General features: G+C 68.0%; 54 protein-coding genes and 1 tRNA gene (2 of these 55 only partly in view). 26 read left to right on the top strand and 29 right to left on the bottom strand.

Annotated features, from left to right (window positions below; genetic code table 11):
* The 10 genes from glyA to ACTIFS_RS08905 all read right to left on the bottom strand — a co-directional run.
* Positions 1 to 898, bottom strand: partial view of a serine hydroxymethyltransferase gene (gene glyA, locus ACTIFS_RS08950; RefSeq protein ID WP_439573730.1) — the 5' portion only. It extends 410 nt beyond the left edge of the window; the window shows 898 of its 1308 coding nt (coding positions 1–898); it begins with the start codon at positions 896 to 898; its stop codon lies off the left edge, out of view.
* Between the two features lie 127 nt (positions 899 to 1025).
* Positions 1026 to 1226, bottom strand: a complete 201-nt coding sequence (locus tag ACTIFS_RS08945; RefSeq protein WP_439573729.1) for a DUF6898 family protein — start codon at positions 1224 to 1226, stop codon at positions 1026 to 1028.
* Between the two features lie 66 nt (positions 1227 to 1292).
* Entirely contained in the window at positions 1293 to 2567 is a 1275-nt protein-coding gene (locus tag ACTIFS_RS08940) for a L,D-transpeptidase family protein (RefSeq protein ID WP_439573728.1), read from the bottom strand.
* Positions 2568 to 2776: 209 nt separating this feature from the next.
* Positions 2777 to 2905: a hypothetical protein gene (locus ACTIFS_RS08935; RefSeq protein WP_439573727.1), complete on the bottom strand. Its 129-nt coding sequence runs from the start codon at positions 2903 to 2905 to the stop codon at positions 2777 to 2779.
* Between the two features lie 22 nt (positions 2906 to 2927).
* Positions 2928 to 3452 (bottom strand): transcriptional regulator LdtR, encoded by a 525-nt coding sequence (gene ldtR / locus ACTIFS_RS08930; RefSeq protein WP_439573908.1) that lies wholly within the window; start codon positions 3450 to 3452, stop codon positions 2928 to 2930.
* A gap of 408 nt (positions 3453 to 3860) precedes the next feature.
* The gene (gene mmsB / locus ACTIFS_RS08925) at positions 3861 to 4748 is read right to left on the bottom strand and encodes a 3-hydroxyisobutyrate dehydrogenase (RefSeq protein ID WP_439573726.1); all 888 of its coding nucleotides are present in this window, start codon (positions 4746 to 4748) and stop codon (positions 3861 to 3863) included.
* Positions 4749 to 4777: 29 nt separating this feature from the next.
* On the bottom strand, positions 4778 to 5251 hold the full coding sequence (locus ACTIFS_RS08920; RefSeq protein ID WP_439573725.1) for a DUF6163 family protein: 474 nt from the start codon (positions 5249 to 5251) through the stop codon (positions 4778 to 4780).
* The gene (locus ACTIFS_RS08915) at positions 5248 to 6303 is read right to left on the bottom strand and encodes an enoyl-CoA hydratase/isomerase family protein (protein ID WP_439573724.1); all 1056 of its coding nucleotides are present in this window, start codon (positions 6301 to 6303) and stop codon (positions 5248 to 5250) included. The genes ACTIFS_RS08920 and ACTIFS_RS08915 overlap by 4 nt, the downstream gene beginning before the upstream one ends.
* 38 nt (positions 6304 to 6341) lie before the next feature.
* Complete coding sequence (locus ACTIFS_RS08910; RefSeq protein WP_439573907.1) at positions 6342 to 7481, bottom strand: acyl-CoA dehydrogenase family protein; 1140 nt, start codon at positions 7479 to 7481, stop codon at positions 6342 to 6344.
* Between the two features lie 147 nt (positions 7482 to 7628).
* Positions 7629 to 8096 (bottom strand): hypothetical protein, encoded by a 468-nt coding sequence (locus ACTIFS_RS08905; protein WP_439573723.1) that lies wholly within the window; start codon positions 8094 to 8096, stop codon positions 7629 to 7631.
* Between the two features lie 23 nt (positions 8097 to 8119).
* Here ACTIFS_RS08905 and hemB point away from each other — a divergent pair, with 23 nt between their 5' ends.
* The 4 genes from hemB to ACTIFS_RS08885 all read left to right on the top strand — a co-directional run bounded on the left by hemB (position 8120) and on the right by ACTIFS_RS08885 (position 11661).
* Complete coding sequence (gene hemB / locus ACTIFS_RS08900; RefSeq protein WP_439573722.1) at positions 8120 to 9169, top strand: porphobilinogen synthase; 1050 nt, start codon at positions 8120 to 8122, stop codon at positions 9167 to 9169.
* Positions 9170 to 9181: 12 nt separating this feature from the next.
* Positions 9182 to 9580, top strand: coding sequence for a hypothetical protein (locus tag ACTIFS_RS08895; RefSeq protein WP_439573721.1), 399 nt, complete (start codon positions 9182 to 9184; stop codon positions 9578 to 9580).
* The gene (locus ACTIFS_RS08890; RefSeq protein ID WP_439573720.1) at positions 9561 to 10787 is read left to right on the top strand and encodes a threonine ammonia-lyase; all 1227 of its coding nucleotides are present in this window, start codon (positions 9561 to 9563) and stop codon (positions 10785 to 10787) included. Before ACTIFS_RS08895 ends, ACTIFS_RS08890 begins: the two co-directional genes overlap by 20 nt.
* Before the next feature lie 124 nt (positions 10788 to 10911).
* On the top strand, positions 10912 to 11661 hold the full coding sequence (locus tag ACTIFS_RS08885; protein ID WP_439573719.1) for an arginyltransferase: 750 nt from the start codon (positions 10912 to 10914) through the stop codon (positions 11659 to 11661).
* 34 nt (positions 11662 to 11695) lie between these two features.
* On the opposite strand, the gene ACTIFS_RS08880 is transcribed toward ACTIFS_RS08885, so the two are convergent.
* Entirely contained in the window at positions 11696 to 12727 is a 1032-nt protein-coding gene (locus tag ACTIFS_RS08880; RefSeq protein ID WP_439573718.1) for an amino acid ABC transporter substrate-binding protein, read from the bottom strand.
* Between the two features lie 47 nt (positions 12728 to 12774).
* On the bottom strand, positions 12775 to 15027 hold the full coding sequence (parC, locus tag ACTIFS_RS08875; protein ID WP_439573717.1) for a DNA topoisomerase IV subunit A: 2253 nt from the start codon (positions 15025 to 15027) through the stop codon (positions 12775 to 12777).
* Between the two features lie 149 nt (positions 15028 to 15176).
* On the opposite strand from parC, the gene ACTIFS_RS08870 reads away from it, so the two are divergent.
* The 5 genes from ACTIFS_RS08870 (at position 15177) to cimA (ending at position 20433) form a co-directional block, all read left to right on the top strand.
* Positions 15177 to 15686 (top strand): CreA family protein, encoded by a 510-nt coding sequence (locus tag ACTIFS_RS08870; RefSeq protein WP_439573716.1) that lies wholly within the window; start codon positions 15177 to 15179, stop codon positions 15684 to 15686.
* A gap of 107 nt (positions 15687 to 15793) precedes the next feature.
* A complete protein-coding gene (locus tag ACTIFS_RS08865; RefSeq protein WP_439573715.1) occupies positions 15794 to 16246 on the top strand; it encodes a hypothetical protein in 453 nt (150 codons plus the stop codon).
* A 179-nt stretch (positions 16247 to 16425) separates the two neighbouring features.
* Positions 16426 to 17868 carry a cysteine--tRNA ligase gene (gene cysS, locus ACTIFS_RS08860; RefSeq protein ID WP_439573714.1) on the top strand — a complete coding sequence of 481 codons (1443 nt, stop codon included), beginning with the start codon at positions 16426 to 16428 and terminating at the stop codon, positions 17866 to 17868.
* Between the two features lie 487 nt (positions 17869 to 18355).
* Complete coding sequence (locus ACTIFS_RS08855; protein WP_439573713.1) at positions 18356 to 18835, top strand: GFA family protein; 480 nt, start codon at positions 18356 to 18358, stop codon at positions 18833 to 18835.
* Positions 18832 to 20433: a citramalate synthase gene (cimA, locus tag ACTIFS_RS08850; protein WP_439573712.1), complete on the top strand. Its 1602-nt coding sequence runs from the start codon at positions 18832 to 18834 to the stop codon at positions 20431 to 20433. Before ACTIFS_RS08855 ends, cimA begins: the two co-directional genes overlap by 4 nt.
* A 3-nt stretch (positions 20434 to 20436) precedes the next feature.
* Here cimA and ACTIFS_RS08845 read toward each other — a convergent pair whose 3' ends face one another.
* Positions 20437 to 21048, bottom strand: a complete 612-nt coding sequence (locus ACTIFS_RS08845; protein WP_439573711.1) for a TIGR00730 family Rossman fold protein — start codon at positions 21046 to 21048, stop codon at positions 20437 to 20439.
* 199 nt (positions 21049 to 21247) lie between these two features.
* Here ACTIFS_RS08845 and ACTIFS_RS08840 point away from each other — a divergent pair, with 199 nt between their 5' ends.
* Positions 21248 to 23212: an ABCB family ABC transporter ATP-binding protein/permease gene (locus ACTIFS_RS08840; RefSeq protein WP_439573710.1), complete on the top strand. Its 1965-nt coding sequence runs from the start codon at positions 21248 to 21250 to the stop codon at positions 23210 to 23212.
* A gap of 8 nt (positions 23213 to 23220) precedes the next feature.
* Positions 23221 to 23955 carry a hypothetical protein gene (locus tag ACTIFS_RS08835; RefSeq protein ID WP_439573709.1) on the top strand — a complete coding sequence of 245 codons (735 nt, stop codon included), beginning with the start codon at positions 23221 to 23223 and terminating at the stop codon, positions 23953 to 23955.
* Positions 23956 to 23985: 30 nt separating this feature from the next.
* Here ACTIFS_RS08835 and ACTIFS_RS08830 read toward each other — a convergent pair whose 3' ends face one another.
* The 4 genes from ACTIFS_RS08830 to ACTIFS_RS08815 all read right to left on the bottom strand — a co-directional run bounded on the left by ACTIFS_RS08830 (position 23986) and on the right by ACTIFS_RS08815 (position 27711).
* A complete protein-coding gene (locus ACTIFS_RS08830) occupies positions 23986 to 24201 on the bottom strand; it encodes a DUF2783 domain-containing protein (RefSeq protein WP_439573708.1) in 216 nt (71 codons plus the stop codon).
* A gap of 83 nt (positions 24202 to 24284) precedes the next feature.
* Complete coding sequence (locus ACTIFS_RS08825; RefSeq protein ID WP_439573707.1) at positions 24285 to 25898, bottom strand: FAD-dependent oxidoreductase; 1614 nt, start codon at positions 25896 to 25898, stop codon at positions 24285 to 24287.
* Between the two features lie 92 nt (positions 25899 to 25990).
* Entirely contained in the window at positions 25991 to 26296 is a 306-nt protein-coding gene (locus ACTIFS_RS08820) for a hypothetical protein (RefSeq protein ID WP_439573706.1), read from the bottom strand.
* Positions 26297 to 26319: 23 nt separating this feature from the next.
* Complete coding sequence (locus tag ACTIFS_RS08815) at positions 26320 to 27711, bottom strand: DUF2865 domain-containing protein (protein WP_439573705.1); 1392 nt, start codon at positions 27709 to 27711, stop codon at positions 26320 to 26322.
* Positions 27712 to 27990: 279 nt separating this feature from the next.
* Between ACTIFS_RS08815 and ACTIFS_RS08810 the strand changes: the two genes are divergently transcribed.
* Together ACTIFS_RS08810 and ACTIFS_RS08805 are read left to right on the top strand one after the other, a co-directional pair.
* Positions 27991 to 28065: transfer RNA gene (locus tag ACTIFS_RS08810), tRNA-Val, on the top strand.
* An 82-nt stretch (positions 28066 to 28147) separates the two neighbouring features.
* A complete protein-coding gene (locus ACTIFS_RS08805; protein ID WP_439573704.1) occupies positions 28148 to 28993 on the top strand; it encodes a class I SAM-dependent methyltransferase in 846 nt (281 codons plus the stop codon).
* Positions 28994 to 29032: 39 nt separating this feature from the next.
* Here ACTIFS_RS08805 and ACTIFS_RS08800 read toward each other — a convergent pair whose 3' ends face one another.
* Entirely contained in the window at positions 29033 to 30790 is a 1758-nt protein-coding gene (locus tag ACTIFS_RS08800) for a methyl-accepting chemotaxis protein (protein WP_439573703.1), read from the bottom strand.
* A gap of 128 nt (positions 30791 to 30918) precedes the next feature.
* Positions 30919 to 31593, bottom strand: a complete 675-nt coding sequence (locus ACTIFS_RS08795) for an HAD-IA family hydrolase (protein WP_439573702.1) — start codon at positions 31591 to 31593, stop codon at positions 30919 to 30921.
* A 152-nt stretch (positions 31594 to 31745) separates the two neighbouring features.
* Here ACTIFS_RS08795 and ACTIFS_RS08790 point away from each other — a divergent pair, with 152 nt between their 5' ends.
* Complete coding sequence (locus tag ACTIFS_RS08790; protein ID WP_439573701.1) at positions 31746 to 33218, top strand: NAD-dependent succinate-semialdehyde dehydrogenase; 1473 nt, start codon at positions 31746 to 31748, stop codon at positions 33216 to 33218.
* Between the two features lie 114 nt (positions 33219 to 33332).
* Here ACTIFS_RS08790 and ACTIFS_RS08785 read toward each other — a convergent pair whose 3' ends face one another.
* The 5 genes from ACTIFS_RS08785 to ACTIFS_RS08765 all read right to left on the bottom strand — a co-directional run bounded on the left by ACTIFS_RS08785 (position 33333) and on the right by ACTIFS_RS08765 (position 38129).
* The gene (locus ACTIFS_RS08785; protein WP_439573700.1) at positions 33333 to 34883 is read right to left on the bottom strand and encodes a glycosyltransferase family 39 protein; all 1551 of its coding nucleotides are present in this window, start codon (positions 34881 to 34883) and stop codon (positions 33333 to 33335) included.
* Between the two features lie 46 nt (positions 34884 to 34929).
* Positions 34930 to 35562: a LysE family translocator gene (locus ACTIFS_RS08780; RefSeq protein WP_439573699.1), complete on the bottom strand. Its 633-nt coding sequence runs from the start codon at positions 35560 to 35562 to the stop codon at positions 34930 to 34932.
* A 72-nt stretch (positions 35563 to 35634) separates the two neighbouring features.
* Positions 35635 to 36627 (bottom strand): Bug family tripartite tricarboxylate transporter substrate binding protein, encoded by a 993-nt coding sequence (locus ACTIFS_RS08775; protein WP_439573698.1) that lies wholly within the window; start codon positions 36625 to 36627, stop codon positions 35635 to 35637.
* A gap of 109 nt (positions 36628 to 36736) precedes the next feature.
* A complete protein-coding gene (locus ACTIFS_RS08770; RefSeq protein WP_439573697.1) occupies positions 36737 to 37405 on the bottom strand; it encodes a hypothetical protein in 669 nt (222 codons plus the stop codon).
* Between the two features lie 319 nt (positions 37406 to 37724).
* Entirely contained in the window at positions 37725 to 38129 is a 405-nt protein-coding gene (locus ACTIFS_RS08765) for a gamma-butyrobetaine hydroxylase-like domain-containing protein (RefSeq protein ID WP_439573696.1), read from the bottom strand.
* 168 nt (positions 38130 to 38297) lie between these two features.
* On the opposite strand from ACTIFS_RS08765, the gene moaA reads away from it, so the two are divergent.
* The 7 genes from moaA (at position 38298) to ACTIFS_RS08730 (ending at position 46759) form a co-directional block, all read left to right on the top strand.
* On the top strand, positions 38298 to 39323 hold the full coding sequence (gene moaA / locus ACTIFS_RS08760; protein ID WP_439573695.1) for a GTP 3',8-cyclase MoaA: 1026 nt from the start codon (positions 38298 to 38300) through the stop codon (positions 39321 to 39323).
* A gap of 248 nt (positions 39324 to 39571) precedes the next feature.
* A complete protein-coding gene (locus tag ACTIFS_RS08755) occupies positions 39572 to 40252 on the top strand; it encodes a hypothetical protein (protein ID WP_439573694.1) in 681 nt (226 codons plus the stop codon).
* A gap of 112 nt (positions 40253 to 40364) precedes the next feature.
* Positions 40365 to 41519 carry an N-methyl-L-tryptophan oxidase gene (solA, locus tag ACTIFS_RS08750; RefSeq protein ID WP_439573693.1) on the top strand — a complete coding sequence of 385 codons (1155 nt, stop codon included), beginning with the start codon at positions 40365 to 40367 and terminating at the stop codon, positions 41517 to 41519.
* Positions 41516 to 42451: a DMT family transporter gene (locus ACTIFS_RS08745; RefSeq protein WP_439573692.1), complete on the top strand. Its 936-nt coding sequence runs from the start codon at positions 41516 to 41518 to the stop codon at positions 42449 to 42451. The genes solA and ACTIFS_RS08745 overlap by 4 nt, the downstream gene beginning before the upstream one ends.
* A 319-nt stretch (positions 42452 to 42770) precedes the next feature.
* Positions 42771 to 43403 (top strand): TRAP transporter small permease subunit, encoded by a 633-nt coding sequence (locus ACTIFS_RS08740; protein WP_439573691.1) that lies wholly within the window; start codon positions 42771 to 42773, stop codon positions 43401 to 43403.
* Between the two features lie 147 nt (positions 43404 to 43550).
* Entirely contained in the window at positions 43551 to 45482 is a 1932-nt protein-coding gene (locus ACTIFS_RS08735) for a TRAP transporter large permease (RefSeq protein WP_439573906.1), read from the top strand.
* Positions 45483 to 45577: 95 nt separating this feature from the next.
* A complete protein-coding gene (locus ACTIFS_RS08730) occupies positions 45578 to 46759 on the top strand; it encodes a patatin-like phospholipase family protein (RefSeq protein WP_439573690.1) in 1182 nt (393 codons plus the stop codon).
* Positions 46760 to 46975: 216 nt separating this feature from the next.
* On the opposite strand, the gene ACTIFS_RS08725 is transcribed toward ACTIFS_RS08730, so the two are convergent.
* Positions 46976 to 48064 carry a TRAP transporter substrate-binding protein gene (locus ACTIFS_RS08725; RefSeq protein WP_439573689.1) on the bottom strand — a complete coding sequence of 363 codons (1089 nt, stop codon included), beginning with the start codon at positions 48062 to 48064 and terminating at the stop codon, positions 46976 to 46978.
* Positions 48065 to 48315: 251 nt separating this feature from the next.
* Between ACTIFS_RS08725 and ACTIFS_RS08720 the strand changes: the two genes are divergently transcribed.
* Positions 48316 to 49188: an NAD(P)-dependent oxidoreductase gene (locus ACTIFS_RS08720; RefSeq protein WP_439573688.1), complete on the top strand. Its 873-nt coding sequence runs from the start codon at positions 48316 to 48318 to the stop codon at positions 49186 to 49188.
* A gap of 72 nt (positions 49189 to 49260) precedes the next feature.
* Here the strand turns inward: ACTIFS_RS08720 and ACTIFS_RS08715 are convergent, their stop codons facing one another.
* From ACTIFS_RS08715 to ACTIFS_RS08705, 3 genes are all read right to left on the bottom strand, one after another.
* Entirely contained in the window at positions 49261 to 51093 is a 1833-nt protein-coding gene (locus tag ACTIFS_RS08715) for a caspase family protein (protein ID WP_439573687.1), read from the bottom strand.
* 112 nt (positions 51094 to 51205) lie between these two features.
* Complete coding sequence (locus ACTIFS_RS08710; RefSeq protein WP_439573686.1) at positions 51206 to 51841, bottom strand: uracil-DNA glycosylase family protein; 636 nt, start codon at positions 51839 to 51841, stop codon at positions 51206 to 51208.
* Positions 51842 to 51861: 20 nt separating this feature from the next.
* On the bottom strand, positions 51862 to 52473 hold the full coding sequence (locus tag ACTIFS_RS08705; protein WP_439573905.1) for a glutathione S-transferase family protein: 612 nt from the start codon (positions 52471 to 52473) through the stop codon (positions 51862 to 51864).
* Between the two features lie 201 nt (positions 52474 to 52674).
* Between ACTIFS_RS08705 and ACTIFS_RS08700 the strand changes: the two genes are divergently transcribed.
* From ACTIFS_RS08700 to ACTIFS_RS08690, 3 genes are all read left to right on the top strand, one after another.
* Complete coding sequence (locus ACTIFS_RS08700) at positions 52675 to 53403, top strand: helix-turn-helix transcriptional regulator (protein WP_439573685.1); 729 nt, start codon at positions 52675 to 52677, stop codon at positions 53401 to 53403.
* Positions 53404 to 53514: 111 nt separating this feature from the next.
* Positions 53515 to 54141, top strand: coding sequence for an acyl-homoserine-lactone synthase (locus tag ACTIFS_RS08695; protein WP_439573684.1), 627 nt, complete (start codon positions 53515 to 53517; stop codon positions 54139 to 54141).
* Positions 54142 to 54158: 17 nt separating this feature from the next.
* Entirely contained in the window at positions 54159 to 54371 is a 213-nt protein-coding gene (locus tag ACTIFS_RS08690; RefSeq protein WP_439573683.1) for a hypothetical protein, read from the top strand.
* A gap of 66 nt (positions 54372 to 54437) precedes the next feature.
* Here ACTIFS_RS08690 and ACTIFS_RS08685 read toward each other — a convergent pair whose 3' ends face one another.
* Positions 54438 to 56045: a sensor histidine kinase gene (locus ACTIFS_RS08685; RefSeq protein ID WP_439573682.1), complete on the bottom strand. Its 1608-nt coding sequence runs from the start codon at positions 56043 to 56045 to the stop codon at positions 54438 to 54440.
* A gap of 208 nt (positions 56046 to 56253) precedes the next feature.
* Between ACTIFS_RS08685 and ACTIFS_RS08680 the strand changes: the two genes are divergently transcribed.
* On the top strand, positions 56254 to 56275 hold the 5' end (the start) of the coding sequence (locus ACTIFS_RS08680; RefSeq protein ID WP_439573681.1) for a thermonuclease family protein. It continues 533 nt past the right edge of the window; only the first 22 of its 555 coding nucleotides appear in the window; the start codon lies at positions 56254 to 56256; its stop codon lies beyond the right edge, outside the window.

Genomic DNA, 56275 nt, shown 5'->3' with positions numbered 1-56275 from the left:
GGGCATAGGCCTTGAATTCGGGGCGCAGCGCCTCCCCGAAGGACACCGCCTTGGCGGCGATCACATGCATCAGCGGACCGCCCTGGATGCCGGGGAAGATCGCGGAATTGAACTTCCTGGCAAGGTCCTCGTCATTGGTGAGGATCATGCCGCCGCGCGGCCCGCGCAGGGTCTTGTGCGTCGTGGTGGTCACCACATGCGCGTGCGGGAACGGCGAGGGATGGGCCCCGCCCGCCACGAGCCCGGCGAAATGGGCCATATCGACGAACAGGTAGGCCCCGACCTCGTCGGCGATCGCGCGGAAGCGGGCAAAATCCCAGAAGCGGGCATAGGCCGAGCCGCCGGCCACGATGACCTTCGGCTGGGTCTCGCGCGCGATGCGGGCGACCTCGTCCATGTCGATGATCTGGTCCTCGAGGCGCACCGTGTAGGGCGCAACCTTGAACCACTTGCCGGAGACATTGACCGGCGAGCCATGCGTCAGGTGCCCGCCGGCGGCAAGGTCGAGGCCCATGAACGTGTCGCCCGGCTGCATCAGGGCCATGAACACGCCCTGGTTCGCCTGGCTGCCCGAGTTGGGCTGGACGTTGGCGAACCTGCAGCCGAACAGCTTCGTGGCCCGCTCGATGGCCACCGTCTCGGCGATATCGACGAACTGGCAGCCGCCATAGTAGCGCTTGCCCGGATAGCCCTCGGCATATTTGTTGGTCATCACCGAGCCCTGCGCCTCCATGACGGCGCGGGAGACGATGTTCTCCGAGGCGATCAGCTCGATCTCGTGCTGCTGGCGGCCGAGTTCCTTGCGGATGGCATCGAAGATGACCGGATCGCTGTCTTCCAGCGAGGCGGAGAAGAAGCCGTCGAACGGCTCGGTGGACCGGGCGGAGGAGGTCGACATCCGGGATGGCTCCGTGGGACACGGCGCCGGGCGCCGGCAGGTTCGGGACAGGGCCAAGCCGGTAGCACAGCGCTGGGCCCGAGTCCAAGGCTTGCGGGCCGGTCCGACACCAGACCATGTGGGGGGATCAGCCCGAACCGCCCGCATCCTGCGCCAGGCGACGCTCCAGCTTGCGCAGGGCAAGGCGCTCCAGATCGTGGAGAGCCGCGCCGACCGGCCCCATCACCACGACCTCGGTGCCGGTCTCGGCACAGATGGCGGCGACGCGCAGATAGGCGCCGACGGCCGTATGCTCGAAATAGACGGTGCGCTGCGACGAATCGGGCATGGGGCGAGTGTGCCATGAACCGGCACGACCGCACGCGATCTGCCGCCTGTTCGCCGCGCCGTGGGATCAGCGCAGCGCGGCCGGCTGGAGCACGGCCTGCGGGCCGATGCCGTCGCGCTGGTAGATGTCGTCGCGGAACTGGACCAGGCCGTCCGGATTGGCCCAGGCCGTCACATAGACCCAATAGACCGGGACCGGCTGGAGCGGCTTGGCATCGACCCGGTCATTGGTGCGGAACACCCGGTCGATCTCCGCGCGCGACCACTGCGTGCCCTGCAGGATCCAGGCGATGAGCTCGCGAACGTTCTGGACGCGCGCGCAGCCCGAGGAATGGAAGCGCTGGTCCTCGCCGAACAGGCCCTTGGAGGGCGTGTCGTGCATGTAGACGGCGTGCTGGTTGGGAATGTTGATCCGGACATTGCCCATCGAGTTGCCCTCGAAGGGGTCCTGGCGGAACCGGTAGTTCAGCGCATCCATCGAGTTCCAGTTGATGGATTCCGGCGGCACTTCCTGGCCCTGGCTGTTGAACACGCGGATGCGGTTCTTGGCGAGGTAGTCGGGCTCGGTCTGCATCTTCGGGATCAGGTCCTTGCGGATGATCGAGGCCGGCACCGTCCAGAAGGGGTTGAAATTGATGTCCTGAACGCGGGTCGAGATGACCGGCGACTGGCGGTCGATCTTGCCGACCACCGTGACATGGCGGGACACCACCGTGCCGTTCTCCACCGCCTCGAGCTGGGCGGCCGGAATGTTCATGACGATGAAGCGGCCGCCGAGGAAGCCCGAAAAGGCCCTGACACGCACGAGATTGGTCTCGAGCTGGCGCAGCCGCATGTCGGCGGGCACGTTCAGGGCGGCATAGGTGGAGGCGCGCACGAGGCCGTCCGGCGAGATGCCATGGCGCTGCTGGAAGCGCTTGACCGCCGTGTCGACGAAGGAATCGAAGATGTCCGAACGGCCGGTGGAGGCATCGAGGTCGCCGGAGGCGATCAGCCGCGCCCGCAGGGCCACCACCGCGGGACGGCGGATGCCGGTGCGGAGCCGCTCGCTGCCGGGCACGGGCTGCCAGCCGCCGCGCGACACGATCGTCTGGTACTGGGCGATCGCCTGTTCGAGGCCCTGCACCGTGTGCGGCCCGAGCACCGGATAGGGATTGCGGGTGGAGCGGCCGCGCGAGCCGGCATCGAAATGATCCGACCATTCGGCCGATTGCCGCCCGCCGCGCACACCCTGCGACAGGGCGGGGGTCGCGCCGCCGACTGCAAGGCCCGCAAGGCCCGCGAGCAGAGCGCGCCGGCTGGGGCCGGCAGACAGGAACGGAGAAATCGTACGGTGCACCACGGATCGTCTCCGGCTGGGCGCCGGGACATCCCGGCCGTCAGTCTGGACTGGACACCATCATGCTTAAGAAATCCCATGACGGCGGGTCATTCCTTAAGCGGAAGATTTGTGACCAGTTCAAGGCATGACGGCCCTGCAGACGGCGGAAAGCCCGGCGCGGCGGCCGCGCCGGGTTCACGATCCGCTGATGGGCGAACATGTCGCGGCGATCACTCCGCCGGGTCGTCGAGGCTGGGAAACAGCACGGCCCCGGTCACGCCAAGCGCGTTCTCGGCAAGCACCAGCACCATGGTGAGGCCGGCGATCAGTGCCGGCCAGTTGGCAAGGGTGGAAGACATGGCAGAGGTCATTACGCCAGGCTCACAGGCGATAGAGGATCTGGTCGGTCCAGAACCGCTCGAGCCTGAGCAGCGACTTGTTCAGCGCCTTGAAGTCGTCGAGCGAGACGCCGCCGACCTGCTCCACCGTGCGGACGTGCTTGGCGTAGAGCGCCTTGACGATCTCCGCGATCTCGTGGCCCTGCGCCGTCAGGCTGATGCGCACCGAGCGGCGGTCGATCCGCGAGCGCTGGTGGGACAGGTAGCCCATCTCGACCAGCTTCTTCAGGTTGTAGGAGACGTTCGAGCCGAGATAATAGCCCTTGGTCCGCAGTTCCCCGGCGGTCAGTTCGCGGTCGCCGATATTGAACAGCAGCAGCGCCTGGACGGCGTTGATGTCCGAGCGGTTGCGCCGGTCGAACTCGTCCTTGATGACGTCGAGCAGGCGGCGGTGCAGCCGCTCGATCAGCGTCAGCGCTTCCATGTAGACGGGAGTGATGGCCTCGAACCGCTCCAGGCGGTCTGGCGAGATCGGGGGCGACGCGATCTCCCGCGTCTTGGTGATCATGCTCATGGGACGCCTCTTGTCCTGTGGGGTGCCGGAGCTTTTTTCGCCCTCGGCCGAGCGGCCCTGTCCTCCGCTCGTTGTGACCCCAGACTAGAGCCGCGAATTTTAAGACTGGCCGAACAAACAGGATGAAGGCGGCTTAACCATTGACAGGTGAACAAGAACTTGCGTTGATTTCTCAGTAATGTCTCGTTGTATTTGCATAAACCTACAGCAGTTCCGGCAAGGATTGATTCAGGATCGGAATCCCGATGATTCCGGCCTTGCCCCGCCGGTGTTTACGAAGGCTTCGAAAATTGGAAAGGACGGGTCAACCAAGCCGTCCCGCACGGTCGCGAAAGAGGCCGCGACCGCCTTCATACTCCATTCAGCACGGCTCGTGATGACGTTACGTCACCTGTCGGCGCGTCACGTGCCGCGGAGGAAATTCACGATGCCCGAGAAGTCGGTCCCGGCCTCGCCCTGCGCCGCATAGAGACCGTAGAGCGCGGTCGCCCCGGCGCCGAGCGGCGTGACCGCACCGGCGGAGCGCGCGGCATCCTGCGCCAGCTTCAGGTCCTTGAGCATCATGGCGGCGGTGAAGCCGGCCTGATAGTCGCGATTGGCCGGCGAGGTCGGCACCGGTCCGGGCACCGGACAATAGGTCGTCAGCGACCAGGACTGGCCGGAGGACTTCGAGGCGATGTCGAACAGCTTCTGGGCATCGAGGCCGAGCTTCTCGGCCAGAACGAAGGCCTCGGAGGTGGCGATCATGGTGATGCCGAGGATCATGTTGTTGCAGATCTTGGCGGCCTGGCCATTGCCCGGCCCGCCGGCATGGACGATCGTCTTGCCCATGGCCTCCAGAAAGGGTTTTGCCCGCGCGAAGGTTTCATCCTCGCCGCCGCACATGAAGGTGAGCGTGCCACCCGTTGCGCCGCCGACACCGCCGGAGACCGGGGCGTCCAGCATGGCGAGGCCCTTGCCGGAGGCGGCCTTGCAGACCGCGCGCGCCGTATCGACGTCGATGGTCGAGGAATCAATCAGCAGCGCGCCGGCCCTGGCATGGGCGATGATGCCGGCCTCGCCGAGATAGAGCGCGTTCACCTCGCGGCCGGAGGGCAGCATGGTGACCACCACGTCAGCCTCGGCGACCGCCGCGACCAGCGATGCGGCGCGCTGGCCGCCGGCCGCGACATGGCGCTCCATCGCCGCCTCCGTCACATCCGCGCCGAGGACGCGGTGCCCCGCCTTAACGAGGTTGGCGGCCATGGGGCCGCCCATATTGCCGAGACCGATGAAGGCGATGGTGCTCATTGTGTCCCCCAGAGGTGTCTGGCCGCGGTTCAGTCGGCGGCCGGTTCGTCGGCCTGACGGCCCGCAGCCGCCGCGACCAGGATGTAGAAGGCAAGCAGGGCGAGATCGGCGGCCGAGGCCATGGCCGGACGCGCGGCGGACTGGACCCAGCCCTGCATGCCGATCAGCACGGCCGCATCGATGCCCACCGCGACCAGGACGGCGATGATCCAGACAACCCCACCCCAGGATGCCGCCAGCCAGAGCCCGACGCCCGCCACCGGCTCGATGACGGCGAAGAACACGGTCGCCGCCTGCAGGCCCGGCGCGAAATCCTCGAACGTGATGCCGTCGGCATTGGGCAGGCCGCAGATAACGGCCCAGTGGAACAGTCCGCGGCCGATGGTCAGCACGGCCAGAACCTTCATGAACAGGCGGAAGATGCGCGCCCAGTCGAGCCGTACCACGCTGCCAGGCGCGGCAATCGGCGCTTCGCCCCGGGTCTGGTCGGCGGGCACCGTCATGGCCGGACCGGCGGCACGAGTTCGCCGCCGTCGAGCGGGGCGAAATGGGCCTCGACCATGGCCGGCGTCACCCCGTCAAGCGCTGCCGGCTGCCAGCGCGGCGCATTGTCCTTGTCGACGATGACCGCGCGCACGCCCTCGTAGAAGTCGTGTCCGCGGCAGATGCGCGAGACGATGCGGAACTCGGTCCGCATGGCCTCCTCGAAGTCCATCGACCCGCCGCGACGCACCTGGGCGAGCGCGACCTTCAGCGAGGTCGGCGATTTCGTGCGGATCGTGGCCGCCTGCGCGGCGCACCAAGGGTCGGTCGCGCCCTCCGCATCGAGCGCGGCGACAATCGCCTCCACCGTGTCGAAGCGGAAGCACCGGTCGATGGCGGAGCGACGGCTGGTCACGCTTGCCGGCAGCATCGACATCTCGGCAAAGGCCTCCAGCGTGTGATCGACGCTTTCGCGCCCGCACAGTGCCTCCAGCACCTCGGCAAAGCGCGCGGAGGCCATGACATGGGTGGCCAGCCCGGTGGACAGGGCATCGCCCTGCTTCATGCGCTCTCCGGTGAGAGCGAAATAGGCGCCCGCCTCGCCGGGGATGCGCGGCAGGAAATAGGTGCCGCCGACATCGGGGAAGAAGCCGATCCCCACCTCCGGCATGGCGAAGGTGAACCGCTCGCCCGCGACGATATGGCTGCCATTGATCGAGATGCCGACCCCGCCGCCCATGACGATGCCGTCGACGAGGGCGACATAGGGCTTGGGATAGCGCTTGATCAGGATGTTGAGCTCGTATTCCTCGCGCCAGAAGGCCAGCGCCTCCTCATGCCGGCCGGACTTGCCGAGGTCGTGCAGCACGCGGATGTCGCCGCCGGCGCAGAAGGCACGGTCGCCGGCCCCCTTGACCACCACGCGCGTGACCCCCGGATCCGCCGCCCAGGAATCGAGCGACTTGCGCATCTCGCGGACCATGGTCAGCGTCAGCGCGTTCAGCGCCTTCGGCCGGTTCAGCGTGATGATGCCGGCGGTGCCCCGCCGCTCGAGAAGCACTTCAGGTTCCACGGCTGCGTCTTTGGCTGCGTCTGTCATGGGGCCTGATATCACGCGCCGAGCAGGTCACGCGAGACGATCACGCGCATGATCTCGTTGGTGCCTTCCAGGATCTGGTGGACACGCACGTCGCGCAGCACCCGCTCGATCGGATAGTCGTTGAGATAGCCGTAGCCGCCGTGGATCTGCAGGCAGCCATTGACCACCTCGAAGCCGACATCGGTGGCGAAGCGCTTGGCCATGGCGGCGAGCACGGTGGCGCGCGGTTCGCGGTCACCCACCGCCTTGGCCGCCCGGCGCACCATCAGGCGCGCGGCCTCGAGCTCGGTGGCATAGTCCGCGATGCGGAATCGCAGCGCCTGGAAATCCTTGAGCGGCGAGCCGAACTGGCGGCGCTCCCGCATGTAGTCGAGCGTCCGGTCGAGGCAGAACTGCGCCCCGCCAAGCGAGCAGGAGGCGATGTTCAGCCGGCCACCGTCGAGGCCGGCCATGGCGATGCGGAACCCCTGCCCCTCCTCGCCGATCATGTTCCCGGCCGGCACGCGGACATTATCGAAATCGACCACGGCGGTCGGCTGGCTCTTCCAGCCGAGCTTCTTCTCCTGCGCGCCGAACGACAGGCCCGGCGTGTCCTTCTCGACGACGAAGCAGGAAATGCCTTTCGCGCCTTCGCCACCCGTCCGCGCCATGACGACATAGATGTCCGAGCGACCGCCGCCGGAAATGAAAGCCTTGGCGCCGGTGATCACCCATGAATTGCCGTCCCGGACCGCGCGGGTGCGCAGCGAGGCGGCATCCGAGCCGGCGCCCGCCTCGGTCAGGCAATAGCTGGCGAAGGTGTTCATGGCGCAGAGGTCGGGCAGGTAGCGGCTGCGCAGGTCCTGATGGCCATAGGTGTCGATCATCCACGCGGCCATGTTGTGGATGGTGATATAGGCGGTGGTGGAGACGCAGCCCTGCGCCAGTTCCTCGAAGATCAGCGCCGCATCGAGGCGCGTCAGGCCCGAGCCGCCGACATCCTCCTTCACATAGACGCCGCCGAAGCCGAGGGCCGCCGCCTTGCGCAGCACCTCCTCGGGAAAGACCGAGCCGGCATCCCAGTCGCGGGCGTGGGGCGCCATCTCCCCGCGCGCAAAGTCACGGGCGACCGTCCGGAACGCTTCCTGATCCTCGGTGAGCGCGAAATCCATGGGGGACACCATCGGCCGGTCGGCGGGCGACACGCCCGCCGCGATCGGCCGCCATGCGCCCGAACCGCCATGGATTAGGCATCCCTGCCCGCCCGGGTCAATTCGGCCGGGCGGAAGAGGCCGTTGCGCAGAGGGCCCGACAGGGGCCTATCGGTTGCCCATCATGTTTTTCACGACGCCGAGGACGGCCAGCAGAACGCCACCGCCTGCACCGCCGGAGACGAGGCTCGTCAGAATGCCCTGAAGGGAGAGGCCGCCGCCGGCCATCAGGCCTGGAAGCACGGCCGCGATGATCTGCCCGCCCAAGCCCCCGCCGACGAGGCCGGCGATGGAGTTGATCAGGGTGCCCTGGTCGAGGTTGGGCGAGGCCCGGCCCGCGACATTGCCGCCGACCGCGCCCGCGATCGCCTGGATGAGAAGTGGCAGCAGATTTTCCATGAAGGGTCTCCCGTTGGCCGTGCCCGCCGGCACCTGCAAGGACCAGGTGCGCCGGCAATAGGACATCATGTCAGACAGGAAAACCATGCGGATGAGACCTGACGGACGTGCCTTGCCGCGGGACTGTTCGGAACCGTTCCAGAATGGTAAGTCCGGAGGATCGAAACCGGCGGCCAAGACGCGCCGCGAGGACAACGGTTATGACCCTGCGTGCGCTCCGTCCGGCCAGTTCCGATCCGCAGACGCAATCCGCATCCAGCCTCGGCCTGACCACCCGCATGCGCCGCAACCGCAAGTCCGACTGGTCGCGCCGGCTGGTGCGGGAGACCGTGCTGACCACCAACGACCTGATCTGGCCGATCTTCCTGGTCGATGGCTCCGAGGCGCGCGCGCCGGTGGCCACGATGCCGGGCGTCGACCGCGTGTCGATCGACGAGGCAGTACGCGAGGCGGAAAAGGCCGCGCGCCTCGGCATCCCGGCGCTCGCCCCCTTCCCTTATGTCGACCCGGACCTGCGGGACCCGGTCGGCTCGGAGGCAGAGAACCAGCGCAACCTGATGTGCCGGGCGGTGCGCGCGATCAAGCAGGCGGTGCCCGAGATCGGCCTCGTCACCGATGCCGCGCTCGATCCCTATACCTCGCACGGCCATGACGGCGTGCTCTCCGCCGACGGGCGCATCCTCAACGACGAGACGGTGGCGATCCTCTGCCGGCAGGCGCTCGCACTGGCCGAGGCCGGTTCCGACTGCATCTCGCCCTCCGACATGATGGACGGGCGCATCGGGGCGATCCGCGCCGCGCTGGACGGGGCCGGGTTCACCGACGTGCAGATCATGAGCTATGCGGCCAAATATGCCTCGGCCTTCTACGGCCCGTTCCGCGACGCCATCGGCACGAAACAGACGCTGATCGGCGACAAGCGCACCTATCAGATGGACCCGGCCAATTCCGACGAGGCGCTGCGCGAGGTGGAGATCGACCTTGCGGAAGGCGCCGACATGGTCATGGTCAAGCCGGGCCTGCCCTATCTCGATATCTGCCGCAGGGTGAAGGACACGTTCGGCGTGCCGACCTTCGCCTACCAGGTGTCGGGCGAATACGCGATGATCGAGATGGCCGCACGGGCCGGCGCCATCGACGGCGAGCGGGCCATGCTGGAAAGCCTGACGGCCTTCAAGCGCGCCGGCTGCGACGGGATCCTCACCTATTTTGCCCCGCGCGTGGCCGGCCTCCTCGCCGCCGCCCGCTGAGCCGTGGCTGTCTTGCGCAAGGCCGTCAGGCTCGCAGGTCTCGCTCCCCTCATGCTGGCCGGCTGCGGGCCGGTGGTGGATCAGGCCAGCCTCGATCTCTGCCGCACCACGCTGCCCGCGCTCCATGCCGAGGGCGCGGCGATCCGCGAACTCCGGCATGGCCCGGCCCCGCGGCCGGTATCCGGCCTGCGCATCGACTATCTCGCCCAGGAGCCGGGACGGCCCCGCACCGCGCATCACGCCACCTGCGTGATCGGGCAGCGAACGGACGGCCGGCGCGTTCTGGCCGGCCTTGAAACCGAGCGCGGGCCCCTCGGCGAGGTTCGGCTCGCCATTCTGAAGCGCTGGTGGCTCGGCGAGCGGCCTCTGCCGGCCACGGAAGGAAGCCACCGTGACGCCGACCATCGCTGACATCGAGGCCGCCCGGACTGTCATCGCCGGCCAGGTGATGCGCACGCCGATGCTGCCTGCGCCCTCGCTGTCGGCGATCACCGGCGCCCAGGTCTTCGTCAAATATGAGAACCTGCAGGTGACGAGTTCGTTCAAGGAGCGGGGCGCGCTGGTCAAGCTGGCTTCGCTCGGCGAGGCCGAACGGGCCCGCGGCGTCATCGCCATGTCGGCCGGCAACCACGCCCAGGCCGTGGCTCTGCACGCCGGGCGGCTCGGCATTCCCGCGACCATCGTCATGCCGGTGACGACGCCCTTCGTGAAGGTGGCGGCCACCCGCTCCTTCGGCGCCAGGGTGGTGCTGGACGGCGAGACGCTGGCCGAGGCGCAGGCGCGGGCCGAGGCGATCCAGGTCGCGGAAGGCCTCGTCTGGGTCCACCCCTACGACGATCCGCATGTCATGGCCGGCCAGGGCACCATCGCCTGCGAGATGCTGGAGGAGGTGCCGGATCTCGACATGCTGGTCATACCGGTCGGCGGCGGCGGGCTTATCGGCGGCAATGCGGTGGCGGCACGCGCCATGAAGCCGGGCATCACCATCGTCGGGGTGGAGGCGGCGCTCTATCCGTCCATGTGGAACGCGCTGAAGGGCGGGGACCGGCCGGTCGGCGGGCCGACGCTCGCCGAGGGCATCGCGGTGAAGATCGTCGGCCGCTCGACCCTGCCGGTGGTGCGCGAGCTCGTCAGCGACATCGTGCTGGTCAGCGAGAGCGAGCTCGAACGCGCGGTGAACCTCTACCTGACCCGCCTGAAGACCATCGCGGAAGGCGCCGGCGCCGCAGGGCTTGCGGCCATGCTGGCCGAACCGGACCGGTTCCGCGGCCGCACGGTCGGCCTCATCCTGTGCGGCGGCAATATCGACCCGCGCATCCTCGCTTCCATCATGGTGCGGGAACTGGAGCGGGAGGAGCGCATCGTCTCGTTCCGGATCACCATTCCGGACCGGCCCGGCCTGCTGGGCACGGTCGCGACCCTGCTCGGCCGGCTCGGCGCCAACATCCTCGAGGTCGAGCACCGCCGGCTGTTCCTTGACACTCCGGCCAAGGGCACCAAGCTGGACGTGACGGTGGAGACGCGCGATGCCGAGCATGCGCGCGAAATCGAGGCGGGTCTGGCCGCCGAGGGCCTGCCAGCCGTCCGGATCGAGACCGGCGGCGGCGAGGTGATGTGATCAGCGGCGCGCCCCGCCGGAGGCGCAGGCTCCGGTGTGCTGCAAGGGCTCTTGCCGGCCGGCACGGCTTGCCTATCGTAGGCGGGCCTCGCACCGATGCGGGACGATTCCGACAGGCCGGCCCTTGACGCACCAGCCGCGCGACACGCCGCAATTCTATCTCACGGCCCCGACGCCGTGCCCCTACCTGCCCGGCCAGTTCGAGCGCAAGGTGTTCACGCACCTGGTCGGGCCGAAGGCGCCGCACCTCAACGACATCCTGACCCAGGGCGGCTTCCGCCGCTCGCAGTCGATCGCCTACCGGCCGGCCTGCGAGACCTGCCGGGCCTGCGTCTCGGTCCGGGTGCCGGTGGCCGATTTCCAGCTCACCCGGGCCTTCCGCAAGGTAATGCTGCGCAATGGCGACCTCGTCGGCGAGATGCGCCCGGCCGTGCCGACCTCCGAGCAGTTCTCCACCTTCCGCGCCTATCTCGACTGGCGTCACCGCGAGGGCGGCATGGCTGACATGACCGTGCTCGACTATGCGATGATGGTCGAGGACACCCATGTGAAGACGCGGCTGGTGGAATATCGCCGGCGCGACATCGACACCTCGGTGACCGGGCGCAGCCGCGGCGAACTGGTGGCCGCGGTGCTGACCGACATTCTCGGCGACGGGTTGTCGCTGGTCTATTCGTTCTTCGAGCCGGACCAGCAGAAACGCTCGCTCGGCACCCTCGTCATCCTCGACCACATCGCCCGCGCGAAGGCCATGGGCCTGCCCTATGTCTATCTCGGCTACTGGATCGAGGGCTCGGACAAGATGGCCTACAAGGCCCGCTTCCTGCCTCAGGAGCGGCTGATGCCGGAGGGCTGGGTCAGGGCCGAGTCCTGACCCGCCCTGCCCCTCGCCCGACCCGCCCTGTTGCTCAGCGGAACGGCGGCGAATATTGCAGACCGCCGCGGGTCCACAGCTGGTTCGGTCCGCGCGGCAGGCCGACGCGGCTGCCGGCGCCGAGATTTCGGTCGAAGCTCTCGCCGTAATTGCCGACATGGCGGATGATGCGCACCGCCCAGTCGCGGGTCAGCCCGAGCGTCTCGCCGTAATTGCCGGTGACGCCGAGCAGGCGCTTCACCTCCGGGTTTTCGCTCTTGAGCTGCTGCTCGAGATTGGCCTGGGTGATGCCCAGTTCCTCCGCCGAGATCATGGCGAACAGCGTCCAGCGGACGATGTCGAACCATTGCGGGTCGGCCTTGCGCACCCAGGGGCCGAGCGGCTCCTTCGAGATGACCTCCGGCAGGACAACATGGTCCTCCGGCGTCTTGAGCAGCAGCCGGTTGGTCGCCAGCTGCGACATGTCCGTGGTGTAGGCATCGCAACGGCCGGAATCATAGGCCTTGGCCACCTCGTCGAGGCTGCCGAAGGTGACGACCTGATAGGTCAGGCCGTTGGTGCGGAAATAGTCGGCAAGGTTGAGTTCGTTGGTCGTGCCCTGCGAGACGCAGATGGTGGCGCCGTTGAGGTCGCGGACCGACTTCAGGTTGGCGGCCCTGCGCACCATGAAGCCCTGGCCGTCGTAATAATTGATGGCGGTGAAGGCGAGGCCCTGGCCGATCTCGCGGCTGATCGACCAGGTGGTGGTGCGCGACAGCACGTCGATATTGCCGGTCTGCAGGGCGATCAGCCGATCCTTGGAGGCGAGCGGCAGGAACTGCGCCTTCATCGGGTCGTCGAAGATGATGGCGGCCAGCGCGCGGCAGAAATCCGTGTCGAAGCCGCGCCAGACGCCGGCATTGTCCGGCTGCGAGAAGCCGGGCACGCCCTGGCTCGCCCCGCACATGATGTGGCCGCGCTCCTTGATGCGCTGGAGCGTTGAGCTCGCGGGCGCCTGCGCGAGCGCTGCACCCGCTCCCATCACGAGTGCGACGGCCGCGGCCGAAACCGAACGGAACGAGATCATGTCAGAAGCCCCCAGCGGCCCACGTTGCGCAGGCCCTTCGAGACCATTCAAGCAAACCGGTTGTTCTTCGGGAAGCCCTTCGGCGGCAGGCGCCCGGCATCGGCGCGGGTGCCGAGCCATTCGGTGAGATCGGCCTTTGCCACGGTCCAGGTGCGGTCGGAGGAATCCTTCCAGGTCAGGCCGTCATCGAGCGCGAAGGTCTTCAGGTCGACCATGCCGCCTTCCTTGTACTTCTGCAGCCGCACGCCCTTGCCGCGCGGCATTTCCGGTATCTGATTCAGCGGGAACACCAGCAGCTTGCGGTTCTCGCCGATGATCGCAACGTGGTCGCCCTCGACCGCCCGCACGGCGGCCAGTTCGTCGGGCGTATCGACGCCCATGACGTTCTTGCCCTTGCGGGTGTTGGCGACCAGGTCGTCCTCCGGCACGACGAAGCCGCGCCCGGCGCGCGAGGCGAGCAGCATCTTCCGGCTGCCGCGGAACGGCATGACGTGGAGGATGTCGTGCTCCTGTTCGAGATCGAGCATCAGGCGCACCGGCTCGCCGGCCCCGCGCCCGCCGGGGAGCTTGGCGCCCTCCAGCGTGAACACCTTGCCGTTGGTGGCGAAGACCAGCAGCTTGGATGTCGTCTCGGCAAAGAAGGCGAGTTTCAGCCGGTCGTCGGTCTTGAAGGCCAGGCCCGACAGGTCCTGGACATGGCCCTTCAGGGCGCGGATCCAGCCCTTCTCGGACACCACCACCGTGATCGGCTCGCGCTCCACCAGCGCCTCGGCGATGGCGGTCTCGTCCACCTCGACGCTCTCGCCGAAGGTGGTGCGGCGCTTGCCGAGCGGGGTTTCCTTGGAGAAGGCCTTCTTCACATTGCCGATCTCCCAGGAGACCGTCTTCCATTGCAGCGCCTCGGAGGCGAGCAGCTTCTCGATGCCGGCCTTCTCGGTGGTCAGCTCGTCATGCTCCTTGCGAAGCTCGATCTCCTCCAGCTTGGCCAGCGAGCGCAGGCGCATGTTGAGGATGGCCTCGACCTGCACCTCGGTCAGATCGAACCGCGCGACGAGGGCCTTTTTCGGCTCGTCGGCCGTGCGGATGATGCGGATGACCTCGTCGATGTTGAGATAGGCGATGATCAGGCCCGCCAGCACCTCCAGCCGCCGGTCGATGGCGGCGAGGCGATGGCGCGAGCGGCGCAGCAGCACCTCGCGGCGATGATCAAGCCATTCGCGGATGGCCTCCTTCAGGCTCACCACCTTCGGGACCCGGCCCTTGACCAGCACGTTCATGTTGAGCGGGATGCGGCTTTCGAGCTCCGTCAGCCGGAACAGGCTCGCCATCAACAGCGCCGCATCGACATTGCGCGACTTCGGCTCGAAGACGAGACGGATGTCCTCCGCGCTCTCGTCGCGCATGTCGTTGATCAGCGGCAGCTTCTTCTCGTTGATCAGCTCGGCGATCTTCTCGATCAGCCGGCCCTTCGAGACGCCGTAGGGGATCTCCGTGACCACGACGAGATAGGTGCCGCGTCCGGTATCCTCGCTGTGCCAGCGCGCGCGCGTGCGAAAGGCGCCGCGGCCGGTCTCGTAGGCCTCCTCGATGGCGGCGCGACCCTCGATGATGATGCCGCCGGTGGGAAAATCCGGGCCGGGCACATGGGCGAGCAGGTCGCGGGTGGTGGCTTCCGGATGGGCGATCAGGTGCAGCGCGGCATCACAGATCTCGGCGGCATTGTGCGGCGGGATCGAGGTCGCCATGCCGACCGCGATGCCCTGCGAGCCGTTGGCAAGCAGGTTGGGAAAGGCGCCGGGGAGCACCACCGGCTCCTCGTCCTCCTCGTTATAGGTCTTGCGGAAGTCGACCGCGTCCTCGTCGATGCCGTCGAGGAGGAGGCGCGCGACCTCGGTCATGCGCGCCTCGGTGTAACGGTAGGCGGCGGCGTTATCGCCGTCGATATTGCCGAAATTGCCCTGCCCGTCGACCAGCGGATAGCGCTGCGAGAAATCCTGGGCGAGACGCACCAGCGCGTCATAGACCGACTGGTCGCCGTGCGGATGGAACTTGCCGATGACGTCGCCGACGATGCGGGCGCATTTCTTGAACGCCGTGCCGGGGTCGAGCTTCAAAAGCCGCATGGCATGCAGGATGCGGCGGTGGACGGGCTTCAGGCCGTCGCGCGCATCGGGCAGCGCCCGGCCCATGATGGTGGACAGCGCATAGGCGAGATAGCGCTCTTCCAGCGCATCCCGCAGGTTGATGGTCTCGACGCCGTCGGCGTCATCGCCGCCGGGAGGCGTGATGCGCTCACCCATGGCGGGCCTCGCGAATCGGGAAAGGGATCATCCCTTCTCGATAGGGGGCGGAGCAGTTCGGAACAAGCGGCGAACAGCGGGGTTGGGGAGAGTTGCCATTGCATCGCCAGCCGCATCGCCGTCCAATCGGCCAGCCCCGGAGGTCTCCCATGCGTCCCCTGCTCGCCGCCGTCCTTGCCCTTGCCGTGGGCGTGCCTGCCCTGCCCTCCTATGCCCAGTCGCCGGAGCTGATCTTCCGGCGCTCCACCGTGTTCCGGCTGCTGTCGCCGAACGACAAGCTCGCCACCTACGGCATCGACGACCCGGAGGTCGAAGGCGTTGCCTGCCATTTCACCGTGCCGGAGAAGGGCGGCTGGGCGGGCGCCTTCGGATTTGCCGAACAGCTCTCCGAAGTCTCGCTCGCCTGCCGGCAGATCGGCCCGATCCGCTTCAAGAGCCGCTCCAGCCAGGGCGACGTCGTGTTCCGCGAGGGGCGCTCGTTCTTCTTCAAGCGGGTGCAGATCGTGCGGGGCTGCGACGCCCGCCGCAACGTGCTGGTCTACATGATCTATTCGGACAAGCTCATCGACGGCTCGCCGCAGAACTCGACCTCCACGGTGCCGATCATGCCCTGGGGCCAGCAGGCGGAGATCGCCCGCTGCGGCGACTTCATTTCTTGACGTCGGCGGGGCGCGTTTCCTGCGTTTCTGCAGCGGCGCACCGGACGTCGATACGCTGAAGGATGCCCGGCCCATATCTCCGGCCAACGCCCCGCCGGGAGACTGCCATGCCGCGCCGCCTGATCGCCCTCACCGCCCTCGCCCTTCTGTCCGCGATGCCGGCCCATGCCTCCGGTGGCATCTCCTGCACCGCGGACGACCGCGCGTCGAAGTTCACCATCGGCAGCCCCATCGGACGCTCGACGGGTGGTGCCTTCTTCCAGTTCGAGGGCACGCTCGAACTGCGCGCAGCCAACGTGGCTGAAGACTTCCGGAAGGTGAGCTTCATCAAGGAGCACCTCACCCAGAGCTGGTTCGACGCGCGCGACCTGAAGATGCACGTCCATTTCGAACGCGAGGGAGAGCCACACGGGACCATCGACCTCACGGTCGAGGCGCGGGGCAATGCCGACGCCGGGACCTGGCGCGGGCGCTACGTGCTGAGCATCGGCGAGACGGTGGACGGTGAGTTCCGCAGCCGCCGCATCACCGGGCGGGTGGCGTGCTCTGTCGAAGGGTGACGCTTGACGGCCGGCGCGGCATCTGCGCTATCTCTGCGCTATGAACGGTTCGATCATCCTCATCGGGATTATTTGCGGCTGAGCGTTTTCGCTGGCCGGTCGCCGTTCTTTGCCATACTCCCCAAGCGCAAAAGATCACGCACCCGGCCAGCGGCGGGCGATGCTGTGCGGAGACAGCTATGGCGATCAGGCTCTACAACACGCTGACGCGGCGAAAGGACGAGTTCCGTCCGATCGATGAAAAGAACGTCCGCATGTATGTCTGCGGGCCGACCGTCTATGACGACGCCCATATCGGCAATGCCCGGCCGGTCATCGTCTTCGACCTGCTCTACCGGCTGCTGCGCCACACCTATGGGGCGGAGCACGTCACCTATGCGCGCAACATCACGGACCTCGACGACAAGATCAACCTCAGGGCCCACGAGCGCGGCATTTCCATCCGCGAACTGACCGAGGGCACGGCGGCGCGGTTTCACGCAGCTGTCGATGCGCTCGGCTGCTTGCGGCCAACGGTGGAGCCGCGCGCCACCGACCATATCGAGGAGATGAAGGCGCTCTGCGAGAAGCTGGTCGCCTCCGGCCATGCCTATGTGGCCGAGGACCATGTGCTGTTCTCCGTGCCCTCCATGGCGGAATACGGAAAGCTGTCGAAGCGGCCGCTCGACGACATGATCGCCGGCGCGCGGGTGGATGTGGCGCCCTACAAGCGCTCCGACATGGATTTCGTGCTGTGGAAGCCCTCGCGCGAGGCGCACGAGCCGGGCTGGGACAGCCCCTGCGGCATCGCGCAGCCGGGCCGGCCGGGCTGGCATATCGAGTGCTCGGCCATGGCGTGGCGCCACCTGGGCGAGGTGTTCGACATCCATGGCGGCGGCATCGATCTCGTGTTTCCCCATCACGAGAACGAGGTGGCGCAGTCCACCTGCGCCTTCGGGCACAAGGTCATGGCCAATGTCTGGATGCACAACGGTTTCCTGCAGGTCGAGGGCGAGAAGATGTCCAAGAGCCTGGGGAATTTCGTGACGATCGACGAGTTGCTGAGCACGGACACGTTCGGCGGGCGCAAATGGCCCGGAGAAGTGCTGCGCCTCGCAATGATGAAAACGCACTATCGCCAGCCAATCGATTGGACAGCGAGGGCGCTTGAAGAAGCCGATGCCAAGATCCGAACCTATCGGCGAACGCTAGAAAAATTCAATTCGACAGAATCCGCAGATGTCCCTGAAGCCATCCTCAATGCCCTGAGCGATGACCTCAACACTCATTTGGCCTTAGTCGAGATTGATCGGCTAGACAGGCAAGCGAGTGGTGTTTCGGCAATTCCGCCCTCGTCCGAGACCGAGGCCATCGACCGCCAGACAATCGCCGCTGGGCAACTCCGAGCCAGTCTGGCTTTTCTCGGAGTAGATGTTGCCGCTCCGGCAGTTGGTGGCGTCAATAAGCTGTTTCATCTCCAGATCGAAACCCTCATCGCCGCGCGCCTTGCCGCCCGAAAGGCCAAAAACTTCGCCGAATCCGACCGCATCCGCGACGAGCTCGCGGCCATGGGCATCCAGCTCAAGGACGGCAAGGACCCGGCCACCGGCGAGCCGGTGACGACATGGGCGGTGATGCGATGAGCGCGCCTCGCCCTGCTGCTTTTGGTCCCTTCGCCACTCCGCACGTCACCCCCGGCGAGCCCGAAGGGCGAGGGAAGGGGGTCCAGCGACTGCGCGGGCCTGATGCGAGCGTTGAGGACCAAATCTCGGGCGTCGATGCTGTTCGGTGTCTGGATCACCTTCCCTCGCCCTTCGGGCTCGCCGGGGATGACGGGCGGAGGGATCAATGGGTGCCGCGTGCAAGGCATGCTCCGCGCATGGGCAATGCATTCCGCATGTGCGTCCTTCGAGGCTCGGCTATCGCCTCGCACCTCAGGATGAGGGGCGTGGGTGACCTGCATGACGGGACCCCGCCCGGACGCCTTGCACGCTGGCGATGCGGCGCCGACTGCGCCGCGGGCGACCGTCGTGCCGCGCACACCCTTCCTCATCCTGAGGTGCGAGCCAGCAGGGCGAGCCTCGAAGGACGCACGAACCCGATGCAGGCCACGGCAGGGAGCCCTTTCCGATGACCACACCCTCCCCCGTCACCGGCGGATGCCAGTGCGGCGCCGTGCGCTTTGCCTGCGACAGCCTCGGGCGGGCGTCCATCTGCCATTGCCGCATGTGCCAGAAGGCGTTCGGCAGCTATTTCGGCCCGCTCGTCTCGGGCAACGGCCTCAGGTGGACCCGCGGCGAGCCGAAGCGGTTCCGGAGCTCCAACGTGGTCAGCCGCGGCTTCTGCGCCGAATGCGGCACGCCGCTGACCTACGAATATCCCGGCGGCATGGAACTGGCGCTCGGCGCCCTCGACCACCCGGAAGCCGCTCCGCCGGTCATCCAGATGGCGGTGGAGGCGCGCATGCCCTTCCTTGCCACGCTTGCGGCGCTGCCGCTGCGCCCGCCAGCCGAACAGGCGAAGGTCGATGCCTTCCTCGCCTCCGTCGTCTCCCATCAGCATCCCGACCACGATACGGAGGTCTGGCCGCCGGCCGACCACACATCATGACCCCAGCATCCGAACGCCTCTATCTCTTCGACACCACGCTGCGCGACGGCGCCCAGACCACCGGCGTCGACTTCTCGCTCGACGACAAGGTGAAGATCGCCGTCCTGCTGGACGATCTCGGTCTCGACTATGTCGAGGGCGGCTATCCCGGCGCCAACCCGACCGACACCGCGCTGTTCGGCCAGAAGCGCGGCCTTGCCGCCCGCTTCACCGCCTTCGGGATGACCAAGCGGGCCGGCCGCTCGGCGGCCAACGATCCCGGCGTCGCGGCGCTTCTGGACGCCGAGGCCGATGCCATCTGCTTCGTCGCCAAGAGCTGGGACTACCATGTCCATGTCGCGCTCGGCTGCACGCTGGAGGAAAACCTCGAAGGCATCCGCGACTCGGTCGAGGCGGCCAGGGCGCGCGGACGCGAGGTGCTGCTCGACTGCGAGCATTTCTTCGACGGGTTCAAGGCCAACCGCGACTATGCGCTGGCCTGCGCCCGCGCGGCCTACGAGGCGGGCGCCCGCTGGGTGGTGCTGTGCGACACCAATGGCGGCACGCTGCCGGAGGAGATCGAGGCGATCGTGTCGGACGTGACAGCGGTCGTGCCGGGCGATCATCTCGGCATCCACGCGCATAACGACACCGAACAGGCGGTGGCCAATTCGCTCGCCGCCGTGCGCGCGGGCGCGCGCCAGATCCAGGGCACGCTCAATGGCCTCGGCGAGCGCTGCGGCAATGCCAACCTGACCTCGCTCATCCCCACCCTGCTGCTCAAGCCCGGCTTTGCCGACCGCTTCTCCATCGGGGTGTCGCGCGAGAAGCTGGCGCACCTGACAAAAGCCTCGCGCCAGCTCGACGAACTGCTCAACCGCCCGCCAAACCGCCATGCCCCCTACGTCGGCGCCTCGGCCTTTGCCACCAAGGCCGGCATCCATGCCTCGGCCGTCCTCAAGGAACCGGAGACCTACGAGCATGTGCCGCCCGAGACGGTCGGCAACCGGCGCCAGGTTCTGGTGTCGGAGCAGGCCGGCAAGTCCAATGTGCTCGCCGAACTGGAGCGTGTCGGCCTCACCGTGGCGAAGGACGATCCGCGCATCCTGCGCATTCTCGACGAGGTGAAGGAGCGCGAAAGCCTCGGCTATGCCTATGAGGGCGCCGACGCCTCGTTCTTCCTGCTCGCCAAGCGGGTGATGGGCGAGGTGCCGGCCTTCTTCGAGGTGGAGCGGTTCAAGGTCAATGTCGAGCGCCGCCACAACGCCATCGGCGATCTCGTCACCTTCTCCGAGGCCACCGTGAAGGTGAGGGTCGGCGCGGAGACCTTGATCTCGGCGGCGGAGGGCAATGGCCCGGTCAACGCGCTGGATGCGGCGCTGCGCAAGGACCTCGGCAAGTATCAGCGGTTCATCGAGGACCTGGAACTGATCGACTTCCGCGTCCGCATCCTGAACGGCGGCACCGGCGCGGTGACGCGCGTGCTCATCGAGAGCCGCGACGGCGACGGCGAGACATGGACCACGGTGGGTGTGTCGGCCAACATCATCGATGCCAGCTTCCAGGCGTTGACGGACTCCATCACCTACAAGCTGGTCAAGGACGGCGCGGGGGTGTGAACCTCACATCTTTTCGATGACCACCGCGTCGTGCTCGGCGGACAGCGCCTCCTGCGGCAGCTTCGCCACCTGCGCCTTCAGCGTCGGGATAATGTCGCGCACCTCGTCGATGATCGAATACTTGACCGCAAGGCCCGGCCGGATGAAGCCCTCGTCCTTCATGTGGTCGAAGAGCACGCGCAGCGGGTCCCAGAAGCCGCCGACATTGGCGATGGCGACCGGCTTGGAATGACGGCCGAGCTGCGCCCAGGTGAGTTGCTCCACCAGTTCCTCCAGCGTGCCGATGCCGCCCGGCAGGGCGACGAAGGCATCGGCCTCGGTGAACATCCGCATCTTGCGGGTGTGCATGTCGGGAACGGTGACGAGATCCATGACGCCGTCCTGCGACATCTCCTTGCGCTTCAGGAAGTCCGGGATGATGCCGGTGACCTTGCCGCCACCCTGGATCACGGCCGTGGCCAGCGCGCCCATCAGTCCGATGCCGCCACCGCCATAGACCAGGCGAATGCCGTCCTTCGCCATGGCCGCACCCAGTTCGCGGGCGGCCTCCAGATGGAGCGGGTCGTGTCCGGTGCCCGACCCGCAATAGACACAGATGGACGTGATCGTCGCCATGTCGGCCTCTCGCTTTCCGGCCTCCCGCTCAGGAGCCCCCGATTCACGGATCGACCATAGCGCCGGCGCGGGCCGAGGTCAGCCATGCACAGGGGATCAGCATCGCGACTCTTTATCCTGCCGCAGGCGTGATTATATCGGTTCCAGACAAAAGACCGGGCACCACCGTCCGGCCCCCGCCACGCCCAGGACAACCGCCTTGCCTCCCGAAGCTTCCCAAGGCGCGGCCGCGACAGCCGCCCGGCCCCGCGTCTCCGCCTCTGGCGGCGCACTGAGCCGCACCATCGTCCATCTGTGGCCTTTCATCTGGCCATCCGACCGGGACGACCTGAAGCAGCGCGTGCTCTGGGCCACGGTGCTGCTGGTGATCGCCAAGGTGGTGACGCTGGTCGTGCCGTTCACATTCAAATGGGCTACCGACGCGCTGGTGAACCCGCAGGTGGAGGCCGCGGGCTGGTGGGCCTGGGTGATCGCCGCGCCCGTCGCCCTCACCGTCGCCTATGGCGTGACCCGCATCCTCATGGCCGTGATCACCCAGTGGCGCGACGGCCTGTTCGCCAAGGTGTCGATGCACGCGGTGCGCCGGCTCGCCCTTCTGACCTTCGAGCACATGCACCGCCTGTCGCTGCGCTTCCATCTGGAGCGCAAGACCGGCGGCCTGACGCGCGTGCTCGAGCGCGGGCGTGCGGCGATCGAGACCATCGTCCGGATGATCGTGCTGCAGCTGGTGCCGACGATCCTCGAACTCGCGATGATCACCGGCGTGCTGCTGTGGATGTTCGACTGGCGCTACGTCGTCACCATTCTCGTGACGGTCGCCGCCTATCTGGGCTTCACCTATTTCGCGACCGAGTGGCGCATTGCCATCCGCCGCGACATGAACGAGAGCGACACCCGCGCCAACGTCAAGGCCATCGACTCGCTGCTCAACTACGAGACGGTGAAATATTTCTCCGCCGAGGCCCGCGAGAAGGCCCGCTACGACGTCTCGATGGCCAAATACGAGACGGCCTCTACACGCGCGCTGACCTCGCTGGCCGTGCTCAACGCCGGCCAGGCGGCCATCTTCACGGCCGGCATGACGGTGGCAATGGTCATGTGCGCCATCGACATCGCCTCGGGCAAGAACACCGTCGGCGACTTCGTGATGATCAATGCCATGATGATCCAGCTCTACCAGCCGCTGAATTTCATGGGCATGGTCTATCGCGAGATCAAGCAGGCGGTGACCGACATCGAGGCCATGTTCGCCATTCTCGACCGCCCGCCGGAGATCGTCGACCGGCCGGGCGCGCCGCCTCTCAAGGCGGCCGGCGGGACGATCCGCTTCGAGGACGTGCATTTTGCCTATGACCCGGCCCGGCCGATCCTGAAAGGCGTCTCGTTCGAGGTGCCGGCAGGGCGGACGGTCGCCATTGTCGGGCCGTCCGGCGCGGGCAAGTCGACCATCTCGCGCCTGCTGTTCCGGTTCTACGACGTGGCCGGCGGGCGCATCACGATCGACGGCCAGGATATCCGCGAGGTGACGCAGGCCTCGCTGCGCGGCGCCATCGGCATGGTTCCGCAGGACACCGTGCTGTTCAACGACACGATCCGCTACAACATCCGCTACGGACGCTGGGAGGCAACCGAGGCGGAAGTGGAGGAGGCGGCGCGGCTCGCGCAGATCCACGACTTCATCCAGCGCGTGCCCGGCGGCTACGACACGGAAGTGGGCGAGCGCGGCCTCAAGCTCTCCGGCGGCGAGAAGCAGCGCGTCGCCATCGCGCGCGCCATGCTGAAATCCCCGCCCATCCTGGTGCTGGACGAGGCGACCTCGGCACTCGACAGCCACACCGAACGCGAGATCCAGGGCGCGCTCGACCGCATTGCGGAAAACCGCACGGCCATCGTCATCGCGCACCGCCTGTCGACCATCGTTCATGCCGACGAGATCATCGTTCTGGACGACGGTCTCATCGCCGAGCGCGGCACCCATGCGGAACTGCTTGCCAGGGGCGGCCTCTATGCCGGATTGTGGAACCGCCAGCGAGAGGCGGCCGAGGCCGCCGAGAAGATCGCCGGTCTGGATCGCGGCATTCCCGCCCGGTCTCAGGAGGCCGCCGCGGAATTGCCCGATGCGCCTGCTGGAATGTCGGTGAGGCCGCAGGCAGCAGCGGAGTGAACGGCCCGATGGTCGAGACGCGCGAACGTCCCCTGTCCCTGTCCTACCGGCGGCCTGCCGACCGGTCGGAGCGGGCTGTTCTGGAGGACGCCCTCGGCTCCATCGCCATCAATCCGCGCAGCGATCTTGCGGAAGTGTTCTCAGGCGTCGCCCTCGGCGGCATCACCCTGCTGGTGATCGGACCCGTGGCGCTGCTGATCGCCTGGACCCTGCAATACCTGACCGGCATGTCGTTCGGAACGAGCAACATGTGGCTCGCCACCGCCGGCTGCTGGCTTGCAGGCTGGGGCGTGCTGAGCGGGCTGAAGGTTGCCGCCCGGCGCAACCGGCTCGCCTCGCTCAGGCGGGCGCTGGCGGCCGATCTGGCGTCCGGCGAGGTGCAGGAGGAGAGTTGGCGCTTCGTGGAGGCGGTCGGCTTCCAGGAGGCGGAGAAGCTGCCGCTGATCTATATGCTCCATGCCGACAATGGTGCGACCGTCGCCTTCGAGGAGACGCGCCTGCTTGGCCGCGAGCGCGGACCCAACGAGGCCTTCCAGTCCTGTGCGCCGTCGGACGCCGTGCTGGTGCGCGGCGCGCGCTCCGCCGTTCTGATCAGCGAGAACTATTCGGGGCCGGCCCTGCCCCTGCTCGACATCCACCCGCTGCGGCTGCCGCGCGAGGAGCGGCCGACCCATGGAACCCCCGTGGACCGGCCGTGGATGGCCGTCGGGCCCTGGCTTTCGGGACGCTCGACCCTCGTCTGAGAACCTGTCCTGCGAGGGCAAGGCCCGCCGTCAGGGAGCCTCCCGCCCCGGCCCGGCCGTGCGCGCGGCCAGCGCCACCGCCTCGGCGAGGATGGACGCTTCGCCGATCTGGTTGGCAAGGATCAGCACCAGCCGGGCATTCAGCGCCGCGCTCTCGGGCCCGGTCAGGCCGCGATGGGCCTGCGCGATGATCCGGTAGGCGGCATCGGGATCGGCGAAGCGGGAGGCGGTGTCGAGGCCGGACATGGGTTCATCCTCTCAAACAGAATCAGGGTGGTCTTCAACCTCGCAATCCGATTCATCTCACACGATGAGTCCGATTCCGGACATCAGGCCAAGTGCTTGATCTCGAATCCCTTTGCCCGCCGGAGGGCTGCCGTCACCTCAACCGGATCGTGAGCGCGCCAGCGGGCGGCGAGGTGTCCGTCCGGGCGCACGAGAAAGGTTGAGCCGGGGCGGCTGTCGAAGCGGGCGGCGAAGATTCCATCGGCCGGGCTCAGGTCGCGGCCGATGACGAGGACGCGCACGTCGTCAGGCCCTGAGCCGGCAGTATCGCCATCGACGATCAGGGTGAAGCGTCCGTCGAGGTGCTGCAGGAGATGGCCCGCCAGACCGTCCGGCCCGCGCATCGGCGCATCCGGCAGCGGTGCGCCGAGGGCAGCCGTGCCCCCCCAGGGTCCGGCATCCGGCGTCGACAGCGGCGTGTCATAGGTGGAGGGCGTCGACAGGCGGCCGGAATTGACCATGCGGCGGGCGAAGGGCGCCTCGCCCGCCAGCGCCAGTGCCGCGTCCCGCAGCACCCGCTCGCCGGCCGATGGCGGCGCGATGAAGTCCGTGGAGCGCGTCGAGTTCAGGATGTTCTCGTCTGCCGCCGCCCCGCGTTCGAGATCGTAGCTGGCCAGAAGGTTCGGCCCCGCGTCCCCGGCCAGCACCAGGGCCAGTTTCCAGGCGAGGTTCTCCGCGTCCTGGATACCGGAATTGGCGCCGCGGGCACCGAACGGCGACACCTGATGGGCGGCATCGCCGGCGAAGATCACCCGGCCATGGACGAAGCGCGCCAGCCGACGGCACTGGAACGTGTACACAGACACCCATTCGAGCGTGAAGTTGCGGTGACCGAGCATGCGCTCGATGCGCGGCATGACGTTCTCCGGGCGCTTCTCGGCGTCGGCATCGGCCTCGCGGCCAAGCTGGAGATCGATGCGCCAGATGTCGTCGGGCTGCTTGTGCAGCAGGGCAGACTGACCGGCATGGAACGGCGGCTGGAACCAGAACCAGCGCTCGGTCGGAAAATCCGCCGTCATCTTCACGTCGGCGATCAGGAACCGGTCGTCGAAGACCTCGCCGGCGAAGTCGAGGCCCATCATGGCGCGGATGGCCGACCGCGACCCGTCGCAGGCGACCAGCCAGTCTGCCGCGATCCGATAGGGGCCGTCGGGCGTCTCGATGGTGACGGTCACCCCCTCCCCGGTCCGGTCGATGGCGGTCGCCCGGTTGCGCCAGCGCAGGTCGATCAGGCCGGACAGGTCGCCCGCCCGGCGGACGAGTGCCGCTTCCACGTAATATTGCTGGATGTTGATGAAGGCCGGCATCCGGTGGCCCTGCTCCGGCAGCAGGTCGAAGGCATAGAGTTCGCTGCCGCCGCGGAACACCCGGCCGCGCTGCCAGGTGACGCCCTGACCGACCAGTTCGCCGCCCGGCCCGAGCCGGTCGAGAATCTCCAGCGACCGCTTGGAGAAGCAGATGGCGCGGCTGCCCTCGCCGATCCGGTCGGCATCGTCGATCAGCACGACCTTGACGCCGGCCAGCGCCAGGTCGATGGCCAGCGACAGGCCGACGGGGCCGGCCCCGACCACCACGACCGAATGGCGGGCAGGCTCCCGTTCGTCCTGATCGGGCGAGCGGCGATAGGCGAACTGGAAGCCTGAACCTGAGGCTGTCATGGCGAAAGGGTCGCGTCCGGAGGAACCGTGATGGTTTCGCTTGCAACTCTAGGGTCGCCGCGCCGGGCTGGCGAGAGGCCGGCGATGGCCGGTCAGGCCGGCACCGCAGCCGCAGCGCGCAGGAAGGCGGAGGCCGCGCGCAGGACGGTCCAGAAGACGATCGCGGCGATCAGGAATTCCAGCACGAGGCCGCGCCTGAACAGAAAGCGCCAGAAGCGCAGCGAGATCACCGGCAACCGCTCGCGGTAGGGATGCCAGCCGCGCATCCAGGGCCGCTTCAGGAAGGTGGCCGGGGCAATGCCCACCTCGGCCGCCACCCAGCGCGGCCAGAAGGACAGCAGCCAGCCTGTGGCGGCAGCGACAGCGAGCCAGACGGCCGCCTTGGCGATGAGGTCCATCGGGGTCTCCGCAGCGGTGCCGGTCAGCCGCCGCTCGGCAGGACGGGAGCGTCGGCGCGCGGGGCGTAGGATGGGCCGATGATCCGGACGGGGCGCCGCTCGCGGTCTGCGGGGTCGTCGGCGCCGGCGTCCGGCTCCTCTGCAGGATCGGCATCGCGACCCTCGCGCAGTTCGGGCGCCTCGGCCTCGACGGGTGGCCGGACGGTGCCGTCGAGCCCGATGGTCGGCGAGGGTGTCCCGTCACGCCGGCGTGAGCGGTCGATGCGGGCCTGCCGCTCGGCCGCGAGGCGGGCACGCTGCTCGGCCGCCATCTCCTCGCGCGCCGCCTGGCGATGGGCCGCCGGCATGGACAGGAGCCGCGCCTGTTCGGCCGAGATCACCTGGTCGCCGGGCCGGAGCGTCGGGTCGGGCCGGCTGGAAAAGGCCTCGGCCCAGGACCCGTGGGATGGCCGGCAGGTGCAGCCTGCATCGAAGGCCTGACGGAACCGCAGGGCGTTCGGCAGCGACGCATAGGGCCGGCCGCCCGCGGCGGAAACCGCGTTCTCGATCTGGTCGTCGCGCATGCGGTAGAGCGCCACTTCGGCGCCCGGGCACTGCATGCGGCACATGCCCTCCTCGTCGATATTGGCGCCGGGCCGGGCCGACGAGGTCATCGGAAAGAAGGCGCCGTCGCACAGCCGGACGCAGACGGCCCGATAGCCGAGGCCGCGCGGACGGCCGTCGCCATCTCCCGGACGAAGCTGGTCCTCGGGCACCGGTGCCACGTAGTCGGGATCGCCGGGGCGCGGGTCCTGACGGCCGAACAGATGTTCGATGAACCCGCCGAAGCCGGGGCGCTGCGCCTCCGGGCCGACGCGATAGGCGGTCTGGGGGCCCATGCCCGGCTCGGGCGTGCGGATACGACGGTAGATCTGCCGCTCCGGTCCCTCGTCGGTCACCCATTCCTGACGCTGCGAAGGCGGCGCGACCGCCTGCCGCGTCTCCACCGGGCGGCCGCCGCGGCAGCCATTGGCATCGAGCATGGCGATCAGCCGCGCACGCTGCTGGCCACGCTGCACGGACTGGACGCCGGCCCCGCCGGCGCTGGCCTCGAGCCGGGCCAGGTTGGCACGCATCTGGCGGATGCGGGACGACAGCGCGCCGCACTGCGGCCCCTGAAAGAAGCCGCCACAGCCGGCACCGCGAAACTGCGCCTCAGCCGTGGCAATCTCGCCGCGCTGGCGCTGGGCGGCGGCGGCGAAGCGGCGGTTGACCGGCCCGCCCGCCGGAGCACTGTCGAGCCTGGCGATCTGGACCTGGATCTGGCGGCATACCGGGCTCTGGGCCGCGGCCGTCGGGACATGCGCCACCAGCGCGGCGACGGCGAGAGCCCCGGCAACAGCTGCAAACCTGAATTGACCGAAACGCGGCCTCACGCTTCCCCCGCATCTGCACTTCGCCGGGTCCGGGCGGACAGGCTCTGCCAGCCCGGCCGATCAGGCGAATCCAGGCCCCCGCAACAAGACCCTGATCCGGTGAACAGGCCGTAAAATCTAAAGCATTTTCATGGCCGCGGCCATGACGGCCGCGTGATCCCGGCCGGACTGTGGCCATCGGGCCGCTTCCCCGGCACGTCACGCAAGGTCCCGAGCGCCGTTCTTGACACCCGGCCGGACGAGCCGCTAGTTACGCGGCTCCGATCGCCCAGGCGGTCCGGGCGCGTAGCTCAGCGGGAGAGCACTCCCTTCACACGGGAGGGGTCACAGGTTCAATCCCTGTCGCGCCCACCATTTCGTGTCCCCCGTCCGCCTGTCGACCCCGCGCGGCAGCATCCGGTTGCGGGGTTCCGGCCAATCGGGCTAGAGGCTTGTCATGGTCGAGAACGTTGACGTGGTCGCAGCAGACAAAGCGGTCGTGCGGATCGCCCGGCAGTGCCCGGTCTGCGGCACGCCGTCCGCCGGCGGCAAGCCGCTTGGCATCGCGCCCGCGCCCTGGTCGCTCGTCGCGTGCCGGTCCTGTGGCCTCACCCACCTTGCCGAGGCGCCGCCCTATGAGGCGCTTGCCGAGGATTTTGCCTGGGAGCACACCCACGCGGCGGAGCGCAAGCGGCGCGCGCGGGCGAACCCGATGATCACGGCGGTCGATCAGGCGACGCGGTTTCGCCTCGCCCTGCGCCGGCGCAAGCCTCGCGACGTGATCGCGGCCTATGCACGGCCGGGCCCGGTGATCGAGATCGGCTGCGGCGGGGGCGAGCAGCTCACCCCCCCGCCGCCCGGCTTCACCCCGTTCGGCATCGACATCTCGGTGGGGCTCTCGGCCAGGGCCCGCGAGGCCTTTCGCGCCCATGGCGGCGACTGCATCACGGCAAGCGCCCTGGAGGGGCTCCGGCAGCTGCCCCAGGCGCATTTCACGGCAGCGCTCCTGCATGCCTATCTGGAGCATGAGACCGATCCCGCGGCCGTGCTGGCGGGCCTTGCGCGGGTGCTGACGCCCGATGCCGTGGTCGTCGTGAAGGTGCCGAATTACGGGTCTTGGAACCGGCGCCTGATGGGCGCGAAATGGTGCGGCTACCGGTTCCCCGACCACCTCAACTACTTCACCCCGGAATCGCTTGCGGCGCTTGCGCGCAATGCCGGCTTTGCGACCGCGTTCCCGCCCGGCTGGGCCCTGCCGACATCCGACAACATGTGGGCCCTGCTGCGTCCGCTCCCGCGCTGAGCTACGGCTGGACGTCGAGCCAAGCGGCACTTTCGGCCGCTACAGCTTGTAGGCCATCCGCAGCCCGCCCCAGTGCTTGCCGTGAACGCGGATCGGCGCGTCGATTTCCTTCATCAGCACCATGACGCCGTTGCCCATGTCGCGGTGGTAGGACTGGACGAGGAAGGGGCGCACGTTGCGCGCGGCCGAGAGGCCCGCGCGGTCGTCGAAAATGCGCCGGTTGCGGCAATTGGCGGCGTTCCAGGCGGGATCGTCCGGCCTTTGCGGGTGCGAATAGATGCGGTTGTGCACTGGCAGATAGGCGTTTCGGTCGACCGCCGCGCAGAAGGTCATGCGGTTGTCGGTCGTCAGCCAGCGCTCCTGTATGGGCGGCAGGATCCTCTCCAGCACGTCGAGATAGCGGGTCCGGTACTGGACCGGGTTCGTGCCGGGAATGGCGATGTAGTCGTTGTCGAACAGGTCGTCGGCGCCGATCAGCCGCTCGTCCACGGCCTTCTCGAAGGCAAGCGACACGTCGCGGGCAACCTCGCGGGCGCGGGCGACGCGCTCGGCATCGGCCTCGCGCAGGGACTGCAGACGCTCGGCGAGCGCGGCGCGACAGGCCGCATCGGTGTCGGAGAACTGGCAGTGCAGGCCGAGGCTGGAGACGGCCACGACCTTCACGCGCATCTGGCCGATGCCCTCGACGGTTGCGCGGCACTGGCGCCCGGCGGCGAACAGGCTGGCATCTGGGACGCGGATGAGGATTCCGTCCTCGGACAGGTCGGCGCTGCGCGCCTCCACCGGTCCGCGCGGTCCCTCGATCCGCACACCCAGTTCGCAGGGAAGGCGGTCGAACCGGCGGCGGTCGCCGATCTCCGACTGGCGCAGGAAGATGGTGAAGCGCGAGCGCAGCTTCTCGGCCAGCGCCTGGGCCTGGCGGCCGGCGGCATCAGCCTCGGCCGACGTGGTCTCGGCCTCGCCGGCGGCCTGGTCGATGGCGGCGGCACCCGAGGACACGGTCTCGATGAACTGGGAGCTCTCGCCCGCCGAGCGGGAGATTTCGCCGATGGTGGCGATCTGCTGCTCCACCGCGCTCGCCACCGAGGCGAAGACGGGGCGGATTGCCTCGACGGTGGAGGCAATCTCCTGGACGGCGGCGATCGAGGCGTTGCTGTCGGCCTGAAGCTGGGAAATGCGGCGCGCGATCTCGTCAGTCGCGCGCTGGGTCTCCTGCGAGAGGGTCTTCACCTCGTTGGCAACCACCGCGAAACCCTTGCCAGCCTCGCCGGCGCGGGCAGCCTCGATAGTGGCATTGAGCGCGAGCAGGTTGGTCTGGCGGGCGATCTTGGCGATCAGGCCCACCACCTGGTCGATCTCGGCGGAGGAGGCGCGCAGGCTGTCGACACTGCCCGAAGCGGCAGCGGCAGCGGTGACAGCGCCTTCGGTCAGATCGGTGGCGCGGCGCACCTGACCACCGATCTCGCCGGCGCTCTGGGAAAACTCGTCGGCGGCGGCGGCAAGCTGGCGGGCATTGTCGCTGGCCCGGCCGACCATGGCCTCGAGCGCGCGCGAGCGCGCACGGATGGCGCCGAGTGCGCGCGCCGCCGCGTCCGTTCCGGAGTGAACCCGGTCGGTGGAGGCCGAGACGTCGCGGATCACCTTCATCAGGTCGGATTCGACGAGGTCGATCGTATCGCGGACCTGGGCGACCTCGGCCTTCAGCCGCGCGATCTCCCCGGCCGCATCAGCAGCGGCATCGGCCGGTGTCACAGGCGTTCGCTCAGTCGGCTCGGCCTGCTGTAAGCCCAGTCGCATAGGAATCCCTCCGGTGCCAATGGTGCCCCCACCGGTCATTGGGCAAAACACTATGCCAGCATGGTAAATAGCCACTTAACGCAAGGTTAAGTCCCTGCCCCGGCACGACCCGAACGCTGGAGATGCGCTCACCGGCGCTCCAGAAGAGCCCGGACGGCCGCCGGCAGCCCGTCATAATGGTCGAGGATCACGTCGGGGGAGAGCTCCGCCAGCGGCACGGCCGTATAGCCTCCGGCATAGGCCACCACCGGCACGCCGGCCGCCTGCGCCGCACGGATGTCGGGCTCGGAATCGCCCACCATGACGGCACGGTCGAGCGTGCCGCCGGCATCGCGGACCGTGAAGGCGATGTGGCCGGGATCGGGCTTCCTCACGGCATAGGTGTCGGCGCCGGCAATGGCATGGAAGCGGCGGGCAAGGTCCAGTTCCTCCAGAAGCTGCACGGCCAGCCGCTCGATCTTGTTGGTGCAGACTGCAAGCCGCATGCCCTCGGCGGCAAAGGCGTCCAGCGCCGCGATCATGCCCGGGAAGGGCCGGCTCTCGCGGGTCAGGCGCTGCTCATAGGCAGCGATGTAGCGCCTGAAGACGTCGTCGACCTCCGCCACGGTCTGGCCCCTGCCCTTCTGCCTGAGGGCCTTCTCCACCATCGGCCGCATGCCGTGACCGATCAGGTCGCGCGCGGCGGTCAGATCGACCGGGTCGAGCCCCTCGGTTTCGAGGAGCCAGGACAGCGTGCCGATGAGATCCGGCGCGGTATCGACCAGCGTTCCGTCGAGATCGAAGACGATGGTGGGGGTGGTCATGGGCGGCGGGCTCCGGCGGGGCGTCGGCACGACATGCCGAATGCCGGGCCGATTGTCACCTGCCGTGGCGCAGCAATGCCCTCTGGCGGGATGCATGGCTGACGGCCCGGTGCTAGGACTGCGCCCTCTCCTTCCCCGAACCGGAGGCCAGCATGAACGCGCCCCTGAAGACCACGCCGCTGCCGCTCAAGGATCCCTCGCTGCTGAAGTCGCAGTGCTATGTGAACGGCCAGTGGGTCGGCACCCCGGTCGACGTGGTGGTCAATCCGGCCAATGGCCAGACCATCGGCCAGGTGCCGCGCCTCGGCGCGACGGAAGCCGCCGAGGCCGTCGTCCATGCCGACCGGGCCTTCAAGGTCTGGTCGAAGCGGACGGCCAAGGAGCGCTCGAACCTGATGCGCAAATGGTTCGACCTGATGATCGAGAACACGGACGACCTTGCCACGATCATGACCGCCGAGCAGGGCAAGCCGCTGGCGGAAGCCAAGGGCGAGGTGGTCTATGCTGCCTCCTTCGTCGAGTTCTTCGCCGAGGAGGCCCGCCGCCTCTATGGCGACATCATCCCGACCCACCGGGCCGACCATCGCATCCTCGTGCAGAAGCAGCCGATCGGCGTCTGCGCGGCCATCACCCCGTGGAACTTTCCGGCGGCCATGATCACCCGCAAGTGCTCGCCGGCCATCGCGGTCGGCTGCACCATGGTGGTGAAGCCGGCGCCCGAGACGCCGCTGACGGCGCTGGCGCTGGCCGAGCTCGCCCATCGTGCTGGCATTCCCGCCGGCGTCATCAATGTCATCACCGGCGATGCGCCGGCCATCGGCAAGACCTGGTGCGAACACCCGGCGGTGCGCTTCATCGGCTTCACCGGCTCCACCCCGGTCGGAAAGATGCTGATGGCGCAGGCGGCCTCCACGGTGAAGCGTGTCGGCCTCGAGCTTGGCGGCAACGCGCCCTTCATCGTGTTCGACGACGCCGACATCGACGCGGCGGTCGAGGGCGCGATGATCTCGAAATATCGCAACATGGGCCAGACCTGCGTCTGTGCGAACCGCATCTACGTGCAGGACGCGGTGCATGACGCATTCGTTGAGCGGTTCACCGCCAAGGTGAAGGAACTGAAGGTCGGCAATGGCCTTGAGCCCGGCGTGGTGCAGGGCCCCCTGATCAAGCCGGCGGCGGTGGAGAAGGTCGAGAGCCACCTGAAGGACGCGCTGGACAAGGGTGCGAAGGTGGAAACCGGCGGCAGCCGCCACGCGCTTGGCTTTACCTTCTTCGAGCCGACCGTGCTGTCCGGCGTAACCCCCGACATGGTGGTCTCGCGGGAGGAGACCTTCGGCCCGCTGGCGCCGATCTACCGGTTCTCGACGGAGGACGAGGTGATCGCCCTCGCCAATGCGACGCAGTTCGGCCTTGCGAGCTATTTCTACGGCCGTGATATCGGCCGTATCTTCCGCGTGGCGGAGGCGCTGGAATACGGCATGGTCGGCATCAATACCGGCCTTGTCGGCGTGGATGTCGCGCCCTTCGGCGGCGTCAAGGAATCGGGCCTCGGCCGCGAGGGCTCGCACTATGGCCTCGACGAGTTCATCGAGATCAAGCTGATGATGCTCGGCGGGATCCAGTAGGCGGTTCAGCGACCGGACGGAAAACGGGGCGGCGTCGCAGGGCGCCGCCCTTCTTCGTGCCGTGATACGCGCATCGAGGATGTGCCTCCGACAAGGCGCAACAACTCCGCGCTCCTACCTCGTCAGAGCCAGACTCACCGGCGTCAGAGACCGCAGACCGCGCGCCGGCACGATGACGAGGTCGAGTTCGGGCCGCCCGCCCCGCCCGATCGACAGGCGCTCCGGCTCGCCGACGACCTCAAACTGGCTGGCGAGCCCGGCCTGTTGCCGTGCGAAGGTGCCGGCCAGCGCGACGATCAGCACGTCCGCCCCCCGGAACAGGCGCGGCACCGGCCGGAAGGCGAAGCCGCGCGGGTCGGGGCCGATCACCGTGACATCGGCCCGATCGCCGACGGCGAGGTCGATCTTGCCGCCCTCGTTCCAGCTGAGCCCGACGACAACCGGCCCGAAGCCGCGGCCCGCGCCCTTCTGCGCGAGAACAGCGCCGAGGGCCGTCCAGTCCAGGGCATCGACGGTCGGGTCGGCGCGCGCGGGCACCCCGAGCCGGGTCAGCGCGCCGGTCGCGCCGATCGCGCCGATGCCGAGCGCGAGGACGACCGCCAGGGCGACCGACCAGGCCGCCCAACTGCGTGGCGACGGGCTGGCCGCGGGGTTGGCCACCATCCAGGCCCCAAGCAGCGGAAAGATGAAGAACCAGCCGGGCATCGGCCAGTGCGGCAGCGCCCAGCCCGACCACAGTGACTGCAGCGTGAAATAAAGGATGGTCGGCGCGGCCAGCGCCATGAGGAACAGACGGCGCGGGTCGCCGAGCTTCAGGACAGTCTGCGCGGCGATGGTGGCCAGCGGCACGGCGATCCAGGGCGCCAGCCAGACGAACTGGCCGGCCAGCATCTGGCCGAAGGCTGTGAGGGACAGTCCCCTGCCCCCTCCCCGCCCGGCCTGGAAGCGCAGCGAGGCCCAGTCGTTCCAGAGGTTCCAGATCAGCACGGGCGATATGGCCAGCAGGGCGAGGGCCGCACCGGCATAGGGCGCCGGGTGGGCCAGCCAGCGGCGGTGGACGGTCGCCAGCAGGAAGATCGCAAGGCCGGCAACCACGAAGACCGCGGAATATTTCGACAGGCCCGCCAGCCCGAACCAGAGGCCGGCGAGCATCCAGGCGGTCCAGGGCGACGGCGCCTCGTCCGCTTCGGGGAAGAACAGGCCGGCAAGGGCCAGAACGCCGGCCGCGAGACAGAACAGCAGCGGTCCGTCCGGCACGATCCAGCTGCCGGGCGAGGCGAGGAAGAACAGCGACGCGTTGAGCGCCAGCACCGCCCAGACACCCGCCCAGGCGCCGAACAGCCGGGCGGTGAGGCGGAAGACCAGCCAGGACGTGCCGGCGAACATCAGGACGAAAGGCAGGCGCACCGCCCAGGAGGTGCCGAAGACCAGCATCGAGACATGCGCCAGCCACAGGTGCAGCGGCGGGTGATCGAAATAGGAAAGCGCCAGGTGCCGGGCCTGGCCGAGCGTGTAGCTCTCGTCGACCCCGAACCCCAGCAGGGCGGCGAAGACGATGCGCAGCGCCGTGAAGCCGATGATGACCACCAGCGCGGCGCGGGCGGGATCGTCCGGCAGCCGCGCGAAAGGCCGGTCGGTTGCGGGCGACGGAGAGGCGAGCGTCATGGTGCGGACCTAGCAGAGCCGGCGGATGAATGCACCGGCAGGCCCGTCACGCGCGGGCGCGGAAACTCTGGACCGCATCGGAGACCGATTTTGCCCCGAACAGAACGAAGGTGACCCCGACCAGCCGCGTGACGATCAGCCCGCGGGTGAGGAAGAAGCGGCGCACGGCTGGAAGGCCGGCCACCGCCACCAGGATGATGTCGGCGAGGATGAAGCCCAGGAAGGCCACCAGCATGACGTAGGGCGCAAGGTCCCAGGTCAGCAGGCCTGCATAGTGGCCGACCAGTACGGTGAACATGGCGACCGAGACCGGATAGGCCTTGGGATTGGTGATGCCGAAAACGAGCCCGGCCAGCAGCGGATGGCGGGCTCCGACTACGGCCGTTCCCGCAGCCCCGCGGGCGCGGATGGCCCGGATCCCGAGGAAGACGAGATAGGCGCCGCAGACAAGCCCCAGAACCTCGAACAGGAGGGGGCCGAGCTGGTTGACGCCGACGATCGCCGCCAGCGCCAGCGTGCCCCACAGCACGTCACCCACCAGGTGCCCGGTGACGAACCAGGTGCCGGACAGGCGCCCCTCCTTGGCGGCAAGCGCGAACAGCGCCAGGAAGGCCGGGCCGGGAGTGAGGACATAGATCATCGCCGCGGCGATGGTCGCGAAGAACAGCCCGATGGTCATGAAAAAAGCCCGCGCGATGGAGGCACCATTCCTCCACCGCGCGGGCCCGAAAGCAAGCCGCCCGGGCGCTGCTCAGTTCTGCAGGCGGATATTGCCCTTTTCGATGATCTCCTTGAATTTCGCCATCTCGGAGACGGCCTTCTGGCGCATCTCCTCCGGCGTCGAGGGCGTGGAGGCCGCGCCCATCGTCTCGAACCGCTGGATCAGCGAGGCTTCCTTCAGGGATTCCTGGAGCGCCGCAGTCAGGCGGTCGCAGATCTCCTTGGGCGTGCCCTTCGGCGCCACGAAGCCGTTCCAGGAGGTGATGTCGAAGCCCGGCAGGGTGTCGGCAAGCGCCGGGATCTCCGGTGCGATGGACGCGCGCTGGGCGGAGGTGACGGCAATCCCGCGGATGGTGCCCGCCTTGTAGTGCGGGAACGGCGAGGTGAAGTTGTCGAAGGACAGCTGGACCTCGTTGCTGATGAGCCCCTGCACGAGGCCGGCCGACGAGCGGAAGGGCACATGGCCCATCTTCGTGCCGGTCAGCTGCATGAACAGTTCGCCCGACAGGTGGATGGACGTGCCGATTCCCGAGGAGCCGAAATTGTGCTTGTCGGGATTGGCCTTCAGATAGGCGATCAGCTCCTGGGCATTGGTCGCCGGGATCGAGGGATGGATGCACAGGAAGTTCGGCTGCGAGGACGAAAGCGACAGGAACTCGAAATCCTCGAGCGGCTTGAACGGCAGGCGCTCGCCGAACAGGTTCGGGTTGATGCCATGGTTGGCGATCGTGGTCATGCCGATCGTGTAGCCGTCCTTGGCGGCCCGGCCGATGGCGGCGACGCCGACATTGCCGCCGGCGCCTGCGCGATTCTCGATCACGAAGCTCTGGCCGAGACGGGCGGTCAGCCGGTCGGCGACGATACGGCCGACCACGTCGGTGGTGCCGCCGGCTCCGAAAGGCACGATCACGGTCACCGGCCGCGACGGATAGGCCTGCGCGAAGCCCTCGGACGCGACTAGCGGAGCAGCAAGAATGCCGGCGCCGATGCCGAGCGCCTGACGGCGATTGAAACGATTGCTCATGGTTCCTCCCTGGGTAGAACTGGCGTTGGCCACTTGTTGGCCGGGAGGTTAGTCAGGCCGATGCACATCCGCAACCGGTGTGAAGGCCGGCGGCGGAATGACGCGGTCGTCAGGTCTCCGGCGGAAGCGCCTTGAGCTGCCGGGGCAGCGCGGCAAGGTCGGCTTCCAGCTCGCCGATGCGCGCGCGCAGGGCCGATTCCGCCTCGGTCCGGTTGGTGAACTCGGCCCCGTCCACGACGAACTTCTCGCCGCGCAGGAAGCCCGACTTCTTCACCACGACGCCGTTGGTCTTGAGGTCGTCGAGTACCTTCTGCGCCTGGGTGATGCGGGTGTTGATGGCGGCGTTGTGCTCCTGGAAGATCGCACGCTCGCGCTTGTTGCGTTCGCCGGCCAGGCGGTCGTTGCGCTCCTTCATCCGGGCCTTGTAGTCGACCGGGTCGAGCCATTCCGTGCGCTGGCAGACGACGAGAAGCGAGGAGGTGGTGCCCGCCGCCCAGCCGAGCCCGAAGGCGCCGAGAACCGCCTCCGGCTCCTTGCGCGTGCCCGCGCGCACGACCTTCTGGTGCTCGTGATAGGTCAGGCTCTTGTCGAGCGGCACGACCATCTTGATCTCCCACTGGTCCTCGTTGAGCGAGGCGATCAACTGGTCGAGCCGGGAGGTGATCTGCGGCACGTCGACCGTGACGGCACCCAGGCTCCAGTCCTTGTCGCCCTCGGTCTTGGTCCAGGTGGGAAACAGGTCGACGGTAAACTGCTTGGTCTCGATCCAGGGGATCATTGCTGATGTCTCGGCACGGGGCTGGGGCTGAAAGGCGGGAGCGGCCGGAGCGGTCCTGACAACCGGGGCGGCGGGCGGTGCGGGGGGTGCAGGAGGGGCAGGCGGCGGGGGCAGGACAGCCGCAGGGGCAGGCTCGGCAACGGCCGGGGCAGGCGCGGAAACAGCCGGGGCCGTCCCGGGAACGGCCGCGGCAGGTTCGGCAACAACCGGGGCCCCCACGCTGCCAGGATCAGTGCCACCAGAACCGGGCGTGCCCGGTCCAGGTCCACCGAGCATCGCCTCGAGATCGTCGAGGGCGGCACGGTCCTCGGGGGCGAGGTCAGCGGCCGGGCCGTTCACGCTGTCCTCCTGCTGCCGCGAGTCCTTCGAGGTAGCGGTTCCAGATGACGGCATGGTCGCGTCCGAGCTCATACAGATAGTCCCACGAATAGATTCCGGAGGAATGCAGGTCATCGAAGCTCAGCCGAACCGCGTAGTGCCCCACGCGGTCGACACCGATCAGCTTCACGTCCTTCTTGCCCCCAACATAGCGTCGTTCCGATGGCGAGTGGCCCTGCACTTCCGCAGACGGGCTCTCGACGCGCAGATATTCGGCTTCGAGGGCGAAAATATGCCCGTCGTCAAACGTCACCGACAGCCGGCTCCGGTCGGCTGACAGCCTGATTTCCAGCGGCCAGGCATGGTGCCGGCCGGCCGGACTCTCGACGGCGCCGATCTCGGTCATCGCCGTATTCCTTCCGCGATGTCTGGGACGCGATTGGGACAGGATGGGTGACAGGTAGACGGTTCGACGGGGTTGTTCAACGTCCGGAGGATGACGCGGGCCAATTCGTTTCCTACATTCAGGGTCCACAGTGACTGCCGAGGCGTCCGGCGCCAGCGGAACGAGGCCATGTTCGAAAGCTCAGCAAGCGTCCAGCCGGCCCCGATGATCGACCCCTTCGGCCGGACCATCGACTATCTGCGCGTCTCCGTCACGGACCGCTGCGATTTCCGCTGCGTCTATTGCATGGCGGAGAACATGACCTTCCTGCCGAAGCGGGACCTGCTGTCGCTGGAGGAACTGGACCGGCTGTGCAGTGCCTTCGTCGCGCGGGGCGTGCGGCGCCTCAGGATGACGGGCGGCGAGCCTCTGGTCCGAAAGGACGTGATGATGCTGTTCCGCTCGCTCTCGCGGCATCTGGAGAGCGGCGCGCTGGATGAACTGACGGTCACGACCAACGGCTCGCAGCTTGGCCGCCACGCCGCGGATCTGGCGGCGGCCGGGGTGAAGCGCATCAATGTCTCGCTCGACACGCTCGATGCAGACCGGTTCCGCGCCATCACGCGCTGGGGCGACCTTGGCGACGTCATGCGCGGCATCGACGCGGCCCAGGCGGCCGGCCTCCACGTCAAGATCAATGCGGTGGCGCTGAAGGGCGTCAACGAGGACGAGATCGAGACGCTGATCCGCTGGGCGCATGGCCGCGGGATGGACATCTCGTTCATCGAGGTCATGCCGCTGGGCGATATCGAGCCCTCGCGGCTCGACCAGTATCTGCCCCTGTCGATGGTGCGGGCACGCCTGATGGACCGGTTCACGCTGGAGGAGAGCGACCACCGGACCGCCGGCCCGGCCAGGTATGTCAGCGTTCGCGAGACCGGCGGCCGCATCGGCTTCATCACGCCGATGACCCACAATTTCTGCGAAAGCTGCAACCGGGTTCGAATCACCTGCACCGGCACGCTCTACATGTGCCTCGGACAGGAGGATGCCGCCGACCTGCGCGCTCCTCTGCGGGCCTCGGAGGCGAACGACGCGCTTTTCGCCGCGATCGACAGCGCGATCAGCCGAAAGCCGCGTGGTCACGATTTCGTGATCGACCGGCGCTCGAAACGGCCTTCCGTGTCCCGGCACATGAGCATGACCGGTGGATGACAAGATCATTTCGTTCGTACACCAATGATTGAAAGATCATCGAACGGATGCGTTTTGCCGCCCCGAGGCGTGCTTCTGGCGCGGCGCTCCTGCCGCGTTTTGGCCACAATCTGACGGCTTTACCTCACGTCAGATCAGAGGCCGCGTTCCTGCCAGCCTTGTCGCGCAGGCGGCCCCGTCACAGCATCCGCATCATCCAGGCCTCTGGCACCGACGCCATGGGCCCTTCAGCTTTTTCGAGGCCCGCGATGAACCCATCATCCGTGGCGGCGCCCGATCCTTCTTTGGTGAAGGACGCGCTGCGTCGCATCTTCGACTCCTCCTGCCTGCAGGAGGGGTCCCTCCCCGGCAAGGTGCTGGCCTATGTGGTCGACCGGACGCTGGCAGGCGACGGCCGCTCCATCAAGGCCTATACGATCGCGGTGGAAGGGCTCGGCCGCGGCAGCGATTTCGATCCCGACCGCGATTCGACGGTGCGGGTTGCCGCCATGCGTCTGCGCGGTGCGCTCGACCTCTACTACGCGGGGCCGGGGGCGGCCGATCCCCTGAAGATTCGCCTCGTTCCCGGCTCCTACCGGCCGAGTTTCGATCTTGCCGATAGCGAGGAGGACGACGCCAGCCTGCCGGTCGAGGCAGCGCCTGTTGCGACCGGCAGCCGTGTCCCGTCCCTTGCCGCCCTGGTCGAGACCGGGCGCCGGGCCGGCAATGCGGGCAGGTCGACGCGCTGGTGGCTCGCCGCGGTGACCGTGGCGCTGACCATCGACATTCTCGTCACCGCCTCGCTCCTGGCCGCCCAGGTTGCCGGGCGTGGCCGCGAAGCCGCGCCTGCCATGGCGGTGGAGAAGATCGATCCGGCCGATGCCAAGCCGATCCTGTTCACGCTGATCAATGCCGGCATCGAGCGCAGCTTCCGCACTGACAACCCCTGACGCGCCGGCGCCGCCAGACGGCGGCGTCCCTGCCCTGCACGCCGCAGGCTCGACGCGGCAGGCGCGCGCGGCTAGCTGATGGCGAGGGAAGAAACGTCCGGAGCCAGAACCCGTGCCCGCCCATGACGTGATCGTTGCCGGCCTCGGCGCGATGGGATCGGCTGCTGCCATGCAGCTGGCCCGCCGGGGCCTGAACGTGCTCGGGCTGGAGCGGTTCGACATTCCCCATGCCATGGGCTCGTCCCACGGCGTCAATCGAATTATCCGCCTCGCCTATTTCGAGCACCCTGCCTATGTGCCGCTGCTCGAACGGGCCTATGCGCTGTGGCGGGAGACCGAGGCGCGGGCCGGCGAGCAGCTCCTGCATATCACCGGCGGCATCGATGCCGGGGCGCCCGGCGGCCGGGTGGTCTCCGGCTCGCTGGCCGCCTGCCGGCAGCACGGCCTTGCCCATGAGGTGATGGATGCGGCCGAAACCGCCCGGCGGTTTCCGGCCTACCGCCTGCCGGACGACCATATCGCCGTGTTCCAGCCCGATGCCGGATTCGTCATGAGCGAGCATGCGATCGTTGCACAGGCGGATCAGGCGATGGCCGCCGGGGCGGATCTGCGGGCGCGCGAGCCGGTGCTCTCCTGGGAGACGACGGCGGGCGGCGGGGTCCGCGTCACGACGCCGAAGGGCAGCTACGAGGCCGGTCGCCTGATCCTGTCCACGGGCGCCTGGATCGCCGATCACGTTCCGGCGCTGGCGGGCCTTGCCGTGCCCGAGCGGCAGGTTCTCGGCTGGTTCCGGCCGAAGGTGCCGGAGCGGTTCGCGCCCGGTGCCTTTCCGGTCTCGATCGTCGAGACCCGCCTCGGCTCCTGCTACCAGTTCCCGGTTTTCGGCGTGCCCGGCTTCAAGATCGGCCTCTACAACCACCTGAAGGAACAGGGGCCGGCCGACAGCCTGTCGCGCGAGCCGACGCCGCGCGACGAGGCGGCGCTGCGGGCCGTCATGCGCGAGGTCTTTCCCGATGCCGACGGGCCGGTGATGGCGCTCAGGACCTGCCTGTTCACCAACACGCCCGACGAGCATTTCGTCATCGACACGCTGCCGGACTGCCCCCAGGTGATCGTCGCCTCGCCCTGTTCGGGCCACGGCTTCAAGTTCGCCAGCGTCATCGGCGAGATCCTCGCCGACATGGCCACCGGAACGGCGCCGCGCCACGACCTTGGCCTGTTCCGCCTCGGCCGCTTCGCCGATGCCGGCCGGACGGTCGGCCCATGACCCCCCTGTCCCTGCCCGAATCCAGCGAAGCGGCAAACCGCCGTGGCATCATCGCCATGTGCACGGCCATGGCCTGCTTCAATGCCAACGACACGCTGATCAAGCTGGTCGCCGCCGAACTGCCCTCCGGACAGATCATTGCCATCCGCGGCCTGTTCGCGGCCGTGCTGGTCTATGGCTGGCTGGTGGCCGGCGGCCATGCCGGCGACATCCGCAAGGCGCTGTCGCCGCTGGTGGCGACCCGTGCCGGGCTCGAGGCGCTGGTCGCCTTCCTGTTCATCTCGGCCATCGCCTTCATCCCGATCGCCGACATCACGGCGATCTTCCTTCTGACGCCGCTGATCATCACCGCGCTGTCCGGACCGATCCTGAAGGAGCAGGTCGGCTGGCGCCGCTGGTCGGCGGTGGCGGCCGGCTTCATCGGCATGCTTCTGGTGGTCAAGCCCGGCGGTGCCGGCTTCGTGGCGGGCGCCGCCACGCTGATGGCGCTCGGCAGCGTGCTGCTCTGCGCGACGCGCGATCTCGTCACGCGCTTCATCGACCACCAGGTGCCGACCATCGTCATCACCTTCTCGACCTGCGTCGCGGTCGGCCTGTTCGGCGCGGCCATGATCCCGGTCCAGGGCTGGGTGACGCCCACCCTCTGGCAGGTGTTCCTGCTGTTCGCCGCCTCGACGGTGCTGGTGATCGGCAACCACGCGATGATCCTCGCCTTCCGCGGCGTGGAGGTCTCGCTGGTCTCGCCGTTCCGCTACAGCGTGATGCTCTGGGCGATCCTGTCGGGCATCTTCGTGTTCGGCGAGTGGCCGGATGCGGCGAGCTGGCTCGGCATCGGCTGCATCGTGGGAGCGGGTCTCTACACGCTGCACCGCGAGCGGGTCCGGATGCGCCAGCGCGACCGCAAGACCGAGGCGGCCAGCACCATTCCCTGACCGGCGGGACGGAACGAAACACCCGCCCGGCGAGCCGAAATCGGCTCCTTCGTTGCGCCACGCCCGGTCCGGCCGTTGCGTTCGTGACTTTGACTATTGTGCGGCGCCCACCTGTGGCATAGACAGACGCGTTCCGTGAGCCGCCCTTGCAAGAGGCGGCAGCGGCAGGAGCGGGAAGGGGATGGCCGGAACACTGCGTGACGGCCGCGGGAGCGCCGCGGGAAACCGCACGCCCGCATTCCATGAACAAGCCTGCTCCATGACCACTTTCGCCGATTCCGCGAGGAACCCGGCGTCCGTGTAGCGAGGGAGCCAGACGGTGGAATTTTTCTGGTGGCCGAGTCTTCGGGCGCTGCTGTTCCTCAGCAGGGCGATCGACGCCCTGAACACCTTCATCGGCAGGACAGTCAGCTGGCTGATCCTGGTGGCGGTGGTGATCTCCGCGGGCAACGCGGTGGTGCGAAAGGTGCTGTCCACCTCGTCGAATGCCTGGCTGGAGCTCCAGTGGTACCTGTTCGGAGCGGTGTTCCTGCTGGCCGCGGCCTGGACGCTGATCTGCAACGAGCATATCCGCATCGACGTCGTGAGCAGCCGGTTTCCCAGGCGCTTGCGCAACTGGATCGAGATCCTCGGCCACACGCTGTTCCTCCTGCCCTTCTGCATTCTGCTGCTGATCGACAGCTGGCCCTTCTTCCTGAAGTCCTATCTGCAGAACGAGCAGTCGATGAACGCGGGCGGCCTGGTGGTCTGGCCGGCCAAGCTGCTGGTCGTGGTCGGGTTCGCCCTGCTGTTCCTCCAGGGTATCAGCGAGCTGATCAAGCGGATCGCGATCATGCGCGGGCTCATCCCCGACCCCCACGCTGACAGTTTCCACGAGCAGGTCGAGGCTCAGACGGCCCGCCCGTTCGAGCCCGCCACGACCGGCGGCACCGCCAACCGGGCCAAGCCGTAAGCGCCCTGGAGATCCCTTGTGAACCTTCGCCGCCCCCTCCTCGGCGCCCTGGTTGCCGGCGCCGCCACCTTCGTCCTGCTGCTCCTGTTCTCGGGCACGGCAGAGGCTGCCACGGTTGGCGGCCTTGGCGGCTTCGTCCGCGAACACATGGCACCGATCATGTTCGTTGTGCTGGTGGCCTTCCTGATCCTCGGCTACCCGGTTGCCTTCGCACTGGCCGCCAACGGGCTGTTCTTCGCCATCATCGGCATCCAACTCGACCTGTTCGTGCCGAATTTCCTGCAGGCGCTGCCCGAGCGCATCTTCGGAACGATGAACAACGAGACGCTGCTGGCGATCCCGTTCTTCACATTCATGGGCATGATCCTCGAGCGCTCAGGCATGGCCGAGGACCTTCTGGACACGATCGGACAGCTGTTCGGCACCGTTCGGGGCGGGCTTGCCTATGCGGTCATCTTCGTCGGCGCGCTGCTCGCCGCCACCACCGGCGTGGTCGCCGCCTCGGTCATCTCGATGGGCCTGATCTCGCTGCCGATCATGCTGCGCTACGGCTATGACCGCCGCCTGGCGAGCGGCGCCATCGTCGCCTCCGGCACGCTTGCGCAGATCATCCCGCCGTCGATCGTCCTGATCGTGATGGCCGACCAGCTCGGCCGTTCGGTCGGCGACATGTACCAGGGAGCCTTCCTCCCCGGGCTGATCCTGACGCTGATGTATGCGACCTGGGTCTTCATCGTCTCCCTGATCAACCCGAAGGCCGTGCCGGGCCTGCCCGCGGCGGATGTCGGCTTCCGCGAGCCGGATGGCGCGCGCGGCGTCGGCCAGCTCGGCATCCTGACCCTGTTTTCCGGCCTCGTCGCCTATCACGTCATGAGCCAGACCGGCGTTGCCGGCGCTGCGGATTTCGTCGTCCTGACGCTGTCCGTGACCGTGATGGTGGCGTTCCTGTGCGCCCTCCTGAACCGCTGGTTCGGCGCCAGGTACTGGTACGTGACCTTCATCGCCACGATCGTGTTCGGCTTCGGGTGGTACTACCTGCGCGATTCCGCCCAGCCCGTTCTGGCCGTGAGTTCGGAGGCGATCGCTTTCGGCAGCCTCTATGCGCTGGTCGCCGGCCTCCTCGAGCGGTTCGGCGACAGGAGGCTCATTTCGAACATCGCCGAGCAGGTGACCTTCGTGATGGTTCCGCCGCTGGCGCTCATCTTCCTGGTGCTCGGCACGATCTTCATCGGCGTTGCCACGCCGACCGAGGGTGGCGCCATGGGCGCGGTCGGCGCGCTGATGCTCGCCGGCGTGAAGCGCTATCTCACGGGCGAGCAGCGCCGGTTCAACTTCAGCATCGTGCGGCAGGCGGTGGAATCGACGGCGAAACTGTCGGCCTTCGTGCTGTTCATCCTGGTCGGCGCCCGCGTCTTCGGACTGACCTTCTATGGCGTCAACGGCCATGTCTGGGTCGAGCACCTGCTGACCTCGCTGCCGGGCGGCGTGATGGGCTTCCTGATCGTGGTGAACCTCGTCGTGTTCATCCTCGGCTTCTTCCTGGATTTCTTCGAGCTTGCCTTCATCATCGTGCCGCTGATGGGGCCGGCCGCCGAGAAGCTGGGCATCGACCTGATCTGGTTCGGGGTCATCCTCTCGGTGAACATGCAGACGTCGTTCCTGACGCCGCCCTTCGGCTTTGCGCTGTTCTACCTGCGATCGGTGGCGCCGAAAGTGCCCTATATCGACAAGGTGACCGGCAAGACCATGGAACCGATCACCACGATCCAGATCTATCGGGGATCGGTGCCGTTCGTGGCCATCCAGTGCGTCATGGTCGCGCTGGTGATCTCGTTCCCGCAGCTGGTGCTGCACTACAAGCCGACCGGCCCCCAGGTCGATCCGGCCAGCATCGACATCCGCATCGACCTGCCGGGCCTCGGCGGCGGATTGCCGGGGCTCGACGCGCCCGGCGGCGGGCTGCCGGGCCTTGGTGCTCCGCCCGGCCTCGGCGGGCCGCCTCCGGGGCTGGGTGGCCCTCCTCCCGGACTGGGCGGACCGCCCCCGGGCCTTGAGCCCCCGCCCGCGCCGCGCAACTGATCCGGACGACGCGCCTCCTTTCGTGGCGGCGCGTTGCTTTTCGGCCATAGACCGCGACCGCCGCGCACGCCAGAATTGCGCCGAGGACTGGAACCATGCTCGCGTCGCTGACCCCTCTCGCCCGCATCGCGGCCGTTGCTCTCGCGCTGACGCTCGTCGGCGGCTGCGCGACGCGTGAGCGCCTGCCGGCAGCCAGCCGCGCGCAGGCACTGGAAACCGCCTATCTCGGCATTCCCAACGCGCGGTTCTCTCTCAACTCGGATGTCGAGACGCTCGGCCAGATCTATCTGGAGGCCGCGGCCCGGCGCCGCGCCGCCGGCGTGTCGGGCACGGAGCACATGCTCGCCATCTCCGGAGGCGGCGAGAACGGAGCTTTTGGTGCCGGCCTGCTCAACGGCTGGACCGAGCGCGGCGACCGCCCGCAATTCTGGCTGGTCACCGGCGTCTCGACCGGGGCGCTGTCGGCCCCCTTCGCCTTTCTCGGCAGCCGCTATGATCGCGAGCTGCAAGCCGTCTACACGACGGTCCACCGCCAGGACATCGGAACGCTTCTGCCGATCCCGGCCATCCTCTCCGGCGATTCGGTGGCGGACAGCAGCCCTCTCGCCAATCTGATCGCGAGCCACCTGACGCCGGACATGATCGAGGAGATCGGCCGGGAATACCGGCGCGGCCGGCTCCTGTTCATCGGAACCACCAATCTCGACCTCGGCCAGCCGATCGCCTGGAACATCGGGGCCATTGCCGCCAGCGGCCATCCGGCGCGGGTGGAGACGATCCGGCGCATCCTGCTGGCATCGGCCTCCATTCCCGGCGCCTTCCCCCCCGTCATGGTGGACATTCCGACACCCGACGGCCCGCGCCACGAGATGCATGTGGATGGCGGCGCCACGACGCAGGTCTTCCTCTACCCGGCCAATGCCCCCACCCGGAATGCGCCGGCCATCATCCGCAACCAGCGCCGCGTTGCCTGGATCATCCGCAACGGCCGCACGCAGGAACTGCCGCAGGAGACCCGGCGCGGCCTTCTGCCGATCGCCTCGCGGTCCATCTCCACCATGATCACGGCCAATGGCATGGGCGACATCTACCGGATGTATGTCGTGACCCGGCGGGACAATGTCGATTTCAATCTCGCCTATATTTCCAGCCGCTTCACCGTTCCATACGAGCGCCCGTTCGATCCGCCCTACATGAACGCGCTCTACGAATTCGGCCGGCAGCAGGCCCTGGAGCGCCAGCCCTGGCTGAAGCGCCCGCCCGGCTACGCCCCCTGATGCGACCTTAGCCGCCAGCCGAAACCGCCCTCGCCTTCTGCGTCGGGACGTGGGCCGGCGGTTGCACGGCCTGCGCTGCAAGGCTTCCGATCCAGGTCTCCCCTGCCCCCTCAAGGCCCACCGGCGGCCGCGCAAACGAAAAGCCCGGCGGATCGCTCCGCCGGGCCTGGCCCTCTGGAAAGGGTCTCGTTTATTCGTGGTGTCGTCGGCGTGTCGTCAGCCGCGCGCGCGGGCGCGGATCATGAAGGTGTCGTAGGTGTATTCGGCCACCTGCCACCACAGATACTGCTCGCCGCGGAAGGCGGTGTGGTGGTCGAGGATCTTCTTGAAGTCGGCGTTCTGGGCCGACGTCTCGGCATTCACCTCGTTCGACGCCTTGAAGCAGGCCTCGAGAACCTCGAGAGAGAACGGCCGGAGCTGCGTGCCCTGGGCGACCAGCTGGCGCAGGGCGGCCGGGTTCTGGGCGTCGTACTTGGCCTGCATCCAGGTGTTGGCCTGGTGCGAAGCGTTGAACAGCACCGCCTTGTACGAGGCCGGAAGGGCGTTGTACTTGGTGATGTTGAACATGTTGTGCAGCATCGCGCCGCCTTCCCACCAGCCGGGATAGTAGTAGAACGGCGCCACCTTGTTGAAGCCGAGCTTCTGGTCGTCATAGGGACCGACCCACTCGGCAGCGTCGATGGTGCCCTTCTCCAGCGAGGGATAGATGTCGCCGCCGGCGACCTGCTGCGGCACGACGCCGAGCTTCTGCATGGTGCGGCCGGCAAAGCCGCCGATGCGCATCTTCAGGCCGTTCATGTCGGCGGCGGTCTTGATCTCCTTGCGGAACCAGCCGCCCATCTGGCAGCCCGTATTGCCGGCCGGAACCGCATAGATGTTGTGCTTGGCATAGAAGGCGTTCATCAGCTCCATGCCACCGCCCAGATACTGCCAGGCGTCCTGCTGACGCGAGTTCAGGCCGAAGGGCACAGCGGTTCCGAAGGCGAAGGTCGGGTCGATGCCGACGTAGTAGTAGGAAGCCGTGTGGCAGGCCTCCACGGTGCCGTCACGCACCGCCTGCATGGCCTGCAGACCGGGGACGATCTCGCCCGCTGCGAAGACCTGGATCTGGAAGCGGTTGTCGGTCATTTCCGCAACCGCCTTCGAGAACACCTCGGCAGCGCCGTAGATGGTGTCGAGCGACTTCGGGAACGACGAGGTCAGACGCCACCTCACTTCGGGTGCGGTCTGCGCAACCGCAGGCGCGGCAATGGCGGTGGCAGCGGCGGCAACCGTGGCCGTTTTGATGAAAGCGCGGCGCTCCATGAGCAGCATTCTCCCTCTAAGAGACGAAAAACCTTGGCGGTTCCGTTCGGAACTCGTTGGCGCGGACACAATCACAATTCACAGACGCATGCCAGCCTTGCCGATCAGGGCGGGGCGGTTTTTTGCATAGATACGGTTTTATACGTAAGCGACGCCATGCTGTCTTCGGGGCGCTCAATCCGGGGCTTGACCTCGCCCGCCGGCCGGGGAAGGTAGCCTCCCTTCCTCAACCCGCAGTGGAGCGTTCCGGCATGGCGAAAGTCGCTTTTCTCGGCCTCGGCGTCATGGGCTATCCCATGGCCGGGCACCTCAAGGCCAAGGGCGGTCATGACCTGACCGTCTACAACCGGACCTTCGCCAAGGCCGAGGCCTGGGCAGGCCAGCACGGCGGAACGCCGGCGCGCACGCCGAGGGAGGCCGCCGCGGGGCAGGACTTCGTGTTCGCCTGCGTGGGCAATGACGACGACCTCCGGCAGGTCACAATCGGTCCGGACGGTGCCTTCCAGGCCATGGCGTCAGGCTCCGTCTTCATCGACAACACCACCGCCTCGGCGGACGTCGCCCGCGAGCTTCAGGCGGTCGCGGCGGAGCGTGGCATCGGCTTCATCGACGCGCCCGTGTCGGGTGGCCAGGCCGGCGCCGAGAATGGTGTGCTGACCGTCATGTGCGGCGGCACGGAGGCGGATTTTGCCCGCGCCGAACCAGTAATCATGGCCTTTGCCCGCGCCTGCCAGCGCCTCGGCGGCCCCGGCGCCGGCCAGCTTGCCAAGATGGTCAACCAGATCTGCATCGCGGGCCTGGTGCAGGGCCTGTCCGAGGGCCTGCATTTCGCCAGGAAGGCCGGGCTCGACATCGAGCAGCTCGTCGACGTGATCTCCAAGGGTGCCGCCGGTTCGTGGCAGATGGAGAACCGCCACAAGACCATGAACCAGGACAAGTTCGACTTCGGCTTTGCCGTCGACTGGATGCGCAAGGATCTCGGCATCTGCCTCGCCGAGGCCCGCCGCAACGGCTCCACGCTGCCCGTCACGGCCCTGGTCGACCAGTTCTATGGCGAGGTGCAGGGCATGGGCGGCGGACGCTGGGATACGTCCAGCCTGTTCGCCCGGCTCGAGCGGAAATAGGGCGCACTGCCCGCGTGAAACGGACGGGGCCGCGGCTGATGCCGCGGCCCTTTTTGTTGACCGGTCGCTCCGTCAGGGGTGACGGCGCGGATCGCGCTGCTGCGGTCGCTGCTGGATCTGCGGGCGCTGCTGGATCTGCGGGCGGGAGCCGCCTTGCCCGGCGCCAAAGCCGGGGCGCGAGCCACCCTGGCCGACACCCGGTCGGGAACCACCCTGACCGAAGCCGGGACGCGGGCCCCCCTGGCCCTGACCGAAGCCGGGACGCGGCCCCCCCTGGCCCTGACCGAAGCCGGGGCGCTGGCCCTGGCCGACGCCCGGTCGGGGACCACCCTGACCGGGGCCGAAGCCGGGACGCGGGCCACCGGGCAGCACGGCGCCGCCGGGCGCTCCGGGAAGCGGCCGGCCGACGCCTGCGCCGGGACCGCCGGGCATGCCCGGTCCACCGGGACGGCCCATTCCCGGACCACCGGGAAAGCCCGGCCTGCCGGGGCCGGGCCGCGTGAAGCCACCGCCGGGTCCGGGCCGCGGACGGATCACGACCGGATCCCGGCGCGGCCGGACAATGCGCGGAATGATGACCGGTGCTGCGATGAGGGCCGCGGCCCCCACCAGCGGCAGCACGCCCCATGTGGGCGGCGGCGGCGGCGGCAGGACATAGACCGGTGCCACCGGCGGCCCGAGATAGGACGGGGCGACGATCACCACGTTGTCGTAATAGGACGGCGGCGGATCCTCCCAATAGTCGGGCTCATAGACGACCTCGACCTCGGGCAGCGGCGGCGGAATGTCGTCATAGATCACCTCGTCGAAGTCCGAGGGCGGCGCGACCGGCGCCGACAGGCGGGCGAGCCGCAGCCGCGCCTCGCCGGCATGGGGGCCGCGCGGATAGGTGCGCAGATAGGTCCAGTAGGCTCTCGGCGTGCCGTTGCGCACGGTCCGGCGCCAGACCAGCGCCTCGCGCCGGGCGGCCAGCAGGCGCTTGACGCGCTGGGCCAGCGGGTCCGCGGGATAAATCCTCAGGAAGGCCTGATAGCCCTCGATCGTGTCGCGCTCGATGGCCAGCGCATAGGCTTCCTGCGGCGACAGGCCGTCCATCGGACGCTCGGCGGCGGGCGGGGGCGGCGGCGGGACCGAGCCCGTGGCCGGCTCCTCGCCGGCATTCAGGACCGGAACAGGCGGCGCAAGGCTCGCGACCTCCCACGGCGTATCCCGGCCATTCGTCAGCTGGTGGACGCGCAGGCGTGCCCGCGCAACGGCCTGGTCGACCGGCAGGCCCGGAGTGCTCAGCTGCTCGGCCAGCGCGGTGGCGAAATGGCCGTAGGCCGCGTCGTTGGGAGCCGAGACCATGCCGGGCGCGGCGGCCGAGGCAATGAGAAGGCCCGGCGCGCCCTCGAGGATGCCGATGCCGGGCCGCACGGGTTCACCGACCTCGGCGTAGGGATGCTGGCGCGAGACGTCGAGAAGAACCAGTTTGGCGCGAGCCGGAACCGCGGCCAGAGCGCGCACGATGTCGTTCAGGCGCACGCCGGCGATCGGGACGTCGCTCTCGCGCTCGACGGCCGCGTCCGACGGTAGCAGGTAGCTGTCGCTCTCATGCTGGACGCCGAGGCCCGAGAGGTAGATGACGGCGACGGCATCGGGACCGGCCTCGCGGACCTGGGCCACGAAATTGCCGATCGCCTGACGCAGTTCGGCCTGCTGGAGATCGGCCCCCTCCACGGTCGAGAAGCCGAGGTCGCGCAGCGTGCGCGCCATCAGCCCCGCATCGTTCAGGGCCGTCGGCATGGGATTGGTCTGATAGGCCCCGATCCCGAGCACCAGCGCAAGGCGCGTCTCGGTCTGGGCATGGGCCGATGCGGCCAGCAGGATCGAGGCGGCGAGAGCCCCGAGAATGCGACGGATCATGCAAAATTCTCCTGGCCGACGGTCAGACGATAGGGTGCGGCAAGACTGCCATCGAAATAAGGCAAGCTCGGAACTATCTGCGGCAGATCATGCCCGATTGTCCCGGCGCGGATCAAACCCGTCTCCCGAGCGAAGCCCGCATGGCTGGCAGCAATTCGGCCTCGAACCAGGAATGTCGCCGCAGCCAGCCGTTGTTGCGCCAGGAGGGATGGGGCAGCACGAAGACGCGCGGTGAGCGCGACGCCTCGGCGATGGCGCGCCAGTTGGCGACCGTCTGGGTGAGCGTGGGCGCCAGAAGGGCCCGCAGCCCCAGACGGTCGAGGTGCCAGGCCTGAGCGGGGGCTCCGATCGCCAGAACGACCTCGATCTGCGGCATCGCCGCCATCACGCGGGCATGCCAGGCGAGCCGGCATTCGCGGCGGGGAGGCAAATCGCCGCCGTGCCGGTCGTGGCCGGGAAAGCAGAAGCCCATCGGCACGATGGCGATACGGCTCCGGTCGTAGAAGGTCTCGGGACCGACGCCCATCCAGGTGCGTAACCGGTCTCCGGAGGGGTCGGTGAAGGGCAGGCCCGAGGCATGGACGCGGGTTCCCGGCGCCTGGCCTGCAACCAGGATCCGCGCCGTCGCGGACGCCCGCACCACCGGCCGTGGCTCATGCGGAAGCGGCCGGCCGAGCGGCGTCTCGACGCAGATCCGGCAGGCTGCGATATCGCGTTCCAGCGCCGCCAGGGGTCCATCCGCCGGCACCGCATCGGGGCCGGGCAGGGTCAGGCCCGCACGCTCGGCCGCGCGGAAACGCCGGCATGCCAGCGCTTCAGTTCGACGAGGTCATCGGGGATCGGCACCCGCGTCGGGCGGATGAAGTCGACGCCGATCAGCCCGGTGATGTCAGCATTGGTAAACCTGTCGCAGCAGATGAATTCGCGCCCCTTGAGGTGCCGGTCGAGGAAGGTGAGTTCGGTGACGATGCGGTCGCGATTCGCCTCGCCCCATTCCTTCACCTGCGGCACCTCCATGGCTGCCATCGCCGGGTGGAGGTGGCGGAAGGCGGAGGCGATGGTCGCCAGCAGGTTCAGTTCCATCCGCCGGCTCCACATCTCGATCTGGCCGATCTCCAGCGGCGTGCGGCCGAACAGGTTCGGCTCGGGCTGGAGGGCCTCGAGGTAGCGGCAGATTGCCACGGACTCGGTGATGACCGTGCCGTCCTCCAGTTCCAGCGCCGGAGTGCGCTGCCGCGGATTGACGGCACTGAAGGTCTCGCTCTTCTGCTCCATCTTGCCGAGGTCGATGGCCACGGACGGGATTTCGATGCCCTTCTCGGCCATGAACACCCTGACGCGGCGCGGATTGGGGGCAAGCGGGGTGTCGTAGAACTTCATCGCGTCGAATGGCATGGCGGTTCTCCCGGCGGCCTGTTGACAGCCTTTCGTGTAACCGCACCATGCCGGGAGAGACCGGTCAAGCCGGCCGGGCGGCGGACCGGCTGCGCACCGCCCCTCCGGAAAATGCCTGATGCCCCGCGGGTTGAATCTCCCACACACTGCGACCTGCTACGCGTTCATCCGGACGTCGAGGGGGAGATGAACCGGTCCCAGTTCATGGTCGACATCACCACGGCCATCGACCAGGCCAAGCGCCCGGACGACCTGCTCGCGGTTCTCGCCCGGGCGGGCGCGGATTGCGGTTTCGACCGTGCCTGCGGAATCACCGCGCTGCCCACCCGCACCAGCCTTCTGCCCAGCTACACCTTCGTGCACAAATGGCCTGCCGGCTGGCACGAACGCTATCTGGAGCGTGAATATCTGGCGGTCGACCCCATCATCCAGCGCATCCGCCGCTCGCAGGTGCCGTTCCAGTGGCGCGACGTGCGCTGCGAGCGGGACCAGCAGTCCGACGCCTGGGACATGATGATGGAGGCGACCGAGTTCCGCCTGTCGACCGGCTTCAACGTGCCCGTCCAGACGGTCAGCGGCGAGGTCGGCACCGTCATGTTCGGCGGCGACCGCTACGACGCCGACCCGGCCATGCTCAAGGCGCTGATCGTCATCGGCATCTACGCCCACATCCGCGCCATGGAGATGATGGGCGAGCGGCCCAACGCGCGGACATGGGAGCACAAGCTGTCACGCCGCGAACTGGAAGTCCTGAAGTGGTCGTCCCACGGAAAGAACTCGCAGCAGATCGCGGACCGCCTGAATATTTCACTACCTACGGTAGAAACGCATCTGGCAAATACATACAGAAAGCTGAAAGCCTCGAACAAGGTTGAGGCGGTGGCGATCGCCCTGCGCAACGGCTTCATCGACTGACCCCACTCAACTTGCGTTTTTCCGGGACCCTCATGGTTTCCCATGATGGGCGCCTTGCCATGACCGCACGAAGCTACCTCCCACGCGCATCCCGCGCGTGGGGGATAGACAATGATCCAGGTCATCACGGGGGTTCGCCCCGGGGAAAGCGACTTGCTCGAACAGGCCTTCCGGCTGCGCCACCGCGTCTTCGTCGATGAGAAACAGTGGACCGATCTGGCAAGGCCCGACGGTCGGGAAATCGACGAGTTCGACGGACCGGCCTCGGTCTACATCCTGGCGGTGGAGGACGGCACGGTTCGCGGCCATGTCCGCCTCAACCCGACCACGCGACCGCACCTCTTGGCCGACAAGCATGGCCACCTGTGCTACCGCCCGCAGCCGCGCGGGCCGCATGTCTGGGAGTGGACGCGCTACTGCGTCGATCCGACCGTGCGCGGCGGGCGGCGCTGGGGCGAGATCGCCTCGACGGTCGAGCTTGCCGCCATCGAATGGGGGCTCATGAACGGCATCAACGACATCGTCGTCGAATATGAGCCGAAGTTCATGACCCGCCATCATCAGATGGGCTTCAAGGTGACGCCGCTCGGCATCGCCGAGGAGATGAACGGGGAGTTCGTGGTGGCGGTCCACCTGCAGTGCCGCGATGACACGCTGGCGAAGAGCCGGGCTGCGCTCAACGTGCCCGGCCCCATCCTCTCGCCCTCGCTCGTGCCCGACATCTCGCGGGTGGCGTGATGGGAAAGGTGACCATCATGACAAGACCAACCAACAACGACGCGGAGTTGCAGTTCGCGCTGATGAAACTGGTGGCCTGCGCGCTCGATGTCGAGCGCCTGATGCCCGAGGGTCGCTCGGAACGGCTCGACCGCGCCATCCGGGCGCTTCGCGATCTCAGGACCGAACTGGGCTGGGACGACAACGAACTGGCCGACGAGGACGACAGCCAGACGCAGCAGTCGGCCTGACCTGTCAAGGCGTGCACATGACGAGACCGGGCCGGCCCTGCAGGGCCGGCCACGCTGCAGGCTGGATCAGCCCCTGGCGCCGAACAGCGCCCGTCGCAGCGCGTTGCCGCTTTTCGGCTCGGCGGCGGGAAGCAGGTCCGGGACCGGGATGTCGACCGGCTCGACCGGCGGGCTCTCGATCGCCGGCAGGGCCTCCATCACCCGCTCGGCCGGGAAGGTTGCCGTCACCTCGGTGCCCACGCGCAGGGTCGAGCGCAGCGTGAAGGTGCCGCCATGCATGGACACCAGTCCCTGTACGATGGGCAGGCCAAGGCCCGTGCCCTGTTCGGCGCTCTTGATGGCATTGGAGCCCTGGCCGAAATTGGACAGGACGATGGGGATCTCGTCCTCGGGGATGCCGGGCCCGGTATCCTTCACCGCGACATACTGGCCGCCCGAGGCAGTCCAGCCGACCTTGAGGGTGATCTCGCCGCCGGCGGGCGTGAACTTGATGGCATTCGACATCAGGTTGAGGACGATCTGGCGCAGCGCGCGCTCGTCGGCCCAGAGCTTCGGCAGATTCTGTTCGAAGCGTTCGACGATCTCCACGCCCTTGTTCCTCGCGCGCACCTTGAGCAGGTGATGGCACTCCTCCACGACATAGGCGAGGGTGACGGCCTCCTCGTTCAGTTCGTAGCGGCCGGCCTCGATGCGCGAGAGATCGAGGATCTCGTTGATCAGCGAGAGCAGATGCTGCCCCGAGGCATGGATGTCGCGGGCATATTCGGCATATTGCGGCGCCGAATGGGGGCCGAACATCTCGCCCTTCATCACCTCCGAGAAGCCGAGGATGGCGTTCAGCGGCGTGCGGAGTTCGTGGCTCATCTGGGCGAGGAAGCGCGACTTGGCGATGTTCGCCATCTCGGCATTGCGCCGGGCCTCGTCGGAATTGGCCTTCGCGGTCTCCAGCTCGCCGAACAGCGCGTCCTTCTCGGCGCGGACCTCGAGCGTGGCGAGGTTGGTGTGGTAGAGCCGGTTCGAGATGATGGCGAAGAAAACCAGCGTTCCGGCTGCCATCGTGGCGAGGATCGCGCCCTTCAACCCCTGCATCATCAGAAAATAGGCGATGACCAGGATGCTGGCGGGCAGCGAGGAGGCCAGCACCGCGCCGGGAAGGGTCGAGCCGATCATGGCCGAAACCGCCACGATGATCAGCATGCCGACCAGCAGGAAGGTGTTCGCCTCGGGGAGGTCGGTGCGCATGACGATGGTCAGCGCGAGAACCCAGGCCATGCCCTGAACGGTTTCCGCCAGCACGAAACGCAGGCGCCAGGCGCGCAGGTCCGCGCCCTCCGGATCGACGCGCAGGAACGAACGCGCCAGCAGCAGCATGAAGCCGTGAACAAGCAGGACGCCGCCCGCGCCGATGGCGCCCAGCAGCGGATTGGTGATCCAGGCGGCGACCCAGCCTGTGGCGCAGGCCAGCAGCACCACGGCCAGCCCGGCGGACAGCTTGTTCTGGGCATAGAGCCGCATCAGTTCGAAATCGAACGTGCGGCGGGTTCCGGTCGAGGACGTCAGCCGGTCGCGGGCGTCGCGCACCTGCCGGATCACGCGCTTGCGGTTCTGCGCGTGCTCGTCGGCACGCGCGGCGCGCCGCCCGTCCTGATCTCCGCCGACGACTTCAACAACCATCCCGGGCGGACCTTCCCCACGCAACGCTACTCGCGACAGAATTGTGGCGCGCTTTGATTAACGGGCGGCTGACCGGCATGGTAAACGAACCATGAACACGGTGATCCGGGCCGATTCGACGTGGCGGGCCGAGGCCAGCCAGCGGTGCCGGGCCCCGTCACGGCAGGCCACATTTCCCGTCCCGCTTCGGGGCCAGTCCGACAGGGCCATGCAGACGCGCGCCAGCCACC

Origin of the sequence: Phreatobacter sp. (assembly GCF_051860605.1) — a bacterium.
GTDB lineage: Bacteria > Pseudomonadota > Alphaproteobacteria > Rhizobiales > Phreatobacteraceae > Phreatobacter.
The sequence above is the reverse complement of the archived record's forward strand: the minus strand, read 5'-3'. Positions and strand labels throughout refer to the sequence as shown.

Coding starts and splice junctions, on each gene's coding strand:
- ACTIFS_RS08845 (WP_439573711.1), bottom strand. CDS start 21,048: ATGGCGACGATCACGTCCATCTGTGTCTATTGCGGGTCGGGCACCGGA.
- hemB (WP_439573722.1), top strand. CDS start 8,120: ATGACCCTGCGTGCGCTCCGTCCGGCCAGTTCCGATCCGCAGACGCAA.
- ACTIFS_RS08865 (WP_439573715.1), top strand. CDS start 15,794: ATGCCGCGCCGCCTGATCGCCCTCACCGCCCTCGCCCTTCTGTCCGCG.
- ACTIFS_RS08735 (WP_439573906.1), top strand. CDS start 43,551: ATGGCACCGATCATGTTCGTTGTGCTGGTGGCCTTCCTGATCCTCGGC.
- ACTIFS_RS08780 (WP_439573699.1), bottom strand. CDS start 35,562: ATGACCATCGGGCTGTTCTTCGCGACCATCGCCGCGGCGATGATCTAT.
- ACTIFS_RS08825 (WP_439573707.1), bottom strand. CDS start 25,898: ATGACAGCCTCAGGTTCAGGCTTCCAGTTCGCCTATCGCCGCTCGCCC.
- ACTIFS_RS08910 (WP_439573907.1), bottom strand. CDS start 7,481: ATGGATTTCGCGCTCACCGAGGATCAGGAAGCGTTCCGGACGGTCGCC.
- ACTIFS_RS08830 (WP_439573708.1), bottom strand. CDS start 24,201: ATGTCCGGCCTCGACACCGCCTCCCGCTTCGCCGATCCCGATGCCGCC.
- ACTIFS_RS08770 (WP_439573697.1), bottom strand. CDS start 37,405: ATGATCCCCTGGATCGAGACCAAGCAGTTTACCGTCGACCTGTTTCCC.
- ACTIFS_RS08685 (WP_439573682.1), bottom strand. CDS start 56,045: ATGGTTGTTGAAGTCGTCGGCGGAGATCAGGACGGGCGGCGCGCCGCG.
- ACTIFS_RS08720 (WP_439573688.1), top strand. CDS start 48,316: ATGGCGAAAGTCGCTTTTCTCGGCCTCGGCGTCATGGGCTATCCCATG.
- ACTIFS_RS08705 (WP_439573905.1), bottom strand. CDS start 52,473: ATGAAGTTCTACGACACCCCGCTTGCCCCCAATCCGCGCCGCGTCAGG.
- ACTIFS_RS08835 (WP_439573709.1), top strand. CDS start 23,221: ATGGTCGAGACGCGCGAACGTCCCCTGTCCCTGTCCTACCGGCGGCCT.
- ACTIFS_RS08690 (WP_439573683.1), top strand. CDS start 54,159: ATGACAAGACCAACCAACAACGACGCGGAGTTGCAGTTCGCGCTGATG.
- cysS (WP_439573714.1), top strand. CDS start 16,426: ATGGCGATCAGGCTCTACAACACGCTGACGCGGCGAAAGGACGAGTTC.
- ACTIFS_RS08785 (WP_439573700.1), bottom strand. CDS start 34,883: ATGACGCTCGCCTCTCCGTCGCCCGCAACCGACCGGCCTTTCGCGCGG.
- ACTIFS_RS08715 (WP_439573687.1), bottom strand. CDS start 51,093: ATGATCCGTCGCATTCTCGGGGCTCTCGCCGCCTCGATCCTGCTGGCC.
- ACTIFS_RS08920 (WP_439573725.1), bottom strand. CDS start 5,251: ATGACGGTGCCCGCCGACCAGACCCGGGGCGAAGCGCCGATTGCCGCG.
- ACTIFS_RS08880 (WP_439573718.1), bottom strand. CDS start 12,727: ATGATCTCGTTCCGTTCGGTTTCGGCCGCGGCCGTCGCACTCGTGATG.
- ACTIFS_RS08765 (WP_439573696.1), bottom strand. CDS start 38,129: ATGACCGAGATCGGCGCCGTCGAGAGTCCGGCCGGCCGGCACCATGCC.
- mmsB (WP_439573726.1), bottom strand. CDS start 4,748: ATGAGCACCATCGCCTTCATCGGTCTCGGCAATATGGGCGGCCCCATG.
- ACTIFS_RS08800 (WP_439573703.1), bottom strand. CDS start 30,790: ATGCGACTGGGCTTACAGCAGGCCGAGCCGACTGAGCGAACGCCTGTG.
- ACTIFS_RS08855 (WP_439573713.1), top strand. CDS start 18,356: ATGACCACACCCTCCCCCGTCACCGGCGGATGCCAGTGCGGCGCCGTG.
- ACTIFS_RS08790 (WP_439573701.1), top strand. CDS start 31,746: ATGAACGCGCCCCTGAAGACCACGCCGCTGCCGCTCAAGGATCCCTCG.
- ACTIFS_RS08820 (WP_439573706.1), bottom strand. CDS start 26,296: ATGGACCTCATCGCCAAGGCGGCCGTCTGGCTCGCTGTCGCTGCCGCC.
- ACTIFS_RS08700 (WP_439573685.1), top strand. CDS start 52,675: ATGAACCGGTCCCAGTTCATGGTCGACATCACCACGGCCATCGACCAG.
- ACTIFS_RS08935 (WP_439573727.1), bottom strand. CDS start 2,905: ATGTCTTCCACCCTTGCCAACTGGCCGGCACTGATCGCCGGCCTCACC.
- moaA (WP_439573695.1), top strand. CDS start 38,298: ATGTTCGAAAGCTCAGCAAGCGTCCAGCCGGCCCCGATGATCGACCCC.
- ACTIFS_RS08870 (WP_439573716.1), top strand. CDS start 15,177: ATGCGTCCCCTGCTCGCCGCCGTCCTTGCCCTTGCCGTGGGCGTGCCT.
- ACTIFS_RS08775 (WP_439573698.1), bottom strand. CDS start 36,627: ATGAGCAATCGTTTCAATCGCCGTCAGGCGCTCGGCATCGGCGCCGGC.
- ACTIFS_RS08805 (WP_439573704.1), top strand. CDS start 28,148: ATGGTCGAGAACGTTGACGTGGTCGCAGCAGACAAAGCGGTCGTGCGG.
- ACTIFS_RS08945 (WP_439573729.1), bottom strand. CDS start 1,226: ATGCCCGATTCGTCGCAGCGCACCGTCTATTTCGAGCATACGGCCGTC.
- ACTIFS_RS08755 (WP_439573694.1), top strand. CDS start 39,572: ATGAACCCATCATCCGTGGCGGCGCCCGATCCTTCTTTGGTGAAGGAC.
- ACTIFS_RS08695 (WP_439573684.1), top strand. CDS start 53,515: ATGATCCAGGTCATCACGGGGGTTCGCCCCGGGGAAAGCGACTTGCTC.
- ACTIFS_RS08745 (WP_439573692.1), top strand. CDS start 41,516: ATGACCCCCCTGTCCCTGCCCGAATCCAGCGAAGCGGCAAACCGCCGT.
- ldtR (WP_439573908.1), bottom strand. CDS start 3,452: ATGATCACCAAGACGCGGGAGATCGCGTCGCCCCCGATCTCGCCAGAC.
- ACTIFS_RS08730 (WP_439573690.1), top strand. CDS start 45,578: ATGCTCGCGTCGCTGACCCCTCTCGCCCGCATCGCGGCCGTTGCTCTC.
- ACTIFS_RS08795 (WP_439573702.1), bottom strand. CDS start 31,593: ATGACCACCCCCACCATCGTCTTCGATCTCGACGGAACGCTGGTCGAT.
- cimA (WP_439573712.1), top strand. CDS start 18,832: ATGACCCCAGCATCCGAACGCCTCTATCTCTTCGACACCACGCTGCGC.
- ACTIFS_RS08725 (WP_439573689.1), bottom strand. CDS start 48,064: ATGGAGCGCCGCGCTTTCATCAAAACGGCCACGGTTGCCGCCGCTGCC.
- parC (WP_439573717.1), bottom strand. CDS start 15,027: ATGGGTGAGCGCATCACGCCTCCCGGCGGCGATGACGCCGACGGCGTC.